This window comes from Candidatus Hydrogenedentota bacterium, from assembly GCA_016791475.1.
Lineage (GTDB): Bacteria > Hydrogenedentota > Hydrogenedentia > Hydrogenedentales > JAEUWI01 > JAEUWI01.
In genome coordinates this window covers 1-57,671 of sequence record JAEUWI010000022.1, presented here as the reverse complement: position 1 = coordinate 57,671, position 57,671 = coordinate 1, and the positions used below count along the sequence as shown (strand labels likewise).

The following is a 57,671-nucleotide window of genomic DNA, read 5'->3' as shown; positions in this document are numbered from 1 at the left end:
GGATCGCGCCGAAGCCATGTTCGACGTTCCCTACTATCCAAACGTGTCCATGGGGTGGGACCCGAGTCCTCGGTGCTTTCAGGAAGACCCATTCGGTGATTTCGGCTATCCCTTCACGAACACCATCGCCGGGAATACGCCCGAACAGTTTCGCGAGGCGCTGGAGCGCACGAAACAGCGGATGGAGCGTCGGCCGGATTCCCCCAGGATTCTCAACATCAATTGCTGGAACGAATGGACCGAAGGAAGTTACCTCGAACCCGATACCGCCCATGGAACGAAATACCTGGAGGCCGTGCGCGCGGTATTTGGCCCGGGCGCGCCCGAGTAGGCGGAAGGCCTCACCAGAGGGAGCCCGTGTTCGGGCTCTGCAAGGGGCTGCTAGCGCTTGCCGATCCTGAGCCCGGCCATATTGGCGGTCATCTTTTCGAGGGTTGTCGCGGGAAGCCCCAGAATTTCGGCCGCCACCTGGAGGTTGCCGTTGCACTGGGCAAGCACGGCGCTGATCAGCGTCCGCTCCGCATTTTCCAAGGGTTCCATCACGGACTCCCGTTCGCTCCTGGGGGTCGAAGCGTCGCGCAAATCATCCGTGCCGAGCAACTCGCTCCGGCTCTGAAGGGCCGCCAGGGTGATCGTGTTGCGCAGTTCCAAAGCGTTGCCATGGAGGGGCAGCTCCTGAAGATACGCCAGGGCGTCTTCCGTCAGTCCCTTCACCTGATGCACCCCCTGGCGCATGCCGGAGTCCACGAAGAACTCCGCGAGCGCGCGAATATCCGAAGGGCGACGCCGCAGCGGCTTGATGTGAATCCGCTGCCGCCCGATCCAGTTCAGCAGGTCTCTGCGGAAGACGCCCTGTCGGGCCAACTGCTCCAGATCTTTGCTGGACGTCCCCACAACCCGCACGCTGAACGATACCACCTGGGTTCCTCCGTTTCGAGGATAGGCGCCGCGCTCCAGCAGATGGAGCAATGTCAGTTGGTTCTCTGGAAGGAGCGAATCCAACTCCCGGAGAACCAGCGTCCCGCCGTTCGCCTGCTCCAGCAGCCCCCGGTGAATGACCACCGGATCCTCGCCGTCCCGCTTCACGGAGCCTGTGAGTGCGGCGGCAAAGTTCGCGCCGGAAAGGGTCATACAGTTGGCCGAAATGATCGGGCCCTGCGACCGGTTGCCCGACGCATGTATCAGGTGGGCGGCCAATTCCTTGCCCGTGCCCGCTTCACCCGTTATCAGGGTATTCTGCCCCGTGCGGGCGACGCGCTCTATCTCAGCGCGAAGTTCCTCCACGGCGCGGCTTTCCCCCAGAAAGCGGGTGGTATCACTTCCCGGCGCCTGGCCCGGTTCCGGCGCGATTTCGCCCCGGAACTCCAGCGAGCCCAGATAGGGACTCGCCGTCTGGGCTATCGCGTTCAATTGCGCGAGGGAATCGGGTTCCGGTATGAAATCCCGCGCGAGGGACTGGAGCACCAGCGCGCCCAGCGATCGCCCGCTTGCAAGCATGGGCGCAACGCATGAAATAGTTACTTCCTTGAAGAAGAGCCGTTTCGCGCGGTGGCTGCTCATGCACGCATCCCCCCGAGTCATTGCCTCCTCCACCTGTTCGCAGAGATCGTCACTTGGCGCAAACCCCGGTGGATACCAGGTGAGGCCGCCGGCGTTTACACAGCACAGCGCCGCTTTCACCCGCGCGGGGAAAGATTCTTCAAGTTCCTGAAGGCAGAGCGCGGCAAACTCGTCCTCGCGGTGGGCCTTACCAAGCTTCCGTGCGAAATTATGCAGCCGGGCCAGATCCTGAACCGTCGCCGGGTAGTGCTGCTCCAGAGGCGCGCTCTCACCGCCATCGTTGAGGTAAAGGGCCTCATCCAGAGACACGGTCGTCGAACCGCGCGGATCGGATTCCGGTGGGGAAGGGGGGCCCGAAAGCGATGTTCTCGTGAGGATGAAGGATTCCGTGCCGAGGGAAAGTTCATCGCCCACCAGCAGGCGGCATTCTTCCACCGCCCGGCCATTGACGAGCGATACATTCCGGCTGCCGAGATCGCGAAACACGACGCCATCGCCTTCCAGTCTCACTTCGCAGTGCTTGCGGGAAACCGTCGGATCGCCAATCGTTATATCGCAACTCAGGCTTCGGCCCATGACAATCGGTCGGGGGCCGATCGTCCAGCTTTCTCCACGGCTCGACCCGGACTTGGCCGTCAACAGCCACGTCATCGCGTCGCTCCCGTCCTGGAGTGTGTCCGGAGGTCTTTCCCAGAGCGCCATTCACTCCAAACGGGACTGGAGGCGCAAATCACTTCTCCAATACCCATAAGTAAACCCCTTTTTCTACCGCCTCTCCGCCCATTAATTTTAACCGTTTTCCTATTGTAAACCCTTCGGGCCGGGACCGCAAGTCCGGAGATTGCCACTTAACTCGAGCTAATCCACCGGCTCAGCCGACGAGAATTCATCAGGCTCCGCCGTTCCGCCGTCAATCTTTGTGACGATATGCCGACCCTGCGGGATTTAATCCAACCTGACTTTATGCCACCGGTTCTACCGGTGGTTTCTAATTGAGCAAAGACCGCACCGGATCAGTCCGGTGCGGCCTCCATGTCCAAGTCCCGCATTTTCTAGTACGGAGAAGGCACCCAGATCTCGCGCTCCTCGAATACCGGGGCGATCTCACGCCGACGCGTTTCGTGGTGGCCGACCACCACTTCTCCCGTCTCGCGGATGGTGTACTCCGGAATCCAGACCTGATACTCCTCCGTGCGGCCTTCCTGCACCAGTACGCGTTGGCGCTCGATATGGCCGCTCGGCGCGACCGGTGCCGGTGCCGGGCATGCAACCGCGGGTAACTGAGGCTGGTTTGCCGTGGCCAGAATCCCGACCACGTTTACAATCGCGTTCGCGATGGCCGCATCGCGGTAGGCCTTCGCGTGGGCCTTCTCTCCTTCATAGGGGTCGAAGCCACGACCACCAAACTCGTTGTACAGGTACTCCTCAAGCAGCCCGCCGAGGGGCGCGTTGCCCAGTCCGGCGTAGTCGTGATTCACGCCCCGACCCAGGCCCGCGCCGTTGCCGCGGTTCCGGTTCAGGTTCAGGGGGGCACCCGCGCCGGGCCGACGAGATTCACCGCCGGCACGACTCGGGGAAACCCGTTGGGCAGCGGAACGCGCCACGGGCCGCTTCACCGAATCCAGTCGCATGCTTTTTCCGGGCGATCCCGTTCGCGCATTGCCCTGAGCATCTGCAAAACCACAAAAGACCATTGATAAACACGTAACCGGTATGAGAATCCATCTCGTCTTCATGGCGAAACCTCCTGTGTTGATACGCCTGAACATCCAGACGCCGCCGGTATTGTTCTATTCAAACAGGATAGGTCGACCCGCGCACCAGACTCCGAAGACGTGTGCGTCAGGGGCCGGGAGGCCTGCAATTCTACGGAAAACCGGGTGCGGGCGTGGCGAGGCACCGGAAAGAAGTCAACGAGCCACGACGAGCGTAAGTCAATTTGCAACAGAGGCTTGTGGATGATCCTCCGGCGCGTTCGGGTCGGCGGAAGAGGATTCCACAAACCCGATGTAACCTTTGGCGCTCTGGGGGGGTATGAGAGCACAGAAATCGACTGTGGACGGGCCTCGCGCCCCGAACTCGGAGGAAAATTCCATGATAATGGCGGATGTGTTCAAAATTCTGTTTCTGATACTCGGTATGCTTATCTGTACGGTCAGCTACTGGCTCATGTTCTCGGCCCTCTTCTCGCCCGCCGTCAGCCGCGCGCAACAGGCCCTCGCCACCCGCCCCATGCGCGTTTTGCTCATGGGAGCCCTGGTTGGCGTTCCCTTCGTGCTCCTGGGCCTGGCCATGGCGGCCAACGGCGCAGGCCCCATCAAGCTGCTGGGGGTCACCCTCCTGATCCTGCTCACAACCGCCGCCCTCTTCGGTTCGACGGGCCTGGTCCGCATGGTGGGCCTCGGCCTCGGCAACCCCCAGACCGCCCGGAGCAACGGGGGCGTTGTGCTGCGCGGTGGCGCCGTGGTGGCGATTGCCTGCGTGTTCCCCGTGGTGGGCTGGTTTCTGCTCCTGCCCGTCGTACTGCTCGCGGGCTTTGGCGCCATGCTCCAGGGGATTTTTCGGCAGAGTCCCGTCGTCGCTTCCGTCCAGGCGCCCACCGGAGCGGTCCAGGCATGAGCCTTTCCCGCCGAAAATTCCTGAGCGCGGTGGGGTGTTGCGGGGCCGCGTGGACCCTTGGCGGCGCCGCTCGGGCAAGCGGCCCTCTCCCGGTGGGCGACATTGCCCTTGCGCGGCACGTGCTGAATCGCTGCACTTTCGGCATTCGTCCCGGTGACCTTCAGCAGGTCCTCTCGGTGGGGGTGGAGACCTGGGTCGAAGCGCAGCTCTACCCCGAGAACATTGAGGACAGCGCCTGTCACAAGCGGGTGCGCCGACTTGAAACGCTTCAGTGTCCCGTGGGCGAACTCTTCGAGTACAAGGAAGAATTTCTGTGGAAAGAGCTCGCCACCGGCAAACTGCTCCATGCCCGCTACAGCGAGCGTCAACTCTTTGAAGTCATGGTCGATTTCTGGACCGACCATTTCAATATCGATATTTCAAAAGGGGACTGCCCCTGGCTCAAGACGGCGGATGATCGCGAGGTCATCCGTAAGCACGCCCTCGGTTCCTTCCCTGAGCTCCTGCGGGCCTCCGCAACCGGCCCGGCCATGCTGTGGTACCTCGATGGTCGGACCAACCGGCGGCGCACCCCTGAGGAAGCGCCGAATGAGAACTATGCGCGTGAGCTCCTTGAACTCCACACCCTCGGTGTCAAAGGCGGCTATACACAGCGCGACGTGATGGAGGCCGCCCGGTGCCTCACCGGCTGGACCGTTCGCACGGACACCTGGTTTGGAAAGGGACGCGTCGAATTTAACGCCGGTCTACACGATGACGGTGAAAAGACAGTGCTCGGAAAGCCCATTCAGCCCGGCCTCGGCGAAAAATCGGTGGACCGACTCCTCGAAATCGTCGCGGAGCAGTCCGGAACGGCCCGCTATCTCGCCCGGAAACTCTGCAATCGCTTTATCGGGCTCGAAGCGCCGGACGACGTGGTGGAACGGGTGGCGCAGGCCTTCGCCACCAGTCGTGGCGATATCCGCACCACCCTGGTGGCCCTGTTTCGGAGCGAGGCCTTTCAGCATCCTGTGGCCCCCAAGTTCAAGCGCCCCTTCAATTTCCTCGTGTCCGCCCTGCGCGCCACCGCCGCCGACGTCCATCAGCCCGATGCGCTTCTCGATTACCTGGCGCGCATGGGGCACAGTCCCTTTCAATACCCCACCCCGGATGGCTATCCCGAAGAGGCCGAACCGTGGTATGGGAGCATGATGTGGCGCTGGCACTTCGTCTACGCTCTCTCCCGTAACGAAGTGCCAGGCGTCACCGTGGACTGGCCCGCGCTCCAACGGGAGGCCGGTGGAGGCGAGGCCCTGATCGCGCGGCTGATTGGGCGACAGCCGGATGGCGATGAACTCGAACTGGCCCAGAGAGGCGACCGCCCGGGACTGGTGCTCGCCAGCCCGGCATTTCAAGGATGCTAGCCATGCAACAGGGAAACACCGTTCTGAAGCTCAATCCGGAGCAGCACCATACCCTCGTCGTCGTCTTTCTCCGAGGCGGCGCCGACGGGCTCAACATGGTGGTGCCCACCGGAGACGACGCGTACTACCGAGCCCGGCCTCTCATCGGCATTTCGCGCGACAATACCGTCGCGCTGGACGATCTCTTTGGGCTTCATGACTCGCTGTCGCCCCTGCACCGCGCCTACGGTGAGGGCGAACTCCTCATCGTTCACGGCGCGGGCTCGGAAGAATCCAGCCGCTCCCACTTTGAGGCCCAGGATTTCATGGAACATGGCGGGGTGGGGGCCGGCGGCTGGCTGGGCCGCTACCTCCGACAGAATGTCCGCGCCACAAGCAATCCTCTGGCTTCGGTCGCCTTCGGAAAGACCTGTCCCGAATCCCTTCGCTCTTCGCCCGCCACCGTGGTCATGGATTCCCTGGGCGATATCGCGCTGAGCGAAGAGGCCATGCCCTTCGTCGACGGCCTCAATCGCGCCTATGGGAAATCCGGATTGCCCTGGGCCAAGTCGGGAAGTGACCTGCTCAGCGCCATCGGGCGGATCGTGGAACTCCAGTCGAAATCCTATTCCCCGTCCGGCGGGGCCGTCTACTCGGAGCATCCCTTTGCCCGCCACCTTCAGCAGGTCGCCCAACTGATCAAGGCCGAAGTCGGCGTGGAAGCGGCCACGGTTGACCTCGGCGGATGGGACAGCCACATCGCCACGTCAACCCTGATGACGCCCCTCATGAACCAGCTCGCCCAGGGGCTCATGGCTTTCTACGACGATATCGGGCCCTATCGCGACCGAACCACCGTCGTCGTCATGACCGAATTCGGTCGGCGCGTCTATGAAAACGCATCCCTGGGCACCGATCACGGTCGGGGCAGTATCATGATGCTTCTCGGCGGCGGCGTGCGCGGCGGCAGGGTCCTGGCGGACTGGCCAGGGCTCGAAGAGGCTCATCTTGAAGGGCCCGGCGACCTGCCCGTGCGTTACAATTTCCGAGACGTCCTCGCCCCGATTTTCGAGAAGAAGATGCCCGGAATCGAATTGAACCAGGTGTTTCCGGGGTATGCGCTGACCCCGCTCGATGTGGTCTAATGGTGCACAAGAGGTCACGGTACAGTTTTCCGCATTGGTCCGGATGGACCTGTTTCGATTTTCCAAGTTTGAGCCGCCCATGATTGCTTCGACCCTGTCACGGATTTGCCACTGGACGCCCGCGAGCGTTGCGGATCCGCGTCGCGTGTCCCCCCATGAGCCCACGGCGCCGGTTTCCGATGCCGATGAACCGGCATGGGAGACCGAGTGCATCCGCAGAACCCAGGGGGGCCACCCCGACGCGTTCAATCCGCTCGTCGCCCGATACGCACCCCGTATTCGAGCGTACCTGCACCGGATGCTTCGGAATCGTGAAGAGGCTGAAGACTTGACCCAGGAGACCTTCATAAAGGCCTTTCGAGCGATTCACCGTTTCGACGCCGAGCGCCCCTTCAAGAGCTGGCTCTACACCATCGCCACAAACACGGGGCTGAACGCCCTGCGCGGGCAGAAGCGAAGGGGCACTCAGGTCGCCCTCGATCCCGAGCTCCCCGCGCATGCGGAAGCGGGCCACCGGTGCGGCGGCGAGTCACGGGAAAAATTGGAGTCCGCCATGGCCGCCCTGTCGCCCCGCGCGGCACAGTTGATTACCCTTCACTACCATGAGGGATTTTCCCTGCTGGAAGCCGGCCAGGTGCTGGGTATGAGCGAGGGCGCCGCCAAGGCCGCACTGTGCCGCGCGCGGCAGGAATTGCGAACAACGATGTTGAATGAAGTCCGAGAGTGACTTCCGGAAGCGAGCAACAACATGAACTGCAAACGAATACAACGTGAAATGGACGCCGCTTTCGACGCCGGCGTCACCCTGGACGCGACTGCGGCGGAACACGCCCGCATGTGCCCCGATTGCGGCGCCCATCTGCGTGCCCTGGGCAACCTCGACGGCGCACTTCGGGCGGCGCCGCCCGTTCAGCCCGCACCCGCGCTCGTGGCCCGGATTCAGGATTGTATTGCCGCGGAACCGGTCCGGCAACCTCGCCCCTGGTTGTACCCCCTGGCAACGGCGGCGTCGGTGCTCGTGCTGGCGGCGCTCGGGCGTATCGCGCATTCCATGTTCCCAACCACCGGATGGGTCCGCCAGGCATGGCTGCCCCAGGAACCCCTCCTCCCGGATTGGGCTTTTCTCAAGGAGGAGCTGCTGGGCATTCCCGTCGCCGTTGCGGGTGACATGGCCGTCTTCAGCGAGTGGGCGGGGGAGCTGTGGCGTTCGGTAAACTTGTGGGAAATGGGGCCCCTTGGCGGCGACAACCCCTGGGTGTGGGTTCTGTTTGGCGCGTGCGCAGCCACGGCCTTTGCCCTAGACGGAATGGAATGGATGTCCAGGCGCTTCAAAGGGCCGGGTCACTGAAAAAATAATTGTTCACGGCCCGGAGGGCCGGAGAACCGGGAAATCATCATGGAACGCGTTATTGCCCTAGCCCTTGCCACCGTCGCCATCGTATTCCTTGTCCTGACCCTGAAAGCGTCGGTGATCGCGTTGAGCCTCTCGTTTTATCGGGGAAGGTCGCAGTTTTGTCGGCGCATCCATCAGAACTACACCGATCGCCCCTGGCGCTCCGGCATTGTTGGACTGGCCAACAGCCTCGTCGCCCTGTTCTTCATCCTCATCCTGCTCAACATGCAGGCGCTCGCACTTGTGGGCATTGGCATGGCCACCGCGCTCTGCGCCATTCATCTCGCGGGCAGGACCGCCCACTATCGGGTGCTTGCGGAGCGACTCAGCGATGATATTGGCGCCCTGCCGAACACGGGGTCCATGCTGCGCGGGGCGCTGGTCGCGGAATTGACCTTTCTCGTACCCGTCATCGGGCAACTGCTTTTCCTCGCGGTCACCATGCGCTGCGCCGGCGCCTGCATCCTGGCGATGCTTTCCCATGCGGTACCCGCCATCGAGGGTAATCCGCCCCCGCGCGATTCGGGACTAAACTGAGGCGGTCAGATCGCGGGGTACGAGCACCTCGAAGAACGCGCCGGATTCAGGCAGATTGCCGTAGCTGATCGTGCCGCCGTGGGTCGTGATAATCCGGTGCACGATCGATAGGCCGAGCCCCGTTCCACCGGCTTTTTTCGTAAAGAAGGCGGAAAACAAATCGTCGCCCTCTTCCAGATGAATGCCCGGACCTTCATCCTCTACCCGGAACAGAATGAAATCCCCCGCCAGCGATGTGCGGAAGGTCACCCGCTTTCCCGCGGGGCTCACCTCCACCGCATTGCGAAGGATATTGCTCAGGGCCTGGGCCAGTTTGGAGGCGTCCGCCAGTATTTCCGGTAGATCGTCCTGGGTCACGCAATCCAGCGCGATACGGTACTGTTCGGCGACTGGCGACGCCAGGGCTATGGAGCGCTCGATGATCGTCTGGGGTAGGCAAGCTTCCGGTTTCAGCGAAAAAGGCTTCGCAAAACTCAGGAACTGGCTCACCAACTGTTCCATCTGCCCGGCCTCCGTCAGGATGGTCCTGGCCTTGCTGTGAACCGGGTCGTCCGCGACGCTCTTGCGTATCAGCAATTCAGCCATCCCGCTGATGACACTGAGGGGGTTGCGCAGTTCATGCACCACTCCCGCCGTAAGCTCACCAATCTGCGCAAGCTGGCGGTTCAGCTCCGCCATCTTTTCCAGACGCCGCAATTCCGTGATATCGAGGAAAAGGAAGATGACACCGTTGAATTCCTGCGCTCCCTGCAGAGGCGACGCCGTAATACCGAGCACGGTAGTGCCTTCGGCGGTTGTCACCGTGACTTCGCGGCGCGAGACCGTCTCAAGGTGATCCCGCAGTTCGTCCATCAGGCGCATCAGGGGAAGGGAGGCATCCGGAATCGCATCAAGGCGCTGACCGGGCGCGAGAAACTCCGCGGCGACGTTCAGATGCACGGCGGCCGCCTTGTTTGCGGTTATTACCAGGCCCTGCGCGTCCACCGCCAGCACGCCGCTCGACAGGCTCGACACGATCTGCTCAAAAATTGCGGGGTGGCTGGATGCTTCACTCATAGTCACCGTCCTCCCGATAGGGCCGATACCTGCTAAATCCTGCTGCGAATCTCGCGGGTGAGCAAGGCAAATTCCTCCATGCCCAGCGTCTGGGGCCGGCGGCCGGGATCGATACCCGCCGCATCCATGGCGTCCAGCACCGCTTCCTGTGGCGCGCCAAAGCCGCCCGACTTCGTCAGGGAGTTCCGGAGGGTTTTGCGCCGCTGGGCGAAGGCCGCCCGCACCACCTTCATGAGAAACAGCTTTTCCTCCCGCGGCATGGTGTTCTTCTTGTCGCAGCGAAAGCGTACAATGCAACTGTCCACCTTGGGCCTTGGCACGAAGCATGAAGCGGGTACGCGATGGACAATATCCACGTCGGCGTAGCAAAGGGCCGCGATCGACAGGACCCCATAGTTGTCCGCACCCACCGGCGCCACCAGCCGCTGTCCCACCTCATCCTGCATCATCACGACCAGCCGCGAGAAGAACAGGGGCGATTCGAGGAAGTGAAACAGGATCGGCGTGGTGATGTAGTAGGGGAGATTCGAGAGAAACTTGTGGCTCTTACCCCCGGGAATAAATTCGTTGACTAGCTTCTCTACCGGGTGGTTCAGAATATCGCCCCGAAAGATGTGCACGTTGTCCAAGTGCCCGAATTGGTCCGTGAGGCAGGGGATGAACGAATTGTCGATTTCCACCGAGAGCAACTGCCCCGCCTTGGGGTGGATTCGCCGCGTAAGCGCGCCGAGGCCCGCACCGACCTCCACCACGTAGTCGTCCTTTGTCAGGGCTGCCGCGTCGATCATGATCCGGTTTATATTGTCGTCCAGCAACAGGTTCTGGCCCAGGGACTTCTTGAACGAGATTCCGTAGCGCTTGCACATGTCGCGCAAGGTCATCTCGACCGAATGGTTCTCAGTTTCCATGGGCGGAACCTTGCTTCGGGCCGGTCACGGAATAGTGAAAGACGGGGGTATGGCGGTGGGGACGGGTCAAAAATAGCTCCTCAATCGGTACGTTTGGCAATCGGGGCGCAGTCCGAACTCCAGCGCGCGAATCACAGCAAAATTCACACACTGGGCCCATTGCCAGTGAAATTTATCAGTTCCTATAGTATCGCGTGCTCCGCCGCCGTGTCCAGCCGGTCGGGATTAGGCGTACCCTGAGATGGTCGTGGAGACGCCCTCCACAAATCGATTGCTCCAAGTACTCTTCACCGGGGTCAAGTCCGAAGGCTGAAGTCCACAGCCTGGCATTGACCCGCCCAGCGGGTCTTGCTATCATCTGCGCGGGATAGAGGTCTTTCGAAATGCCGCAGGTAATCATTGAACAGCCGGGTGTGCCCCCCATGACAGTGCCCCTGTCGGGCAAGGAAATTCGATTCGGGCGATCCGAAGACAGCGACGTCGTTCTTGTGGCGAACGAAGTGTCCCGGAACCACGCCAAGATTTGCCGCGTTGGGACCAAATCCATCCTCTTCGACCTCCAGAGCCTCAACGGCACCTACGTCAACCGCCAGCGCGTGGTGGAGCGGGTACTCTCCCACATGGACGAAATCTGGTTCGGGAGCCTCTGTAAACTCGTTTTTCGCGATGATACCCAGTACGGTAAGGAGCACGCCGACGAAACACCCGCCAATAACCCGGATTTGGTGAAGAATCTCGATAAGATTCGCGCCGAGATGGACCGGGTCGGCAACAGTATGACCCTGATCGGGCGCCCCACCCCGCCCTATGCCGAAGAGGTGAAGTCGAAAGAACTGGAGGCCAGCCCGGAAGCCATCGTCAAGATGAGCCGGGCCTATCGCCGACTGGCCGCGCTGCACAAGGCCAGCCAGATCATGGCGTCGGGCTTCGATCTGCGGGAGCGCCTCGCCCAGGTGCTTGACATGGTCATGGAGACGATGGAGGCTGATCGCGGCTTCGTCATGCTCCGGGAAGAGGGCACCAACAACCTCAACGTCAAAGTCGCCCGGGAAATGGGCCGCGAACTCGAAGCCAGTTCGCCCAGCATGGGCATCGCCGGACGCGCCGCCATCGACGGCGAGGCCGTTCTCATGGTCGACAGCCAGAACGACAGCAAGTTCGGCATGCGCGAAAGCATCATTCGCTCAGAGATCATGAGCGCGATGTGCGTTCCCCTGAAGATAGAATCCCGAATTATGGGGTCCATCTACCTCGACACGCGAAAGCCCCACGTCACCTTCAGCGAAGAAGATTTGGAACTTTTCGCTTCGCTGGCCTCCCAGTCGGCCCTGGCCATCGACAACGTGCGGCTTCACGACAAGGTCGTCGCGGCTGAAATGAAGCGCCAGGAATTCGGGCGATTCCTGAGCCCCGCCATCGTGGACAAGATCATGGCCGAAGAGAAAGCGGTGGAGCTCGGCGGACAGCGCGCCCGGGTCAGTACGCTCTTCTGTGACATCCGGGGCTTCACCAACACCGCGGAACGCATATCTCCCGTGGAACTGGTCGCCCTGCTCAATGAGTATTTCACCGCCATGACCGAGATCATTTTCCAGTACCAGGGCACTCTCGACAAGTACGTGGGCGACGAGATCATGGCGATTTTCGGTGCGCCCGTGTCCATCGAAAATGACGCCCTCGCCGCCGTCTCCGCCGCCGTCGCCATCCAGGCGCTCAACGCCGAGCTGAACGTCGTCCGCCAGAAGCAGGGGAGGACCGTCATTCAATTGGGTATCGGCATCGACTCCGGCGAAGTCACCGCCGGCTATTTCGGATCCCCCATGCGAATGGAGTACACCGTGATGGGGGACCGGGTCAATACGGCGAGTCGCTTCTGCGGGTTGGCCGAGGCGGGTCAGGTGATCGTCGGAGAAGAGACCTGGCGATCCATTGAAGGAAAAGTCGAAGGGCGCGTGATGGGGAAAGTGCGACTCAAAGGCAAGGAACTGGAAGTAAACGCCTACGAAGTGCTCGCCATACGCTGACGCCGGAGCGACGCGCCGATCAGAAGCACGTTTTCACCGCGACGACGACCACCACCAGCGCACTCACCAGAACAACGATGTGACGGCCCCATAGCCGGACGAATCCGGGGCGGTTCGGGCTGCCGGACTGGGCGTCGACCTGGGTCGCGTGCGCGGCCACACGCGATTCCAAATCCGACTGGTAGGCGGCCTGGAGTTCTCGCGCCCGCGCGTCCCGCTTCACCGTTTCGCTGGACACCCAGACCATGCCGCCCTCGGGTGTTTTGACCTGCTCGTATCCCGAATCCTTATAGCGCTGGCTTCGTTTGATGGACGACTCGGGCTCAATTTCCTTAATCCTCTGAGACAGCACGCGCTCCGAAGCTGTTGGAGTCCAGGGCGTGTCGGGGTAAAGTTCCACCTGGGAGGGCCGCTTCGCCATATCAAACTCAGACACGAACTTGTCGTCCACCTTCACCGCCGCGCTTACCACCCGCTCCGACTGACCGTCCTTCAACGTAACGGTGAAAATCTGCGTGCCGTCGGGGATGGCCGTGCCCGAAGTGATCTGCGCCAGTGAAACCAGCCATAATAGGATGAGTGAAGTGTTCATACCCCTAAGTATAGGCATTTGGGCCTTCCCAGGCAAGGAGGCACCCATGGCCTCCGGTATGTCGCCGTCACGCCCGCATCACCATCGAGGTATCCCCCGAATGCCCCATTTTGAGATAGCCATCCTGGCCACGTCCATGATCGTGCTGACCGGCATTGTTTTGCGGCTGGGCTGGCTTGCCCTCCGGGAACCCGCGCGAAGCGGTGAAATCTCGCTGAACCGGGATGGATCCTTTGCCATGGTCTGCGCCTGTTGCGGCGAGTCCGCCGAGGTGCCCGCCAGCGCGCTGGCCCTCCTGAGCTCCGCGGAGAAAGCCCTCGTCGTTCGAGAGCGGCCAGGCGTCGTCGGACAGCGCCTCGTCGAGTTTCCCTGCCCCGCCTGCGATGCCTCGCACTGCTACAGCGTCCATCGCCAGACCATGACCTTTGTCGGCGTCAATCTATATCAGGGACAACATTTTCAAGCCAATTGCAAGGAATGTCGGCGCATCATTCTCACACCGCCCTGGCGAAAAGGCGCCTTCGACGGCGACGTGGAAGCGGCGCCGGGAGACACGTCGGCACTCGGTCTGGTCTGCAAATTCTGTGGGGCGATTTGCTGTGTCCCCTGTTGCAGAGACGCAACCCGGAATCGTACGGCCGATGGTACCTTGCTGTGTCCGCGCTGCTTTCGGGGACCCAATGATCAATTCTGCCACCAGGCTTCGGGAACGGCGATGGAACCAGGACGTAACCACGCACATTGATTACCGTAGCGCTTCCCGCACACAATGAAGCCGTGAACAAACGCCGGGTAAACCGGCCTTGGTAAGCCCAAGGAGAATTGGTAGTTATGACTCGAAAAGTTCGATTGGTTTTTCCCCTTGCCATGGCCGCTACGTTCGCGGCGCTCGTCGGTTGCGCATCCACCGGGCATACGGAAAACAAGAAGCCGGCCAGAGCGGACGACCTCACCCCGGCGGCAGACCATGGCCCCGCCCGAACGGGTTTTCCGCAGATTTATCTGGATGCCGGCGCTCAGGTGACCCTGGGGGAGGCCTTCAGGCACATCGGAGAGACCTTTGGCGGCGGCGCGGCCCTCACGGCCGGACTCGAAGAGCGTCCCGCGCCTCCATCGGGCCTGGCGCACACCGGGTTTGTTCCCGGACTTGAACGGCTGGCAAAACCCTACGACTGCAAGCTCCAGGTCACACCTTATTACGTGTTTTTCTACCCTCGGGGCTATGAGGCGCTCGCCGACCTCTCGCTGGAGGGACGCGTCGATCCACGGTTCGTAACAACGCGCGCCTCCTTCGCTATCGGGTCGGGAACGGATCTCTTCAATGCCCTGGCCCTGCTTGGTGAGAGCCTCAAGTTAACCATCGTCGCCGACAATAGCGTGGCCGATGCCTGGTGCGGCGAAGTCTTCCTGGAGGACGCCCCGGTTTACGCGATCATCGAGGCCCTCCTGAAATCCTCCCGGATTGCCCCGGACATGATCGAAATCGAGAGCAATCAAGACTATCTCTTCCTTCGTTCCACTGCCAATCAAAGCAGGCCCCCGAGCTGCCTCAATCGCGAGGAGCTTAGCGCCGATCAACTGGCTATCCTCCAGACTCCCCTGACGCTGCGCTTGCCCGATACCGGGGCGGCCTTCACCTTTCAGGCGGAACCGACCACCCTGGCTCGGGTATTGCCCGATCTCGCCCGCGCGCTCGGTATCCCCGTGACGGCCGACGACGCCATGGGCCGGCTTCCCGTCAATATCACGTCATTTCATGGCATTCCCACGGAGACCGCCCTGGATCTGCTTGTTCGCCAGTGGCCCCTGCCCCGCTACGGCTACCGCATCCGGAACGGCGGCCTTCACTTTTGCGAACGCCCCGTGGGTTGACCCGGCAACCCAGGTCTCGCCCTCGCGTCGAAAACGGCGTGCGAATCCTCTGGAAATATGATAGGATCCGGGAAGGAATTGGTTTTGCGTGTTGGCGGCATTGAACCGGTGGAGCGTGTCTCTTGCAGTCCTCCGATTGGGCGTGGCGCTGCAAATTCCAAGTCCTGTGTAGTGACGTCTTTGATGATCGGGAGATACGGTTTTTGATTCCCTCAAGCGTGAAGCCTGTGTTGCGAAGCCTTCGTGAGGGCACGGGCTTTCCCGAGGTGGTCGCAACCCTGCTGACCGTGGTGGTGTTCATCGTCAGTTACTGGTGCGAGTCGACCGGTCGCCACACCGATGTCATGTTTCGCGGCGTGTTCCTCGCCGGGTCGGTCATCCTGTGTGGCATGGTGGTTTACGGCATTTTCGTGCGCCACTACATCCCCGGAATCTCCCATCTTGTCGTGTCCGGCGCCTTGATGATAGGCCTCTCCCAACTCGTCGGCTTTCTCGAAGTTCTCCCATCGCTGCGTCACGTACCCGTCGTGGGGCCCGAGGGTTGGAGCTACTTCGCCCACCTCGACGATATGCTCCTCTATCCCGGCTTCGTACTCATGCTGTGCGGTTTTTATCTATCCATCCTCCACGCAACCCGCATGCGCCTCCAACTGATTCTCGAAGGGCGGGAAAAGGAAGAAGCCCTTGCCCTGAGCAACCGCACCGCCGAAGTCCTCGCGAGGCGCGTGGCCTTCGAGAATCTCGCCACCGGCATCTCGACCCGCTTTATCAATCTGGGTCAGGACGAGGTCGATGGAGAGATTCGGCACTCCCTGGAACTGGTCGGCTCCTTTACCAGGGTTGATCGCGTCTACTTTGTCGTCTCCCGCGTCTCCCTGGCCGGAAAAAATGAGCGATTCGAATGGTGCCGCGACGGGGTTCGGTCGCTGGCCGGAGCCCTTCAGGGCGTCACCGAAGATGATTTCAAGTGGTCCCTGGACGCGCTGGACCGCGGCGAGTGTATCGTCATTCCCTCCGCGGGTGGGTTGCCGCCGGAGGCGGAGTTCGAAAGGCGGTGGGTGGAACAAAACAAGATTTTATCGCTGGTCCGGGTGCCCATACTTTCCAGCAGTCGGCTACGCGGCTATATCGGCCTCGACAGCGAAGACAGGGCTGCGGAATGGCCCGAAGAGACGATACCGCTCCTCCGCATGATCGGTGAAATCCTTCTTTCGGCCTGGGACCGGCGCTGTGTCATGCAACAGCGCGCCATTCTGGAGGCGCAAGTGCAGCAGGCCCAGAAAATGGAGAGCCTGGGCGTCATGGCCGGCGGAATCGCCCACGATTTCAACAATATTCTGACCGGCATCATGGGCAATGCCGAGTTGGCCCAGCTCGGGCTTCCCGAGGGCGGCGAGCTCCATCGCTACATGGAGGGCATCACCCAGTCGGCCCGCCGCGCGGCCGAGTTGTGCCGCCAGATGCTGGCGTACTCCGGGCGTGGGAAATTTTTCTCCGAACCTTTCAGACTGAATGAACTCGTGTCGGAAATGATGCCCCTCCTGCGGGCTTCGGTCACGCGCACGGCAAGCTTCGAGTGCGAACTCACCCCCAACCTGCCCGAGCTCGAGGGCGACATGGCCCAGTTCCGCCAGATCCTTGTGAATCTGGTCACCAATGCCTCCGAATCGCTCGACGAAGCGCAGGGCGCCGTGCGAGTCCGCACCGGAATGGAGCATTGCAGCGAGGAGTTCCTGCAGGGCACCTATCTGCCCGAACCCCTGCCGGCGGGCGACTACGTCGTGCTTGAGGTCAGCGATACCGGGTGCGGCATGGAGGCGGAGATCGTGGAAAAGATTTTCGATCCGTTCTACACCACCCGATTCGCCGGTCGGGGGCTGGGGCTCCCCGCCGTACTCGGCATCGTCCGCAGTCACAAGGGCGCGCTTCGGCTGGACACCGCGCCCGGCCGGGGAACGCGCGTCAGCCTCTATTTTCCCGTTCAGGCCACGTCGGCCAAGAGCCATTTCGCGCAGGGGGAAGTGCTTGGCGACTGGCACGGCCAAGGCACCGTGCTCCTGGCCGACGACGAGGAGACCGTGCGCTCCGTTGGCGCCATGATGCTGAAGCACGTCGGCCTCGATGTCGTCACGGCGGACGATGGGGAGGAGGCCCTCACGCGCGCCGACCAGCACGGCGACCGCCTTCAATGCATTATCCTCGATCACTCCATGCCCGGGATGAGCGGTGACGCCACCTGCGCGGAATTCAAACGCCGCTTTCCCGAAGTGCCCATCATCATCGCCAGCGGCTACATGCGCCAATCCATCGAGCACGAGTTCGAGCCCGGTCGTGTTGCGGCGTTTCTTCCAAAGCCCTTCGAGCTCTTCAATATCCAGGCGGTCATGCGCGATCTGCTCGATCCCGTCGCACGGAGCTGAGCCCGCGGGTCACGCGTCGGGCGTATGGAGCTTGGCCAGGAAGGCCGTAGCGCGCTCCTGCATCTCGATCGCAAGCTCGTCCACGCGCTTGCTGTAGAACCCGTGAAAGGCCAGTGCGGGAATCGCCACGCACAGACCCGCGATGGTGGTGACCAGCGCCTGAGATATGCCCGCCGCCAGAATCTGGGGATTGCCCAGGCCCTGAGCCGTTACGGCGTCGAATACCGTCACCATCCCGAGCACCGTACCCAGGAGACCGATCAGGGGGCTCACATTCGCGATGATTTCCAGCATGGTCAAGCCCCGTTCGAGGCGCGCCACGTGGGTGCGTCCCACGGCGTGCATTGTCTCCAGCAACTGGGCGTGGCTCAAGTGGCGCAACTGGATCAACTCCTCCGCGATACGCGCAAAGGCGCCCGGCGTACGCTGGCACACCGCAAGCGAGTGGGAGGGCGAACTCCCGTCCGGGTTGCCAAACTCATGGAGAATCCGGACGATCTCCGGCGAGATGACCTTGTCGCGGCGCAGCGCAAAGGCGCGTTCGAGGACCACCGTCAGGGCCGCCAGCGAGCCCAGGCCCAGCGGGATCATCGGCCAACCGCCCTGGCGGATCATTTCGAGAAAGTCAGACATGCTCAATCCTTGTGTTGTCATCGGCAAGCCGGTATTCCGCCGGCGGGTTTCTTTCACTATGGATTTCGACGGCTACAGGAAGCTGAAGGTCCATCGAATCTCAAGATTCTTGCCCCGGTAAATGTCGGGCACTTCAAAAGGGAACGGCCCGAAGGGGCCCGCGCGCTGCACCGCGTCCCGACACAACGCGCTGTAAAGTTTGTCATTGTCCGTGCCCACCACATTGACCGATACCAACTCGCCTTCCGCGTTGATGGCGCAATCGATGACGGCTTTCACCGGCGATGTGCCCGAATAGCGGGTATAGAGCATCTGGTTCCACTGTTGCTCGACCCGTTCCCGCACATGCTTCAAATACGGCGCGATCTCGCTCTGGATCGCGTCAAAATTCGTCTGGCCCTGTTTGCTGACGCCGCCACGCTCGCGGGTCTTGCCCTTTTCCGGGCGCTGGGCCGGCATCGGCTGTGCCTGCGCGATCTTGATGGGGCCCTCCGGCGCTTTCGGAGCGGGCGGCGTCTCCTCGGCTTCGGGAAGTTCCTCTTTCGCGGGCGTTTCGACCTCGCGTACCGGCTCCTTCGTCCTGGTCTCTTCCTTCTTCTCTGTCTCCTCCTTCGACTCCTGGGCGGGCGATGTCGTATCCGGCTCCGGCGGCGCGGGCGGCGCAACCGGCTGGGGCAGCGCGTCGAATTCGTCTTCCTCCAGCGCGGGCGCGGGTCGCTCGGCTTCCCGCAGGGCCAGATCCATCGCTTCGGCGTTTTCCACGGCGATATGTTCCGTGACCTGGGGCGGCGCTTCCGCCGGCGTCGCCACATCGACAAACTGCTGTGGCGGGGGAGACGGCTGCGCCTCGGGTTGCAGATCCAGGACGATTGGTTCTGGCGCGGCGGCGGGGATATACTCTCGGGGAGTGTAGGTTTGACGCAGCAGTCCAACCCCCGCTGCATGGATCAGCAAGGAGAAGACCGCCGCTATCTTGATGCGTGTGGAGTAGTTCATGGACCAGTCTGCCGGGTGTGCGCGCAGTATAGCAAAACACCCGACGGGCGTACACGCCCCCGCACAGCGGCGTGTCCCGGTTCCGTCAAAAATTTGCGTGCGGGCCTTGTCAGTCCGGTATCCATGGGCTATAATGGCAATCTTTGGCGGGGGTTTCGCAGTGGGATGAAGGAGAAGCGGATCGTATGCGACACGGCGCGAGCCTGATGGCTTCGTTGGAGGGGATGAGCCGACCGGCCTATCGCATTGCGACGGAACTGGCGGGGAACAGCCGCTCTGGACTTACCGTGCGGTTCCTTGCAAAAAAGCTCGAACTGCCGCCGGAAGAGGTCGAGTATCTACTCGATGTCCATGATCGCCTGTTTTTCACCGATCTGACCAAGGTGAAGATTGTGGCGGAGGGGCACAACGCCATTCGTCGTATCAGTGAAGGTTTGGAGTGCCGTGGCGATATCCCTTCGCTCATCGAGCGCATCAAAAGCTTTTCGCCCCACGAATTTCGACGTCTGGAAGAGCAGATCGGCCTTGAAGAGCCCTGTACCAAGCGCATGGCCGCCGAGGAAATCATCCAGCGATACTACGAAACCCCGGAGGCCGTGCTCACCTATGTGGCCACACGGGACTTTTCCGAATCCGCCCGCGAGATCTTCGATATCGTATGGCAATCCAAAGACGGCGTCATGCCGGTCTCCCAGTTGCAGGCCAGTCACGGCGGCACCGAGTACGAGATGGAGCAGGCCCTCGTCGAATTGTTTCAGGGTTTCGCCCTCTTTGAAATGTTTCGATTCGACGCGGAAGAACGCCTCGTCCGCGTCGTGGGGCTCCTGAATGAAGTGCGCGCCCACCGCAAAGTAGCAAGCGACAATGGCCAGAACCGGGCGCGCTTGAAGGCCCTCAAGGGCAAACCCGACCTCGTCGAAGCCCGGGAACTCCAATTCTCCGACGTTATTTGCAGGCTCGTGGCGGCCATCGCGGCCCGACCGGTTCGGCTGCGGGGCGATGGTGAGTTGTTTCGCGAAGATCGCCGGCGTCTCGCCGCGATCTGCTCGGAAGACGGCGAGCCTTCCCTCAATACCTGCCTCTGGGTTGCCGAGGGCGCCGCATGGCTTGGTCGGGCCGACAATGTGCTCCGCCCCGGAAACTTTGAGAACCTCATCAACCTCGATCGCGTCGGCCGCCACCAGTTGCTCTGCACCTGGGTGCTCGATCAGGGCGACGACGTGACGGCCCGGGTCTTGATGCGCGACTATCTCGACGAGATGAAGCCCGGTGCCTGGTATCCGCTCCGCGATTTTGTTCGTGCGGTCATGCAGTGGAACGAAGAAGAAGAGCAGCTCGTCCTTCGACAGAAAAACGGTCAGTGGCGGTATGTCAATCCCAACGTGACCGACCAGGCCCAGGGACGCCTTACCCGGGCGCTCGAAGAGACCTTCTTCTGGCTCGGGATGGTGGAAAAAGGCCTGCGCGACGGAGAAGAGTACTTTCGCGTGTCCGAGATCGGCGAGGCAATCCTCCGGCGCGAGATTCCGCCCGCGCTGGTCGCCCGCTATCCCAGGCGCAAAGGCGAATTTGTTGTTCAGCCCAATTTCGATATCGTGGTGCCCTCCGAAGAAATGGACCCGCTGCTCACCGTACCCCTCGACCAATTCTCCGAGCGCGCCAGCACCGGACAGGCCACCGTCTACAATGTCAGCCGGGAATCCTTCACCCAGGCCGTTCAGGATGGGCACGACGCGGCGGCATTTGTGGATTTCCTTCTCGCCCACAATCGCGGAGGAAGCCTCCCGGCCAATGTCATGACCACCCTCGAGGACTGGCGAGGCGCAATGAAGAAGGTGCGCCTGCGCACCGTCGAGATAATCGAGTCCGATGATCCGCTGGTCATGGCCGACCTCATGCACCGTCGAAAATTTCAGAAGTACATCACCCCCATCGATGCGCGCCAGGTCGTGCGATTCGCGGAGCTCTCCCGAGATGAAATGGCCCGCGCCCTCGAAAAAGAGGGCTTCATCGTCGAGTAGGCTCCGAGCCCCGCATCGCCTTGTTTTGTCGCCGGTCTCTTTGACACAATCAGCCCTTGTCTCCGGCGTGCAGCCACCCGAGTAAGAGGATTCTGGTCCTTGTCCGACCCTTCCCAGTTCATAGTATGGCCCCTGGCCGACGGGCGCATCATGGCCATCGCCATCGGCGTTGGTCTGGCCATCCTGGCGCTCGCCGTGCTCATCGAAGTGCGCCGCCGCCGGCATGAGCGCAAGTTGATGCGCGAAGCGGAATTGCGTCAGATTCGCGATCTCTTTGACGAGCGTGAAGTGCGCGGCGATGACCGGAGTCTCCTTCTGGCCATCATCAACCAGTATGAGCCGGAACATCCCGCGCGCGTTGTCTCGCGACGGCTCGTCTTTGACCAATGCATGGCGCGCTATTTTCAGGCCCTGCGCGCCACCGAGGGCGCCGAGACCATCGCCCAGCGGGGTGCCCAGTTGAGGGACGTGCGGAGCCGCCTCGGCCTCGACTACGTGCCGATCGGGCGGCGAATCCACTCGACCCGGGAACTCTACGACGGCCAGATCCTGTGGGGGTCGCCCGCCTCCGGTCTGGAGCCCCGCTGGTTCCACTTCAAGACGGTCAAGGTCGACGAAGCCTTTTTCTATCTCGCGGCTATCGGAAAAGACGGAACGCCCGAGTTCGGGCCGGGAGAGGCCATCAAGTTTCGGATGTGGCGCGAAGACGATGCGCGCTATCTCTTTGAAACAAGCGTGTATCAGGTGGAGCAAGAGCCACGGGTCTGGCGCGTCAATCATGCCGACACCCTGACCAGAAACCAGGCCCGCGCGCACTACCGGATCCGATTCGACGCGACCGTGCGGGTCGGCATTCTCAATGGCACTCCCGACGAGCAACCGGTCAGCCTCGAAGCCAACGAGGCCGTGACCCAGATCTATGGTCGTATTACCAGTCTCAGCGGCGGCGGCATGGCCGTGCATTTCCAACAGCCCGTACCCAAACAAGTCCTGATGCGGGTACCCTTTGAGCTCCCCGATTCCGCTCGTCCCATTGTGGCCTTCGTACGGCCGACCGGTGCTCAGAATGTGGGCGGCGGACGCTCCATCGTGCGCGGTCGATTCGTCGCCATGGATGATGAGACGCGCGACGCCATCACCCGCTATATTTTTCTCAAACAGAAACAGAGCGCCAGCGAAGATTCCTATTCGCTGTAGCGCGGTGTGCAGGGTTCTTATTCATGACGTTAATCACCAATGCGGAGCGCGCCCTGGTCCGGAACTGGCGCGCCATTTTTCTCTATATCCTGTTGTGTGTGGCCGTGGTGGCCCTGTACCGCTTCGCCAGCAACGAATTCGATCGCCTCCTCACCGGCGGGGCCCTTCTCACCCCGGATCAGCTCGCCGAAATCAAGCCCAAGCCCGCCTGGTACATCGCGTCCCATCTGGTCGCGGACATCGCGCTGGCCTGCCTGATATCGCTCTTGCAGGCCTGCGCCTACGCCCGACTCGGCGCCGACATCGACCGGCCCCTCTGGAAGTGCCTCAGCGACCGAGAGGCCATCGCCCGTTATGCCGTGATCTGGATCATGCTCAATCTGTTCTACTTCACCCTGATGCAGCTTCAAAGCAGCATGTTCGATCAGGGACAGGTCGCCATGGCCACCTTGCTCAGCTTCTTCGCCCTCGCCTGGAATCTGATTTACGTTCCCATAGGCGTATGCCTCATGCATCACGGCGGGCTCAAAGAATTGCGCCTTGCCGAGGCGCTCATGCCCATGCTCCATTTTCTGCCCCGCACGCTCCTCGTCGCGGGACTGGGTTTTCTACAGCTTATTTTGTTCGAATTGATCCTGAGCAGCGTGCCCGAAGCCATGCGGGGCCTGCCCTGGATAATAGCGCCGGTCAACATCCCCATCATTTATCTCGAATGCCTCGGCGTCGCCATCATGTGGAGCACCTGCGCCGAGTACCGCGCCGTCGCCGCCGCCCATCAGGATGATGACGATTTCGACTTCTGAACCGCCCTCCTGATCGGAAACACCCCTCGTTGGACAAAAAAAGAGCGCCGGGCCCGAAGGCCCGGCGCAATGGGTGACTACGGCGTGGGGGCTTATTCGCCGATCGGATCGCTGGACGCGTCGGCATCGGCGCCGTCGGCGTAACGAATCACGCCACTGGAGTCGGTAAAGAAGCCCTTGCCGCCCGTGGTGCCGTACACGGCCGCATTCGCGTTCGCCGTGAAATTGTTCGCGTCGCCGCCAAGGACAAAGTTGTAGCCGCTCTTCGTCGCGCCCCAGTTCCCGTCCAGGAAGGCCGGGGTGGCGCCCGTCAGGTCGGCAAAGTCCGCGGTGTATTCATAGTTCGCCGCATGATAGGCCACTTCCGAGCCCACGATGGTGCGCAGGTTGCCGATCGCGCTGGATTCATTCGACTGCATCCGTGAACGGAGCAGGTTCGGAATCGCGATGGCCGCGATGATGGCAATAATGGCGACAACGATCATCAATTCAATCAATGTGAAACCCTGGTTCAGTTTTTTCATGGCGTACTCTCCTCTGTTGTGGGGGTGTATTCGACGTTAGCCGTACTATGGTGGTCCGCTCGGGCCATCATCAATTTACTTTCAACTGACGCTTTAACAAAGGCAATTGGCGTGCCAGCGGACGAACTCAGGCTTTCGATTGAGTTAAGTTGTTGTTGTAAATGGGGTTGCGGATGTTTTGGTTTCGGAGCCGGGCGGAGCTCTTTCTGCGGCGAAGACTCAGGAGCGGCATCTCGTTACAATTTGCGTCCCTGGAGTAACGAAATTTTGACTGTACTCACCCAAAACAACGCGCCCCCTCGTCTCCTGGTCCATTCGCAGCGTGCCCTCAGGCGTCCGCACATGTTAATATGTTACAAAATTTTTAAAAGTGTGTTTTAGTCCCCGCGTCGTCGCCTTATCCCGATGGCGCGCCCCGCCGATTCGGAGTAGCTCATGACGGAATTGGGTTTCATCAAGAAGTTCCTTGAAGATAACATGGCCTATGCGCGCGACAAGTTTGCCGCACGGGACGCCATCACCGTTACCTCAAAAAAAGATGCCAATGACCTGCTCACCGAAGTGGATCTGACCCTGCAGAAGCGCGCCATCGACCAGATTCGGCGCATCTTCCCTGGCGATGAGATCGTGGCGGAAGAGGGAGAGTATGCCCGGGGCCCGGAAGATCCCGAGGCCCGTTGCTGGGTTATGGATCCGATCGACGGCACCAACAACTTCGTTCGGGGACTCTTTCCCGTCTACGCCATCTCCATTGCCTTCGCCATCCACGGGCGCGCCGTGGCGGCGGGCATTGCGCTGCCCGGACTGAATACGATCTTTACGGCGGAGCAGGGGGCCGGCGCCTACCACGGCAAGCGGCGCCTCGTCGTCTCCGAAGTCCAGACGCTCGCCGACGCCAAAGTGGATCTGGATTTTGGCGGTATGGAAGATCGCGACGCCTGGCTCGAACGGGGCCAGGAAATTATCCGCCACTCGGGCCAGTTGCGCGGCTACGGGTCCGCCGTCTCCGCCATCAGCCAGATTGCCTCGGCCGATCTCGATGCCTTTCTTCACATGACGCTCAACCCGTGGGACTACGCCGCCGCCCAACTCATTGTGGAAGAAGCGGGCGGCATGGCCTCCCGGCTCGATGGCAAGCCCCTGCACCTTTTTGATGGTAAGCTGGGCGTTCTCATCACCAATGGAGCAATCCACAAGGAAATGCTGCGCCTCATCCGAAAGTAGGGGGCGTGGATGAGTTGAATCGCCTGGACGTTGCGGGGTACTCATCTCGCCACGATTAGCCAGCAGCGTGGGCGCCGGCCTCGGTGAAAACGACCGACACGGGGCGATCATGCGCTTCCACGGGAAAGTCCACGCCAAACAACGCCTCCGGCGCCAGGGCAACCGCCTTGCCCGCAAAGGTTTCCAGGAAGCGGTCGTAATAGCCGCCGCCGAAGCCGATCCGGTGCCCATCCCGCCGAAAGCAGACGCCGGGCACCACGCATAGTCCGTCAGCGGGTTCCACCCACGAGAGCGCAGCCGATCGCGGTTCCAGGATGCCGAGCGGGGTCATTTCCAGGTCCGCCAGACGCTCCAATTGCGACCAGCGCATCACGCCGCCGGGCCGCGTGACCGGCACCAGAACGGACTTTCCCATCGCGATGGCTTCGCCGATGAGCGGACGTGTATCCAGTTCACCGCCTTTGCTCCCCACATACGTCAATATTGCGTCGGCCTGCGAAAGGAGTGGGGAGGTCAACAGCCGCGCGATGGACTTGGAAGCAATTGCGTCCCGATCGGACTCGGGGATCGCGGCGCGGCGGCGCAAGGCCCAGACGCGGGCTTCGGCTTTGTTCTGAAAGGTTGGTGGATGCATCGTCCCATTGTCTTTTGCGCCGCGCGGGGATTGCAAGACCGAATGGCCGCAGGGCCAGGGTCCGGCACGGTACGGGTGCAAAAACTTCCCCAGGCGCGGCAAGATGTGCCGTTCGCCCGCGTTCCTTCTCTCGATTTTCCTTTGTTTTCGCCTTCTTTCTCCTTGGCACAAGTCTTGCCTTGTACAGGCATCGGTTTGAGTCCCATTGAATCGATTCCAAGAGTGGTTGGCCTGGCGCCTTACGGTCTGTTACCCATTGGCAGCCGGATCCGTCGCGGGATATGTGCCCAGGCCAACTCGAACGCATCACCCCCCACGGGGTGTTTCGATAGCACGAACAGGAGAGCGAGGCAATGATTTCCGGCCTGTATACAGCGGCAAGCGGCATGATCGCCGTCGAGCAGCGGCAGGATATCGTGGCCAACAATCTGGCCAACGCGGCGACCCCCGGGTACAAACGATTGCAGCCCGTGCAGCTCGGCTTCTACGAAGTACTCTCGCCAAAAATGATTAGCCCCTTTCACTTCAACCGCGAAGCCGCACCGGCCGGCGGCGTGAAAGGCGTGGAGACCTTCACCAATCTTGCCCCGGGCTCCCTGCGGATCACGGAGGATCCGCTCAGCCTGGCGGTCACCGGGCCCGGCTATGTGGTGGTCAACACCCCCCAGGGCGAGCGCTATACACGGGACGGACACTTCACCATGGACGCCCAGGGCGAACTCGCCACCGCCGAGGGCTACAAGGTCCTCGGCGCAACCGGCGCCCCCATCGCCGTGTCCGGCGCCAAGATCACCATTGACCAGGACGGTACCGTCCGGGTGGACGGGGCGGACTCTGGACAGATTCAAATCGTTGAATTCCAGGACCCCACCCGACTGGAGCGGGAGGGCGACAATCTGTATCGGGCCAGCGACGAAGTTCTCCAGCAGAGCGGCGCGGCCACGGAAACGGCTCTGGTTCAAGGGGCCCTTGAGATGTCCAACGTCCAGCTTCCCGTTGAAATGACGAGCATGATGCTGGGTCTCCGCGCCTATGAGGCCAATCAGAAAGTTATTCAAGCCATAGACGGCGCGACCAGCCGTCTGATCGATCAGGTGGCCGCGCAGTAATCGCGCGCCCCCGGGGCCTTTGAGGAGAAGACCATGATACGTTCACTGTTCACCGCATCCACCGGCATGATTGCCCAGCAGATGAACATCGACACCATCGCCCACAACCTGGCGAACGTGAACACCACCGGTTTCAAGAAGAGCCGCGTGAACTTCCAGGACCTTCTCTACGAGACCATCAAGCCCGCCGGAACCCAGACCGCCAACGGCACCACCATCCCCGAGGGCATCCAGATTGGCCATGGCGTGCGGCCTTCGTCCATCGCCAAGCTCCACACCCAGGGCGGCTCCATTCAGACCGGCAATCCCTTTGACCTTGCCATCGAGGGTGAAGGATTTTTCCAGATTACCCTGCCCGACGGCACAACGGGCTACACCCGTGACGGCGCCTTCAAGGTAAACGCCGAAGGTCAGGTGCTCACCGCGGACGGTTATCTGCTTGCGGACAACATCGTTATTCCCGACGACGCCGAAGTGGTAAACATCGGCCCCGATGGCACCGTTTCCGTCATCCAACCCGGCAACGTAACCACCCAGGTGGGCAACATCGAACTCGTTCGCTTCCCGAATCCCGCGGGCCTCGATGCCCGATTGGGCCGCAACCTGCTCATGGAAAACGATGCTTCCGGCCCGCCCACACCGGCCACGCCCGGTCTTGAAGGTCTGGGCACACTCACTCAGGGCTTCCTCGAAAACTCCAATGTGCAGGTGGTGGAAGAAATCCTTCAGATGATCATTGCGCAGCGGGCCTATGAAGCCAATTCCAAGGTAATCCAGACCGCCGACGAAATGCTTCAGACCGCCAACAACGTACGGCGTTAACCGTAACCACGGGTGAGCCACCATGAACCAGCGAAGCAACTTGAGAAGAGCCCTCGGCGCGGCGTTGTGCCTGCTCTTCGCCGTGATCGCGCCCGCGGATGAAGCGAGCACCGTAAAGATAAAGGACGAAGTTCTCGTGAAAGGCCCCAAGGTCTACCTGAGCGATCTAGTGGAGGTGAAGGAGCCGGAACTCATGGAGCGTCTGGCGACCATCGAGGTTTCGGGCGCCGCGGTGCCCGGCGCGTCCAAGCAGTTGACCGCCAGCCTTGTTGAAGCGCGCCTGGAGCATGCGGGCGTCGATTTGGGCGAACTGGACCCTGATCGTCCTTCACAAATTCGCGCTACGACCCTGTCGATCGAACTGACGCCGGAGGCCATGGCGGCCTCCCTGCGGGAGTACATTGAACTGGAAATGCCGTGGGACCCGGAGGTCACCGAGATCGACGTGCCTCTGCCCCGTCAGAACCTCATGACGCCGGAAGGGGAAATGACCATCGAGTGGCGCGCCAGTCCCCAGTACAAATTCGTGGGTCCGGCCAACTTTCGCGGAAACGTTCTGATCGATGGGGCGCTCTACAGGACCGTTGTCCTGCGCGCATCGATCGATACCTACCAGGAAATCGTCGTGGCCGCGGCCGACATTCCCCGGGGGCGTCCCGTATCGGCAAGCCAGCTTGTCATGCAGACCGTCTCTCTCGCCACGGCGCCGGATGGGGCAGTGACGGACATGTCGGAGGTGGAAGGCCTCGTTGCGCGCAAGACCATTTTTCCCGGGCAGCCGGTGACCACCCGCGTGGTGGAGTTGCGCCGCCTGATCAAGCGCAATCAGATGGTGCCGGTGGAACTGAGCACCTCGGTCATCAAGATTCAGCATCAGGCGAAAGCCATGATGGACGGGAAAGAAGGCGATGTCATCGTGTGCGCCAATCCCGTAACCAAGGAAGAATTCCAGGGCGTGGTGCGCGCGGATGGGGTAGTGGAGGTACGATGAAGCACACAAACAAATTCTTGACGGCCGTGGTGCTCGCGGCGTTGGCCTCCGGCGCGCCGGCGGATTCCCTTTTCTCCCAGCAAACCGCCAAGGACGCCACCACGGTGTCCGAGAAGCTGGATCGCTTTGAAGTGGGCGACATCGTCACCGTGATCGTCCGCGAAACCCTGAATGCCACGACCAGCGCCGGCACCAACACGAAGAAAGAAAGCGACGTCAAGGCGGATGCCGCCGCCGCCGCGAACCCCTTCCTCGTGGCCGAGCAGCCCGACGGCAACAACATTCTCAATCCGGGCGAACTTCCCAACTGGGACATTCAGTCGGAAAATGAAACCAAGAACACGGGCGATACCCGACGCCGCAACACACTGACAACCTCCATCACGTGTACGGTCGTGGAAGTATTTCCCAATGGCAACCTGAAGATATCGGGTGATAAGCAAGTTACGGTGAATCGCGACGACTCCATCGTCACGGTCAGCGGCATTATCCGATCCAAGGATATCACGGCGCAGAATACGATCCAGTCGACCCAGGTCGCCGATGCCAGCGTGCTCGTCAAAGGCAAAGGGCCCCTGTGGAACAACCAGCGCCGTGGGTTGGTAACACGGGTGCTCGACTGGTTCTCGCCGTTCTAATGCCGGTTAGATTGGGTATGCGGAAGGATTGTCCCCGTCGAAGTCCCCAGGGGAAGACCTGTCGCGGATGTGGGAGCATGCAGAGAATGAAACTGAGAATCTATACAGCCCTCCTGACACTCGTCATTGGCGCCAACACCCACGCCGCCATGGCCATTCGCGACCTTTGCGACGTTCAGGGCGCGCGTGACAACACGCTCAGCGGCGTCGGCATCGTTGTGGGCCTGCGCGGTACGGGCGACAGCGCGGAAGCGGCTACGCTCGCCCAGAAGAACGTCCTCGACCGACTCGGTCTCGATATTCAGGATCTGGACACGCTGAGTTCGAAGAACGTGGCCATCTGCACGGTTACCGCCACCCTGCCGCCCTTTTCCAAGGAGGGCACCACCATCGACGTAACCGTACAGTCGATCTATGACGCCAAGACGATCGAAGGCGGCCAGCTACTCGAAACCTATCTGCGCGGACCTTCCGGCGACACGGTGTACGCCGTGGCCAGCGGCCCGGTTTCGGTGGGCGGGTTTGACTCGGACGTTTCCTCGGGCACCTCGGTACGCAAGAACCACGGCACCGTCGGGCGCATTCCGGGCGGGGGCCTGGTGGAAACGGAAGTGCCCGCATCCATCACGGACGGCGAGCGCCTTACGCTCCTGGTGAAGAACCCCAGCTTTGAAGCGGCGGACGGGATCCGCGAACAGATTAATCTACTCTACGGCGAGGGCACGGCCGATGCCCTGTCCGGCGGCGCGGTGCGGGTCAAGATTCCCCTGGAGAAGCAGGGCGACCTCATCGCCTTCATTGCCGAGCTCAACAAACTGAAGGTGGACGTTGAGCAGCCCGCCGTGGTTATCATCAATGAGCGGACCGGCACCATCGTCGTTGGCGGCGATGTCATGATCAAGCCCTGTCAGGTCGCCCACGGCAGCTTGACAGTAAAGATTGCCACGACCGCGACACCCGTGCCCGCACTGCCCTTTACGGATGCGGAGCCGATTGTGGTGGAGAATGCGGACGTGGAAGTCGAGGAACCGGAAGTTTACCTCGCACCAGTTCAAGGCACTTCGGCCGCCGAAGTGGCCCAGGCCCTCAACGCGTTGCGTCTCACGCCGAGGGACATGATCGCCATCTTCGATGCCATCCACAAGGCGGGCGCTCTCGAAGCCGCGCTGGAAATCCGCTGATGTTGTACGTCAATCCCCAGAGTCAGTCGGGTTTCAAGGCCATGGAGCTGACGCCCGGTGCCAAAGGCCGCGAGGCGGAAGCCCTCAAGCAGTACGAACAACTCTTCCTCTTTCAGATGCTCAAGGAGATGCGTAAGACCGTCCCCGACTATGGTTTCTTTGACAGCGGTGCGCAGAAGGCCTACTTCGAAGAAATGATGGATGACTTCGTGGCGGGGGAAATGGCCGCGTCCGGGCAACTTGGCGTTGCCGAGCAGATGGCGAAGCAGTTGCACGCGTCGGCGGGCGATTTGACGAAGCCCGACAGAGCCCTGGACGCCTGGGGCATTTCCCTGGTTCGGGAACGCAAGGGCATTGCCGTGCCCGACGAGGCGACGGGCCTGCCGGTGCCCCAGGTCGGAGGCGGGGTGAAGCTTAATCCGACGCACCCCGCGGGGATTTCCCTCGCGCGCGCCCACGAAAGTTATCGAAGCAATCAATAAAGTGCGCCGGCCCCTCTGGGGGGCGGCGGCAGTGACCAGTGAAGCTTTCGGCGATGCTGCCGATAAAACAGATATCCAGGCCGGAGCGTCTGGAAGGATTTTGGAGGTTGCCATGAACCTGTTAAGCGGTATTGGCGCGGCCAGCGCGTTGATCAAGAATGCGTCGGACCTGGTTCAGGCCGTCAAGCAGCCCAGAGTGACCGACGAGGCCTTTTCGGAGATTCTGAAGGCCCAGATCGAGGCTTCATCCAGTCCGGAAGCCCGAAAGGCCCGTGCGGAAGAAGAAACGGCGCGCTTCATGCACCAGCGCGATGTAGACGGGGACGGCAGCCTCCGACTCTCGGAGAGCGGCATGGAGCGGAGCGTCTTTGAACGTCTCGACGCCAATCGCGACGGGATGCTCACCAGCGAAGAATACAAGAAGGCCCTGCTCGGGCAGACGGGAGCGGCGTCGTGATGAATACCCGGGACATGTCGATAGAAGATCTTCTTGATCATCTCTGCGAACATTTCGACGACGAACTGGAGCGCCAGCAGAACGTGCTGGCGGTCTGCCGCGCCATGGGCCAGGGTGCCCGGGCGCAGGATCACGAGTATCTGGAGGCCAAGACCGCCGCGCTCCACGTGTTGCTTCGCCAGGCCATCGCCGCCGAGCAGGTGCGGCTGGCCCTCGTTCGTGCGGTCGTCGACCACTACGCCCTGCCCGCCGACGCCCAGACGTTGAGTGGCCTCATCGCGGCGGTTCCGGAGCCCTGGCGCCAGCGGATGCAGGAATTTCAGGTGCTGATGCGCGCCACCCTGGAAACCACGCGCCGCCTGGTTCGCGAGAACAACCGGGTGTTGCGCCGCTCGCTCTATGTGGTGAACCAGACCCTGGCCGCCATGGCCCTGTGCGAACCCGGTGCGGGCGGTGCCTACGACGGTACGGGCGGTGAAATTGTTCGCGTGCACTCCGTGCCCGCGATGGTAGACCAGAGAGGATAAAGCCCCGATCATGGGTGCAGTTCGAACGACACAGCGGTTGCTCATTGACCGCGTACTGAGCAATCTCAACCTTCAGCAACGCAGAATTCTTGCCCTGCAGGAGCAGCTCGCCACGGGCCAGATTGTCAACCGGCCGAGTGATGACACGCTGGCCACGCGACGCGCCATCAGTGCGCGGACGGAGGTGACGAAGAATGAGCAGTATATCACCAACATCAGCAATCTCGGGCCGGGGCTCCGCGAGACAGAGACGTCGTTGACAACGATGGTCGATATTGTACAACGGGCGCGGGAACTCACGTTGCAGGGCGCCAATGGCACGAACGATCAACTCCAACTCGACCAGCTTGCGATAGAAATCAACCAACTTCTGGAGGGTAGTCTGGTCGAGGCCAATCAAGAGAACAATGGCCGCTACATTTTTGGCGGCACCGTCACGCAGACCGAACCCTTTACCGCCGCGCGCGATCTCAACCAGCGCGTTACGTCGGTGACCTACATCGGCAACGATGAGACCTTCAAGGTGGAGATTCAGGACGGTATCCAAGTAGATGCCAACGAACCCGGTAGCCGAGTTTTTACCGCCGCAGGGGTCAGTGGCGCCGACATCTTCCAGACGCTGCTGGACATTCGGGACAATCTCGAAGCGGGAAACACAGGGGCGCTTCAGACACGACTCGGTGAATTGAGCAGCGCGCAAGACCAACTGCTCATCTCTGTGGCCCGCGTCGGTTCCATCCAGAACCGCATCGAGCAGGTAGACAGTAATCTCCAGGACATCAACCTGCAGTTGCTCGACGTGGTCTCCGATAATATCGACGCCGACTACGCCCAGACCATCGTGGAGCTGAATGCCCAGTCCAATGCGTTGGAGGCCTCCCTCAACGCCGGCGCCCGAGTTATTCAGCCGAGCCTCCTCAATTTTCTTTCATAGCGCTCTCAAGGCGACGATTCATAAAACATGCCCGGACGAACACCGTCCGGGCATCTTTACTATTCTCGCGACGATTCTCAGGCCGCGGCTTCGATGTGCAGTCGGATCACCACGTTCTCGCGGATCGCGTCATCCACCTTGCCGGGATATTTGATGCCAAAATCCATGCGGTTGATATCGAACTCCGCATGGGCCGTCACCTTGCCGTCCGCCAGGCTCAGCATCGCGGGAAAGGTGATGGATTTGGTCACGCCGTGGAGCGTGAAATCACCCGTGACGTTGTACTTGTCCCCGTTGGCCGCGATCGCCGTCGAGACGAACTTCGCTTCGGGGAACTTGTCCACCTCGAAGAAATCCGCGCTCAGCAGGTGTTTCGTGAGGCCGTCGCTGTCGGAAAAGGTGGACTTCATGTCGATGGTCGCGGTGATCGAGGCTTTGGTGAGGTCTTCACCGGGCACGGTGACCGAACCTGTGAACGTCGTGAAGCCGCCCTTGTGAGAGCCCGTCACTTTGGACCCTTCAAACTCGATCTTAGTGGCCGGAGTAAAGTTGTACGCCGTGCCTTCGGCGGGAGCGGCGGGCGCCGCCGCGGATGTGGTGCTTTCCGCCACTTGGGCGTCGGGTGTGTTTTCCGAAGGGTCGGCACAGCCGGTCAGGGTCAGAGGCACAAGTGCTAAGGCCGCGAGCGCCAGACAGGAAACATGCTTCATGGGGTCATTCTCCTTGATGGGTTGACGTGTGCCGCGCAGGCCGATGCCCCGGCGGCAGCTTTCAGGCAAAACAATGGGCAACCCGCCCCTATTCCGGAAGAGAATAGACTCACTTTGGGCTGCACTCCACTGTATTCAGATGGAGGGTGCGTTCAAGTCACGGTGCCGGGGTGCCGGGCGCATAGGTGCCCGCACTTAATTCCCCGTAGAGTTCCGGGCGGCGATCGCGCAGATGGTTGTCGTCTTTTGCCTCAGAAAGATCGATGGTGGTAATGCTGTAGCCGGGCTCTTCGCTGTCCACCTGCAGTACGGTCTCGCCTTTCGGGTTGATCAGGAGGCTTTGTTGCGGATGGGTGAAGGCGATGAAGCACTGGTTCTCCCAGGCCCGCACCTGCATGACTTTCAGGTTCATTTCGCCGTGCATGCCATAGGTCGGATTCAATATCAGTCGCGCCCCCTGGATCCGCAGGGTACGCACCGTCTCAGGCCAGCGGCGGTCCGCACAGATCATCATGCCGAGTTTGCCCCACTCGCTGTCCCACACGGGCAGCCCCATGCCGAGGTCGTACTGCACGTCGTGGGTCTGGATGTGGGTCTTGTGATAAACGCCCACCAGCGCGCCATCCCGGTTCCAGAGCCCCGAGGTGTTGAAGAGCTTGCCGTCTTCGAGCGAACTGAAGCCGAAGCAAATCCACATCTGGTACTGTTTCGCCAGTTCCGCCACCTTGTCGAGATAGGGACTGCCCTGAAGGGGCTGGGCCACGCTCATCAACTTCTCACGCGTTGAAATCTTGTCCGGCGCGGCATAGCCGTCCAGCCAGCACTCGGGCGTAATGAATATATCGGGACGCTCCGCGCCCGCCGCAGTGGCCTGAGTTACAAACGTAGCCAGATTGGCGTCGATATCCCACTTCACTGGAACACCGCGCATCTGCGCGACTGCGACCTTGTCTTTGAAGTCGGCAGAATTGGATTCCGCGCCTGCGGCGGCCAACGCAACAATGGGGACGAGGAAGAGGACGGCAGTTACGACTCGCATCAGGGATTCCTCCAACGTCGGTTTGGCCTTGATCGTGATCCGATATTCTTTTCGCGCCGTGATTGGAGACGCATGACAAAGTACAGGGACGGCAGAAACGCCAGGGGCAACAGTATATCACGGTGATTATACCGCTGGCTGCTTTCCCTGTCGTCACTGACGTCCCCGTAGGTATCGTTCGGTTCTCATTACTTCTGCGCAAAGGTCTCCACGCCCGAGATGCCGCTGCCATTAAACAGGGCGAAGACTTTGCCTTCTTTATCCACTACAACCTCCGCCTCGGAGTGCTCCGGCGTGGAGTAGGCCCAGCCGCAGATGAAGTCGCCGTTGTTGTTGTACTTCTTGATACTGTAGTAATGCCCGCCCGCCGCCTGAATCGAACCGTCATACCCGCCCTTGTTGCGCACCGACAGGTAAGCGTTGCCCCACTGGTCGCCCGCGACGCTGTGGAAGTAAACCGCGCCGTCCGGCGGATCACCGTGGGCAAACTCCGTTACAAAATCGCCGTAGCCATTAAACTTCTGGGTGGGACCATAGTAGCCCGTAACGAACACGTCGCCGCTGCGATCCACAAAGAGACCGTGAGGCGCGTTGAATTCTCCGGGAAGGATCCCCTCTTTGCCCCAGTCGCGCAGCGACTTGCCGAACTGGTCATAGACGTTGACCCGCATATTGTCCACGTCCACCACGAAGAGATTGCGCGCCCGATCAAAGCCCATGCCGTGGGCGCGAAGGAGCATCCCGGGAAGGCGGCCCTTTTCGCCGAAGATCTGGAGAAACTTCCCCTCGTGGGTGAAGACCTGGATTCGCGGCCGATCGCCCTTGCTGTCGGTTACGAAGATGCGTCCTTCCACATCGCTCTGCACTTCACGCGGTTCGCTGACCTGGCCGGGCTCGCGCCCCGAGCCCTGGTTCACAAAGCCCAGGTGCTGGCCTTCGCGGGAATAGCGATGGACCTGGTTGGCCTTCTGATCGGCGATAAGCACGTTGCCGTCCTTGTCCATGCCGATACCGTGGGGCTGGACCAGGTGGCTGCCCGCTTCGCCATGCTTCTCCGACCAGATGTGAATCGACTTATACTCGATGGGGGCCGCGCCAATGATCACTGTCGAGAACAGATAGTCGTTGGCCGAGTTGGGGGAATGGGCCACAACGTTAATCTCGCGGGGCGAAGGCATCGTCGCCGGCGCGGTGTAAAGTCCTTCCGCATCGATGGTGCCCACCGTGGCATCGCCACCCGGAATGTCATTTACTGACCACGTCACGCCCTCGGCCGGTTCCGCCGCCATAAGCCGCGTGGTCTTCATGACCACCTTGAACTTTTGTTGCGCGCCAGGCTCCAGATGAATCAGCGTGGGGTGGATGGTCGCCCGGCGATATCGCGGATCGGAACTGTTCAGCGCGCTGTCGCTTACGCTGTCCGTGTAGGGGCCGTCGGCGCGGACCAGGGGCGCCATCAAGGTCATGACAAGCACGGGGGCCGCAAGGAATAATCTACAAATGCGCATACTGCTCATAATGCTCTCTCCTATTATTGCTGGTTGCGTCCCCGAAAGCATACGCCGACACGCCCCCAGAGTCAATCAACACACCACCCTGGTTTCCCGCTCACCCTCGTGGTTCAGGGAGCCGCCACGCCTTTCCACGCAAGCACCTGCCCATCGGCCCGCATGCGCTCCTGAAGCCGGTGCACGTCGACTTCCTGAAGTGCGACGCCATCGTCGATCGCCATGGCGGCCGCCGTCGTAGCGGACTGGCCCAGGATCATGAACACGGGCTCCATGCGGATCGAACCGTAGGCGATGTGCGAGGCAGCGAGGCACACGGGGACAAGCAAATTGGCGCAGTCCTTTTTGCGCGGCACAATCGAACGATACGAAATTGGATAGGGCTCAAATCCGCCCACTTCCACGTCTCCTTCGTTGACTACGCGCCCGTCTTTCACATAGCGTTGCATGTGGTGCGAGTCCATGGTGTAGGCGGCCAGGCTTACCGCGTCGTCCACCGTGCGCACCCCGGTGCAGTTGTGTTCGGTCATAACATAGTCCGAGATCATCCGGCGCGCTTCGCGGATATAGAGTTGATGGGGCCATCCGCCGTTGTCCGTAAACTCATCTTTTGGCAATCCCCACTGCTGCATTTCATCGTGAACCGCCTTCGGCACCCGCGGATCATTGGCGAGGAACCACATCAGGCCCTGCTGGTAATCCTTGTGCGCCTGGATGATACGGTCCCGCGTGGCATAGTCGCCGTCGGGGTAGTCGTAGTTTCCGCCAATGAAATCCGTCGCAAAAGCGCCCTTGTTATTCGTGTCCGTCTTCGCGTTGGGCATATCCTTGGACAATTTCATCACGGTCCAGTGGCCGGCGTTCAGATAGCGCAGCAGCAGCTCGTAATCATCCCCACGATAGTTCGCGGGCTTCGGGAAGGGCATGCGGTTCTCGGGGTTGTTCGTAAGGCACATGCGGAAGCAGTAGGCCTGCACCCGGTGATCGCCGCTGCCTTCCTCGCCGGGGCCCTCGGCCTGAATATGGGGGAGGAGTCCGCTGGAAGGATCGCCGGGAACGATGTACGGGTCGATAGGCACTTCAAACTGATGATAAATGGCCTGCTTCGTCTGCACGCCGTTCAAGGTCTCGCCGTAGGTCGCATTGGACTCCCGGCCCACGTGATAAGGCACGCCCGCCTTCGCCATCAAATCGCCTTCGTAGGTCGCATCGATGAAGACCTTGCCCCGGTACGTCTTGCCGCTTTCCATGCGTATGGACTTGATTGCGCCTTTCCTTTTCTTGACGCCATTTTTCAGGTCCAGTCGTTCGCCCCGTACTACGGGCACCTTCGCCTCGGCGATCATCGCCTCGAAAGTCGCCTCCGCCACGTGGGGCTCAAAGGTCCAGTTCTCCTCGTTTCCATAGTGCTTGCCCAGACGCTTGTAGAACTCACGGGAAATGCCCCCGATCGCCGCTTTGTTGCCGATGTCCGTCGCGCCCAGCCCGCCAGAACTCAAACCGCCCAGGTGCTGGCCCGGTTCGATGATGATCGCCGTTTTGCCCATGCGCGACGCCTGGACCGCCGCCGCGACGCCCCCGGAGGTGCCCCCGTAAATTACGATGTCGTAAACCGGTTCCGCAGAGGCGATCACGGCAGACAGGATGGTCAGACAGAGGGCGGCGGCGCGAATCAACATCATCTCGGAGTACCTTTCAGTTTTCGAATGGCGGCGTTCACTTCTTTGTCCAGGGCCTGGAGAAAGCGCGAGCGATCCTGCGGTCCAAAAGGTGCGGGACCGCCCGTCATGATACCGGCATCGCGCAGGTTGGAGGAAATCTCGCGGCCGACCAGCGCGCCGCCGATGGATTCGACTGTGAAAGGCTTGCCCTTATGCCCCAGTACCCGCGCGCCCTTCTTCAGGCAGCGATCCGCGAGAGGGATATCAATCGCGATGACAATGTCTTCCGGACCGCAGTGTTCCACGATCCAGTCGTCCGCCTCGTCAAAGCCGTCGCCCACGACTTCAAGATGGAGCCACGGGTGGGCGGGTGTGTGCATCCATTTGTTCGCAACGAGGGTCACCTGAAGCCCATAGCGCTGGGCGACCTTGTAGACCTCGTCTTTAACGGGCGAGCCGTCGGCGTCGATGTAAATGTGGGGGAGAGGGTTCATAATTTTAGGGTCTTATGGGTCTTATGGGTCTTACGGGTCTCGTAAGTCCCATGAGATCAGATCGGTCCGCTCCGACTGATCCGTCCGAGACGTCGCTACAGTCTAATTCGCACTATACCGATAGTTGAAACGTCCGTCCGGGGCCACATCGCCACTGACATAAAAATCCATGGGGTCGTTTGGATTCTGCAGGTTGTCGGCCCATTTGAAATCGAACCGCACCGGCGAATCGCCCGCCATCAGCCCGAGGGCCGCTCGGGGAATGGCCAGGTGCAACTCGCGCTTGTCCACATGCTTTGTGATGTCCTGCACTTTCCTCCAGGTGAAGGCAGATTCCGCTCCCTCCGCCGGAGACTGGTGGCGGTGCAGCGTATTGCCACTCACCAGAAAATCATAGCCCAGCCAACCCGTGGCGGGGTTCTGGTCCGCGTCAATCAACAGGTGCATCCAGTTCGGCCCTTCGGTGGGGGAGAGGTCCTTCCCGGTCGCTGCGTAGAAGTACAGGTTATCCATATCCCGCGCCACCTTGAAGTTCAGCAGTTCGTTGCGTCCCGTCGTATTGGTGTAATGCAGTTTGTTAACGCCCGGGTAATCCCGTGCAATGGTATCGTCGGGGGCATCGGTATAGAGGGGCTCGACGCCGTTCCAAGGCGCGAAGTCTTCGGTGATCGGAATCGTCACCGGCGCGCTGGCTTCGGGCAGCGCCGGCGCGCCTTTGTATCGGCGGATGCCGTCCACGAGTTGATAGTAGTAGTTGTCCCCGTGTCCGCCCTTCATCATTTCAATGTCACGGCTATTGGCCGCGTCGAACTGATCCACGAAGGCCACAGGAAGCCCCTCGCGCTCGAAACTCCCCGCGATCCATTCGTTCCAGCCCGTAACCATCACTATCGGCGGATCCAGCTCCCACGCGCGGGTCCATTGCTCGGCGAAATTGTAGCCGTGGAGAATCGCGTCCGGACTGCGGTCGATGGCGCCCTTGTGAAAGGTCCGTCCCCGCGCGTCGCCCCGGCTCATGTCCGTCACTTTCCCGTCGCTGGCGCGCAGGTTCTGCGCAACAGACACATTGACCTGTTCGGGCTTGTTGGGGTCGTCGGTGAAGCCGTAGGGCTGGGGATAGGTGGCTTCCCAATGCCAGGCGCGTTCGGTATTGACCATTTCAAAAGGCCAGTGGGCTTTGCGGAGCGTAAAGAAGCCCTTCACCGTCTCGCTCGCCGCCGCCGGATCCACAATGAGCAGGGGTTTGCCCTCCCAGTGAAACCAGAGCTCTTTGTAAAGGCCGGGCTCGTACAAGTCCTTGTAGAGTTCGTCCGCCGTGGCGCCCGCTTCGGTATTGGTCATAAAGGTGATCTGCGGTGTGTGTCCGCCCGCAGCCCGCACCTCGGTGAACACTTCGCAAAGCTTCATGTAGACGTCTTTGTACGTCACGCGATTTGTCGTATCGAAGATAAGCACGTCTACGCCCGCATCGGCCAGCAGATGGGCGTGGCGACGCAGCACCCACGGGTCTGCATTCCTGTAGTAGCCAAAGAGGGGTTCGTTCCAGAAGTGCATGTGGCCCGCGGGCCCCCAGGGCGGCGACGTGGGTGTCTGCAACGCGTCGGGGTGGGCCGCCATGATCTTGGAAACGTCAAAGGGACCCTCTGTGCTGCCGTCGTGCTGCCCATTCCAAAGGAAGTAGAAAATGCCCACAAAGCGATCCGGTTTCGAAGGGCCCACTTCGTCCGCCGTGGGCAGCCTGCGACCCAGCGCATCCGTTGCCGGCCAGGGTACCCCCGGATTTGGCGCAAAGGTCTGTGCGGAGGCGATAGAAGTGAGGGCCACGAGTGGGAGGACCGTCAAATAGATGAAGTACTTCATGGGATTCGTTTGTCCTTGCTAAAGCGAGGCGGCCCGAATGGGACCGTCCTGCACGTCACGATGCTTCCGCGGCGGGTGACACCGCAACTCATTGAAAATTGCTGAGAAGACAACGTTCGCCACGCGTGCGGGACCGTCCCAGGTTTTTCTGATCTCCGGGACAATTCAAAAGCGTGGGACAGTCCTATTCAGAAGTCACTGTGGCAACCAACAACGGATTCAATCGGTTTAGACCAGCCGCAGTTTTCGAGTTCACTTTGTTGGACAGTCTCAGTGAAAGCGTGGGACAGTCCCATCATTTCTCCGTCCGAAGTTCATCCAGGTAGAGTCCGATTTTATCGAAGGGGATCTCTTTGAAACCCAGGGCAATCGCGGGCGACTCCGGCTTCAGGCGATAGTCGCCTTTGGCCGCGTCCACAAACATCGGGTCGGTATCGGACAAATTGTCCACGTAGGTCACGAGGGGCTCGGCCTGCTCGTCTACATGTTTCCAGCCTTCGCCCACGAATATATTTCGTGCGACCACATTGCCGACCGGCGCCTTGGGATTGTTCTCCAGAATATTTACCAGCTTCGGGTAGCGCTCGGAGTACGGAGGCTTGTTCCAGGCGATGCCCTGGATGGTGCCTTTCTCGTTGGCTTCCGTGATCCAGTCGTCGGCGTGCTGGTGGGCCCAGCCCAGCGCGCGGGAGTCGATGTGCAGACCCATTTTGCAGTCGATGAAGATGTTGTTCTCCACGGTGCAGTCGCGCCCGCCGCCGATGAAGGCCGCGTGGGTCACGTTGCGGAAAAGATTGCCATAAATGTCGGCGGAAGAGAACATGTCGTCGAGGTAGACGCCGACCGAACCCTTGCCCAGATAACCTGTTATGTCATAGAGGTGATTGTACCGGATGACATGGCCGCGCATGGTCCAGTTGCGGCCGGTGTAGAGCGCGCCCGCGTCGTTGGACTCCAGGCACACGTCGTGAATCTCGTTCAGCTCGATGATGTGATCGTTGCCGCCGAAGCCGATGGCCATGTGGGGCGCGTCGTGGATGTAGTTGTTCGCCACGCGATTGCCCACGCCCTGGACGTGAATGCCCGCATGGTAGACGCGGTTTATCTCGGCGTAGTGGTGGATGTGGTTATTCACCGCGAAGTGGCCCGCCGGGGTGAGGGTCGTCCGGTCACCGCCGTCGATACTGATGCCCGCGCCGCCCATGCCATAAATCTCGCAGGCCTGGATGCCGTGGTCCTTGCCGCCGCCCGCCGAGATGGCATTGCCGCCGCTGTTGCGAATGGTCAGCGCGTTCAGCCGCACGCTCTCGCCATCGCGGACGGTGATGACCGTGTCCCGCGCGCCTTCCAGCACCAGACCCTGCATCGTAACGTGGGAAACCTTGTCCATCGCGACGAGGTTCGGAAGTACGGAAACCATGACCTCGGCTTTGGCGGGATCGGAAGGCGGCCAGAAATACAGCAGGCCGGTGTCGCGATCGAGATACCACTCACCGGGGGAATCCAGCTCGGAGAGCACGTTGAAGGCGTAGAACCACTGACCCTTGCGGTAGCCGTATCCGTGGTAGGGCTCCTTCACGGTAATGGTAGTCGTCGCGGTGTCGATCGAGGCAATCTGGTGGCGCTGCTCGGCCCAATCCCAGAACCAGTAGCCGTGGAGCCAGGCGTCTTTCTCGCCGATCCAGCGGCCGGGCCGGTCGCCCTCATACTTGAACTGGCCCACCAGACTGCCCGGTGCGCCGTGGATCTGGTGTCCGTCCTGCACGACAAGATCGGCAATGTGGGTGAAGCCCTCGTTGGGCCAGCGCGAGAGCATCATGCGCTTGCCATTGAAGAATAGCTCCAGACCGCCGCTCGCGGGCGAGCCAAAGTCCGTCACGCCGAGGGCCTTGAGGTCAAGCTGTAACACATTTGGGCGCACGGCCTCGTCGATGCGCCCCAGAATGGCGGGATCGGTTACGGGGACAAAACCCTGGATGATTCGGCCCGCCAGCAGCCGCGCAGGGGCCTTCGGATCGGCGATGTAGCGAATGGGGGCGGTTGCCGTGCCGGAATCCTCTTCGCTGAGCGTGAAGGGGGCCTGACGCACATAGTCTCCGCCCTGGATGTGAACCTCCGCCCCCTCGGTCAAGGTGCCGGCGGCCTTCGCGGCGCGAATAGCGTCGCGCGCCTCCTCCAAAGTTTTCAAGGCGCCTTCAGCGCCCGCGGGATGCACCTGAAAGGCCAGGGGCGCGGCGTGAACCGCAGCAGTGCAGGCAAAGGCAACGAGCAACAGGCAAAGAATTCGGGGCATGGGGGCAAACTCCAAGTATTCCGCACGATACGCAACCGGGCACAAGCATAACACGTGGCGAGGGGTAGAGTTAAGCTGGGGGACCTACCGCCGCAAGGGCCCCGCAAAAGACGCAGGCTGCTGCGAGATCATTCAGCGACTCCGACAGACAGAAGCACCCGTGGGTGCGGCGGCGTGTTCCAGGGGATGTTGAAACTCGACGTGGAGCGACTTGGATTCCCACGCACATCGGGAGAGTGAGTGGCGGGGGGCATGGGCTGATGGGGGCGAACTGCAGGAGTGTCATAAAACAACAAGGGCGCAACAGCCAGGTTGCGCCCTTGAATCACCAATTCTGCATCTTCGCTCTACTTCTCGATCACAAACTCGTCCCGTACCTTGCCCTCGATGTCATAGGACTTGTAGGTCAGCTTGTTGCCGTCGATGCGAAGGTCGAGCACTTGGTACGTGGCCACATTGGTCATGCCGAATTCGGTGTAGTCGAACTGGCCCTGTTCGTAGAACTTGGTGCCCGACACGGAAACGATATAAATGGTGCCCTCGGCTGCCGACCCCACTTTCTGATCGCCCTTCATGGGCCAGGTGCGCAAATAGGCGTGGTCGTGGCCCTGCAGGGCGAGATCGACATGATACTTGTCGAAGATCGGCGTCCAGATATTGCGCACATCGGGATTGTCCCGGCTCGCCCCGGAAGAATAGGCCGGGTGGTGATACACCACAAACTTCCACGTGGCGTCGGAGGCCGCCAGTTCCGCGTCGAGCCACTCCACCTGATCGGCGGGAAGCAGGTTGGAATCGAGCACGACGAACAAGGCGTTGCTGTAGGTGAAGCTGTAGGCGTGCTCGGGCGCAATGTTTGCCGGGCCATTCTTCGGGAGGTCGAAGAGCTCCAGATACATCCGCGGCCCGAGGTCACCCTGATTCTCATGATTGCCGATGCAGGGCACCAACTGGCGGTGGTCGAAGACGCCCGTGGCGTTGTGAAAGAAGTCGTCCCAGTCGTCCCGTTCGTTGCCCCGGTTCACCAGATCGCCCGCCATGATGTAGAAGGCGGCTTCGGGCTCTTCTGAATAGGCATTGTGAATCAGTTTTCCCCAGGCGTCCAGACCGTTCTGCGCGTCGCCCATGTAAATGAATTTGAAGGGCGTGATCTTCTCGGGCGCGGTGGTGAACTCGAAGGGCGTCGTCCAGCCTGTGATGCTTCCGTCGCCCACCTCGTATTCATAGGTCGTCGCGGGCTCCAGGCCGATTAGATTGACCGAGTGGCGATGCACCGCAGGGTCGTTTATCGTATTGTGGTTCACCAGGGCCTTCGTCTGGGCCGCCACCGTAATCCACTTGTCGGCCAGTTCCGCGCCCGCTGTCTTCTTGATGCGGTAGCGCACCGCGCCCTGCGCCACTTCCGTACTCGTGCGCCACTGGACGGCCTGGGTCGTCTTCGGATCGCTCGCCCAGGTCAGGGTCACCTGATCGGGAGCCGCCGTGGCGGGATACTTTGTAACCTGGTAGACACTGGTGAGTCGTGCGGCGCGCCGGGCGTTTTCATTGCCCCGCAGCATCACCTGGCCCGCCAACGCCTCGGGCACTTCCTTGAGCACCGTCGTGTCCCAGCTTGAGTAAATGCGCTCGCCGGCGTTCATTGCGCCCACCGTATGCTGGCCGGGGTAGATCTCGCTCAGCTCGACCTTCTCGCCGGGTGTCTGAGGCACAATCGCCACGAAGTAGTGGTCGCCGTCGCCGCTGAGGGAATTCACCCCCAGTCCGACCTCGCCCGCAGGAAAGGCCTTGCTCCAGGCGACAAAGGGACCTTCGTTGGTGACGACGGTCAAGGCGGTCTTCTCGAAGCCGCGCTCCGCTAGCCAGAATACCTCCTCCTTCATATCTTCCGCACGGAGTACATATACCGTCACGGGGACGTTGACGCGAAAGATGAGGTGCTCCTGACCGAGAATCTCCCGCTCCTGCTCCGTGAGCGCGGCCAGCACCTTCTCGACCGTGAAGCCTTTCAGTTCCTCGGCGGGAAAGGTCCGGGCGAAGCGCTCGATAATGGCGGCCACGGTATCGTGTACCGAGGGATGATTGCCCACGTGGGCCTGGGCCAGGCCCGCCACAAGAAGTAGACTGGCCAGGATCGTTAAACGTCGCATGAATGAATTCCTTTCATGATCAAGAACACAGCGCTGGGCGGGCAGGTTGTTAAGCATGCTTCCCGCGTGTTAGTTTATTGTAAGCGTCGCAACTTCCCGTTACAACTCGCTTCCACATTAGCCGAGGCCGGTACCGTTACCCATGCTCACTTTTCGATGACAAACTGGTCCAGTACCTTGCCGTCCGCCCCATGGGCCTTGTAGGTCAACGTATCGCCATCGATTTTAATGTCCAGCACCTGGTAGGTATTGGTATTTGTGAAGCCCACCTCGGTGTAGTCGAACTGGCCCTGATCGTAGTACTTCGTGCCCGATGTCGATACGATGTAGATCGTTCCTTCCGCCGCCGTGGCCACCCGTTTCTGGTTGTACATGGGCCAGGTGCGGAGATAGGCGTGGTCGTGGCCCTGGAGCGCCAGGTCTACGTGATACTTGTCAAAGAGCGCGCCCCAGAGCTCGCGCACCTCGGGATTGTCGCGGTTGGCGCCGGAGGAATAGGCGGGCTGGTGGTAGGTCACGAATTTCCACGTCGCCTTCGTATTTTTCAGTTCGCTCTCCAGCCATTCCGTTTGCTCGGCGGGCTCCACATTCGCGTCCAGCGAAATCACGAGCACATTGCCGTAGGTGAAGCTGTAGGCGCGCTCGGGTGTAACTCCCTTCGGGCCATTCTTCGGCAGGTCGAGCAATTCCAGATACATCCAGGGACCCTTGTCGCCCTGGACCTCGTGATTGCCGATGCTGGGTACGAGCGGGCGGTGGTCAAAAACTCCCTCGGCGTTATGGAAGAGGCGATCCCAGTCCGCCCGTTCGTTGCCGCGATTTACGAGGTCGCCCGCCATCACATAAAAGGCCGCTTCGGGGTTTTCCCGGTAACACTGGTGCAGCAACTCGCCCCATTCGTCGAAGCCCGCCTGCGCGTCGCCAAGATATATGAAGGAAAAAGGCTCCGCCTTGTCCGGTGCAGTCTCAAACATCGCCGGCGCAATCCAGCCGTCTTCCGTTCCCGTGCCCACCTGATACTCATACTTGGTGCCCGGTTTGAGCCCGCTGAGGCACACGGTATGCCAGTTGGAAAGGGGATCGTTCACCGTGTTGTGGTTCTCCAGGCGCAGGGTCTTGGCCTGCTGCTCCGCCCAGGGCTCCGTCCCCTGTGTGCGATAGCGGACCAGGCCCTTCTCGGTGGCCGTGCTTGTGCGCCACTGGATCGACTGGGTACATGTGGGATCGTCGCCCCAGGTCAACACCACGTGGTCGGGCGTGGGCGTGGCGGGGTATTCCGTGGTCTGGAAGATCTGGGTGAGCCGGGCCGAGCGTCGCTTGTTCGGATCGCCCCGCAGCAGCAGCGCTCCCCGCAGCGCTTCGGGCGCCTCGGTGACCTTTGTGTCATTCCAACTGACGCCGATGCGCTCGCCTGCGACGAGCGTGCCCGCCGTGTGGGTCGCCGGTGTAACTTCGGTAACTTTCAGGGCGTCTTCTTTCTGTTTCGGAGCGACGACCACAAAGTAGTGCTCGGCGTCGCCGTCGATGGAGGGTACGCCCAGACCCACCACACCGGCTTCAAAATCTTTCGACCACCCGTCAAAAGCCTGACTGTCGGTGTTCACCGAAAGCCCCGAGTTTACGAAGCCGCGCGCCGGGAGCCAATGCACCACGTTGGGGTCTTCCGAATCGCGGAAGACGTAGACCGTCGCCGGCACGTTGATGCGGAAGGACAGGTGCTTCTCACCCAGTACCTTCCAGTCCTCTTCCGTTATGAAAGGCATCACCTGCTCCACCGAGACCTTGAGCAGTTGCTCCGCCGGGAGCGACTCCTGGAGTCGCTGCGTCACCCCGGCGGCCACATCGTGAACCGTCGGGTGGGTACCCACCTGGGCCGTGGCAAGGCCTGCAATCATCATGGAGAAAAAGAGGTGGAGCCTGCGATACATAGGGGAAACCTTTCTTGGGGCGGGGGCGCGGCTGGTCAGCGAGTGGCAATGCGCGCGTAAAGTTGTATAGCGTAGTTGGACCAGGCGCAAACCGCTGAAGTTGCGCCGTGGAAATTCTATTGTAAGCATCTTGTCGTTTATTGACAAGTGTGCAATATGAAAAAACACCGGACGGTGCCGGTTCTGGTTGTGGAATATGGTCCTATATATCCAACATTAGAGGATTTACGGGATCTCGGTTGGGCATGCGCCATGTGGAGGGTTTTTGTATGATCTTGCGCTTCTTGTTTGTTGTTGCGATCCTCGCTTCTCTGGCCTTCGGCCCCGCCGCCGATGCCCAACTCCCGGATACCGGGGAGAAGATCAAGTGCGTTGTGCCCATCCGCGCCATCACCAGCGGAAAAGCCCACTGGTTCGGCTACTACGACAAGGAAGCTTTCGACCCCACGGATCGCTTCGTTCTGGCGGCGGAAGTAGACTTCGAAGACCGCTCGCCTGCGGCGGACGACGTCATCCGACTCGGGATGGTGGACACGCAGGAGGGCGACACCTGGATCCCTCTAGGCGAAAGCACGGCGTGGGGATGGCAGCAGGGATGCATGCTCCAATGGGTGCCCGAGACCAGTGCCACCATCCTTTATAACATCCGCGAGGAGGGCCGGCACATCGCCGTGCTGAAAGACGTTGTAACCGGCGAAGAGCGAAAACTGCCCCGCGCAATTTATACCCTCAGCCCCGACGGGAAGACCGGGTTGAGCATCAACTTCGCGCGGCTTCAGGACTGTCGTCCCGGCTACGGTTACCGGGGCGGCTCCGACCCCGGCGCGGAGGAGATCGCCCCCGACGGCGACGGCATCTGGCGTGTGGACATCGCCACGGGCGAGTCCAGCCTACTCTTTTCCTACGCCGACATGAAGGCGATTCCATGGCCCGCCGCGCCCCAGGGGAAGTATTGGTTTAACCACCTCCTGTTTAACACCGACGGCACCCGATTCATATTCCTCAACCGCGCCCACGTCGCACCGGGCGTGAAGAAGCCCTGGGCCACGCGCATGTTCACCGCAAGCGCGGATGGCGGAGCCCCGCACATCGTGGCCGACAGCGGCATTGTCAGTCACTTTATCTGGCGCGACCCGAAGCATCTGATGGCCTGGTCGGAAGAGCCCGAGACGGGCAAGGCCTATCACCTCTATACCGATCAGAGTGAAGCGGTGGAAGTGGTGGGTGCGGAGGCGTTCTCCCGTGATGGCCACTGCACCTACTCGCCGGATCGCAAGTGGATCCTCACCGACACCTATCCCGACAGTTACAACATGCACCAGTTGCTGCTCTACAACATTGCGGAGAAGAGGCTGATTGAACTGGCCCGGATCTATCGGCCCAAACCCACCGACGACGAATGGCGCTGCGACCTCCATCCCCGCTGGAGCCGCGACGGCAGGAAGATAACCATCGACGCGATGTACCTGGACGGTAAGCGCCAGGTGCACCTGCTGGACTTGAGCGAAATACTTCAGAGAAAGTCCTGAAGCCGGTCACATCGCACTGATTGAGCATAAAGTGTTCATTAAGGCATATCTGTTCATGTGGGGCAAAGGTGTTCGCGACGAACCTGGAAGGTGATCGCTTCTGCTCAGGTCTCGCGTGCGGGCGGGGCGACCCGGCCCGTGTTTCCCGCCGAGTTTGGGAGCGCCCGGTGCTCAACCCTGTTCAACGATTCCGTTAAGGTACCGCGTTGGAAAGGACGGGTGCGTCTGGCAGAGGGGGTAGTGCGCAAAAGTGTCATTTTGCACCGAACGCTGCGCACAAGTGATCGGCCATAGTCTATTGCCATTTGTAGGGAATTTTCTACACTTTTGTTGCGTTTTCGTTGAAGATATTGTGTGGGGGTGGTATATTCATGACAGATGTGCGGTTAAGCACGCACATAGCGGGGGAAAATCTGCATGGGGGGATTCAATTTGCGGCGACGCATGACGTGTGCGCGCGGGTGTGCTTGATGGTTGCAGAGGAAGATCGTGTTAACAGAGCAATCGCTTCATCGGGTAGTTGGGATAGGCGCCTCCGCAGGCGGGCTGGAGGCGCTCCAGACTTTTTTTGATTCCATGCCCGTTCCGTGTGGCATGGCTATTGTTGTAGTACAGCATTTATCGCCCGACTTCAAAAGTCTCATGGACGAGTTGCTTCTCCGCCACACCCGGATGCGGGTTCTCCTGGCCGAAAACGACATGGTTGTGGAGCCCGATACCGTCTATCTCAATCCGCCGCGAAAAGACATGATCATCTCGCGGGGCAAATTGCTACTTTCGGAGAAGGACCCCAGGGACAAACTGACCCTGCCCATCGATACTTTCTTCCGTTCGCTGGCAAGCGACCAGGGGGAGAGGGCGGTGGCGATTATTCTGAGTGGCACCGGAAGCGATGGTTCCCGGAGCCTGCAGAACGTGGTCGACGCTGGTGGCCTCGTTATCGTTCAGGCCGAGGATACGGCCGCTTTCGACGGGATGCCCAAGAGCGCAATCACCACCGGCCTCGCCCACTACATCGTGCCGCCCGAGCGGATGGCTCAACTGCTGATCGACGAAATCGGCAATGGCGCGCGCCCCGCGTCGGCCGTTCGCCTGCCCGCCGGCACGAACCCCGAACCGGGCACTATCCAGCATATATTCCGAATACTTCAGGACGAGTTCGGGCTCGATTTTACCCAATACAAACCCTCCACCGTGGGGCGGCGCCTGGAAAGGCGCATGCTCCTCACCAATTCGAACAAGGTGGAGGACTACGTGGCCAGGCTGCTCCACGACAAGTCGGAGCGAAACAACCTCTATCATGACCTGCTGATCGGCGTGACCCAGTTTTTTCGCGATGTGCCCGCCTTCCACCGCATCGCCCGCGATGTTATTCCTTCGCTGGTGGACAATTGCGAGGAGGAGGAGGAAATTCGCGTCTGGATCCCCGCCTGCGCCACCGGCGAAGAGGTCTACACCATCTGCATTCTGTTTCGAGAGTACATTGATCGACAGCAGAAAAAAGTCGGCGTGAAGGTGTTCGCCACCGATGTGCATCGTGACTCGCTGGAGCGCGGCAGCGCCGGCGTCTATGCCGCGGAGACCGTTGAGTCGGTGGATCCCGCGTTGCTCAAGAAATACTTCACAAAGGAAGAGGACCACTTCGTCGTCAGCCCCGCCATTCGGCAGATGGTCGCCTTTGCGCCGCAGAACCTGCTCCGTGACCCTCCCTTCACACGCATCGATCTGCTGGTCTGCCGAAACCTGCTCATCTACTTCGAATTGCTGGCGCAGCAGCGCGTTTTGACCCTCTTCCACTTTTCCGTCAGGACCAATGGCTACTTGTTCCTTGGGCCCAGCGAGAGTCTCGGAAAACTGGAGGAATATTTCGAAGAGGTGGATCGTCATTGGAAGATCTACCGGAAGCACCGCGACGCCCGACTGCCCGCGGAGATGCGGCGACCCATGCCCGCCGCGGTGTTGCCGCCGATCGGCACCGACCGCCGTGGCGGATACGCCTACAGCGAGCAGGCCGCTTCCCTGACCCAGCAGCTTCGACTTTACGATGTCCTCCTGAGCGATTTCATGCCTCCAGGCATTCTCTTTTCCCGAGACGGTCAGTTGCTCCACGCATTTGGCGACACCAAGTCCTTCCTCGAACCGCTTCGGGGCCGCCCGAGGTTGGACATCTCCGAAATGCTTGTGGAGGATCTGCGCCTTCCATTCGCCTCCGCCCTCGAACGGGTCAGGAAGTCGGGAGACCGGATCAGCCTTACCGACATCCTCGTAAAGTCGGAATCGGGCAGTCGCCTCTTCAACCTGGAGATCCGTACGGTCGATGCGCTCGCGGGGCCTGCGGAGCACTACCTGGCCGTAATCAAGGACGTGGCCGCGTATGCTTCCAACGACGAGCTCCCCTCCGAGGGATTTCGCTTCGACGAGGAATCCCGAAGGCGCCTCGAATCGCTGGAAAAGGAACTCCAGTACACGAAGGAGCATCTTCGCACCACCATCGAGGAGCTGGAAACCAGCAATGAAGAGTTGCAGGCCAGCAACGAAGAACTGCTTGCCTCGAATGAAGAACTACAAAGCACCAACGAGGAGTTGCACAGCCTCAACGAGGAGCTCTATACCGTTAACTCCGAACATCAGGCGAAAATCGGCGAGCTGATGGAGCTCACCAATGATATGAACAACCTGACGCGGAGCACGAACATTGGTACCTTGTTCGTGGACGCCAACCTCCAGATCAGGCGTTTCACCCCGGCGGCCGCGAAGCTTTTCAATATTCTCAAGCAGGATATCGGACGTCCGGTGGAGCATTTCACGAGCAAGCTCGACGCCGCCGGATTCATTCGGGATCTTCGAGATGTGCTGGAAGGCGGTCGGCAGGTGGAGCGCGCCATGATGTTTGAAGATGGCGAAAGCTATCTCATGCGCATCGTTCCCTACCGGACCGAGAAAGGGATCATCGAGGGGGCCGTCGCGACCTTTATCGATATTACAAGTCTGCACCAGGCGGAGGCCGCGCTTGCCCGCCAGACGCGATTGATGGAAATGGTACTGGATACCGTTGCCGACGGCGTGGTCGCCGTGGACGGAAAGGGACACTTCAACCTCTTCAACCGCGCGGCGGAGGATCTCCTCGGTCTGGGGCCGAAGCAGTTGGAGGTTCCGCAGTGGCCCGCCGAGTACGGGCTCTTCCGCTCCGACGAAGTGACCCCGATCAAGTGGGATGAACTCCCGCTTGTCAAGGCGATGAATGGCGAGACTTCGCTCCGTTTCGAGTGTTTTGTGCGGAACGAGGCCCTGGAGCGCGGGCGGCACATCTCAATTTCGGCCGCGCCGATTCCGGCGATTGGCGAGGAGAAGTCCGGCGCCGTCTGCACCTTCCATGATATTACCCAGCGCGTGGAGCGATTCCGCAGGCTGGAGATGAGCCAGACGGATCTGGAGCAAGCCGTTCGGGACAAGAGCGAGAAGCTGGAGATCAGCGAGGCCCGGTCCAGGCTTGCCCTGGAGGCGGCCGAGATGGGGACCTGGTTCTATGACTCCCGTTCCGGCGTCTACCGCAGGAGCGCCGAATTTAACCGGATTTTGGGGCTGGCCCCGAAGGACACGGAGTTCAGTCTGGAAGAATATCTCAATCGGGTTTATGTGGATGATCGAAACGCCGTCAGCCGCGGCATGCTCCAGGCCACCATGTCGCCCGGCGAATACCAAATTGAGTTCCGAGTGCAGCGGGGCGACGGGAGTCTTCGCTGGCTCCGGGACAAAGGGCAGATCGTCCAGTCGCGCGATGACGGAACCGTGGTCATGGCGGGGGCCGTCGTGGACATCAGCGATCTTAAATCCGCCAATGACCTCATGGAGGAAATGCGCGTACGGCTGGAGAAGACCGTGGCGACAAGGTCCGCCGAGCTGGAGGGCATCTATGGCGCGCTGCCCTCGGGTTACATCATGGTCGACAACGAACTCCACGTACTGAGAGCGAACCCGGTCGTTGCGCGCATGCACGGGCTGTCGCCCGAGGCGTTCAACGGCAAGCGACTCTCCGAGGTCGCGGGCGGCGCCTCTCTGTCGCTGGAGTCCTGTCTCCAGAAGGTCCTCGATTCCGGACAGACCCTTTACAACGTCGAATTGCGCGGCGCCTTTCCGGGGTTCCCGGGGGAAAGCCACCTCCTTTCGGTCACCTGCTTTCCGCTGCCGCTGCTCGATGGCGCGCGGGGAGCCGCCGCCATACTCACGGATCACACCATCCTCGCCCGCTGCCAGAAGGAACTGGCGGAGCAGCGAAATCTTGTCGATGTCGTTGTGGAATCGCTCAAGGTCGTCGTGTGCCAGTGGGACGTGCCCTCCGACACGGCGGAGTGGGGACCCTTCTTTACCGAGGCTTTTGGCCACCCCGCCGGTCATATCACCGAGGCCTACGCGTGGTGGTTGAATCGCATTCATCCCGACGACAGGGCCGGCTTCAGCGAGGCGTTCCAGCGGTATCAGTCCACGGGAAGCGAAGACAACTGGGAGTGTACCTACAGCTTTCAGCGGGCCAACGGCACTTACGCTCACGTTCGCCATTGGTTCACGGCGATCCGCACGGCGGACGGGCGTGCGGAGCGGCTCCTGGGCGCCATACTCGATTTGACCGAGGAGAACCGGCTCATGAGCCGGCTCGTGCAGCGCAACAAGGATCTCGAAACGCTGGTATATATCATCAGCCACGACCTGAAAGAGCCGCTGCGCTCAATCCGAACGTTCACCGACCTGCTTGCGACGGAGCACGCGGAACACCTGAACCGCGAAGGCCTCGACCTGCTGGAGCGTCTCGGTCGCAACTCTTTCCGGCTGGACAAGCTCATCAACGAAGTGCTGGAGTTGTCACGCGCCCAGCAGTTGGAAGTGCCGGATCGCGGTACCGACGGTCGCGCGCTGGTGATGCAGGCCATCGCCCAGCTTCAGGACGCCATCGACTCGCTCGGCGCGACGATACGCGTCGCCGACCAGATGCCCAACGTCCGCGCCAACGAGCGCTGGGCCACGCAGGCGGTCTACAACTTCATCCACAATGCGTTGAAATTCTGCGAGGACGGCTGCAAACCCGAAATCGATATTTATCCCTATGCGCCCGTGGGCGACGAGCCCCCCATGAAGGGTTTTGTGGTTGCGGATCGGGGCGCGGGCGTGCCCGAAGAGTTGCGTGACCGGATCTTCGAGCTTTTCAGGAAAGGCGAACGTCGCACCGATGGCACGGGCGCGGGCCTGGCGATCGTGCGCGAAGTTGCCCGGCGGCACAATGGGAACGCCTGGCACCGCCCGCGGTCCGGCGGCGGATCTGAATTCATCATCACCTTCGGCGAAGGAGGCGCCTCGTGACGGAACCGCATTCCCAGAAGTTCAAGGTTTTCCTCGTCGAGGATAACGACGACGATGTATTCGTAATTCTGAAGGCCATAAGCCAGTCCGGCGTGACGGTGGAGACGGAGGTTGCCGAACATGGCGAGGCGCTCCTGGCCGCGCTGCGGGAGCGGGACGAAGCGCACCAGACCCTGCCCAATATCATCCTGCTCGATATCAACATGCCCCGGCTGGATGGCTATGAGGTGATCCGCGCGCTCAAGGCCGATCCCCGGCTCTGCCACATTCCGGTGCTGTTCCTGACGACCACGAGCAGGAAGGAGGATGTCCAGCGGGCCTTCGAGTCCGGCGCGAGTTCTTTCTTCAGCAAGCCGGCGGATTTCGAGGACCTTGTCCGGCTGATGGAGCACATATTGATTTATTGGAAGCGCGTCACCCGGTTGCCCGGCCGCGATTGAGCGGGCGGTGGACCGGTGTCGTGCGGTTGGTGGCACAGGGTTGCGACAGGGAAAATAACCAGGAAGGTACGGGATTCACATTATGAATGAAGTACGAGACGGTTTCTACCATGACGGGAATGCGGGCAAAGGCCGGTCCTTGAGCGTTCTGGGTATCGATGACGATCAGGATCACTTGTTTATCCTGGAAACCATGCTCCGGCGGGTGGACGCCTACCAGCTTGAAGTTGTCGGCCACACGGATCACCGTCTTGCGCTGGAGGAGATCCGTCGGCGTTCGTTCGACCTGGTCATTATCGATTATGACCTGAAGACCACCCTGGCCACGACGCTCATCGACACAATCCGGTCCGAAGGTTTTCGCCAGCCCATTTTCGTGTTGACGGGGGTGGGCAACGAATCCGTGGCCGCCAGCGTGATGAAGGCCGGGGCGAACGACTACATTGTGAAGTCCGACGTTTCCGCGAGTCTGCTGCGGGTCGCCATCGACGGCGCCCTGGGCAAGCGAAGGCTGGCGGAGGAGAAAGCCATTCTGGAGCGGGAACTCCTCGAAAGCCAGAAAATGGAGGCCATCGGCACCCTCATCGGCGGGCTCGCCTTCGACTTCAACAATCTGCTCACCGTGGTGCTGGGCGAGGCGGAAATGGCCCTGACGAAGTCCGCCGGCAGCGGAGTTGAGCGGCACATCCAGACGATACAGCAGAATGCCTTCTCCATGGCGTCCATCGTCCGGAAGCTTGTTGCCTTCGATCGGACTGAACGCGAAACGCCCAGCCCCGGCTATCTCGGCATGGTCGTGTCGGATACCTGCGCCTACCTCCACCACATTCTCCCGCGCACCATAAGGATAGAGAGCGAGATTACGCCGCTGGGCGATCGGGTGAATATTCACGAGCGTTCCATACGGCAGATACTGATCAATCTCGCCCTGAACTCCGCCGACGCCATGCCTTCGGGTGGCACGATCGGAATCCGCGTCTACTCCGAGCGCGGCGGCTCGGGCTGGGGACCGCTGCCCGATCATCTCCGCCGCGGCAGCGCGGTGCTGGAGGTTTCCGACACGGGCAAGGGCATGAACGCTGAAGTGCGCCAGCGGATGTTTGAGCCCTTCTTCACCACCAAGGAGTTTTCCAGCCGGAAGGGCGCGGGGCTGGGGCTTTCCATGGTCTGGCAACTGGTAAAGTCCATGCAGGGGCACACCCAGGTGAGCAGTGAGCCCAATCAGGGGACCACGATACGAATTCTATTGCCTTTCGAATCGATCAGCAGCCAGGCAAAGTCGGGCGATATGGCAAGCTGACTCAGGTGGAGTGATCGCGGCCGTCGGGGGCCGCAAGCCTGGCCACCGCGTCCATTACCACGTCAAATGGCACTTTTTCATAAGCCCCGAAGAGCGCGTGCTTGCTCAGCTTCCCACGGGTCGTACGCGGCGAAGTGATGCCGCAGAGAAAGCGCGCAAGCTGGCGCGGACTCGCGAGGGCGTCGTGCCGCTCGGCCATCACCCCGCGGAATCGACCAAGGTCGCTCTCGCCCAGGGCTGGCGCCGTGAGCGGGGGCAGAGGATCCCGCGGGACGGCCTTGCAGCGGTCGCAGTGACCGCAGTCTTCCCGGTCCTCGCCGAAGTAGCCCAGCAGGCGCCGCGTGAGGCAGCCCGGATGGGCGGCGTAGGCCAGTACTTCCCGGGTGCGTGCGATGTCGTTCTTTTCGCGCTGCTGAAAGCGTTCGTGGAGACTCTCGATGAGTGCTTCCACATTCTCCGGGCGCGCAAGTCTGCGGAAGCCCTGGCGCAGGCCCGCCACTTGCACGACGAGGTCGCCCCGTTCCTCCAGGAAGGTCAACGCGGCCACGATACGGTCCCGGGGCTCGCCAATGTTCTCCGCCACGCGCGCAATATCCAGCGTGAACCACTTCGGACCTTTCTTCGCACAGCGGAAGATCTTCTTCAGGAAATCGGCCCGTTCACCGCTGACCAGCGCGAAGATCTCGGCGGAGGGCCGTTGGGGTTGAAACTTGTACTCCGTGTAGAAAGGGCCGGTCGACGCGATGAGTCCGTCCAGCTCCAGGTACGTGATGAGGGTGCGCACCACCAGCGGGCGGACGTCGAACTCGAAGGAAAGGTCATACTCCGAGACGTCAAAGACATCGCCCGCTTCCAGCAGGCGCCGCGCGAGTCCCGCCACGGTGGCGCGCTCCGGGGTATCGCCGTAGGTGAAATTGTCCAGCGTGACTACGTCCTCGGGACAGGCGAGCATCTCGCAGACTGAAGTTCGCCCGTCGCGTCCCGCGCGGCCGATTTCCTGGCTGTAACTTTCCAATCCCTTCGGGAGGTTGTAGTGGTAGACATAGCGGATGTTTGCCTTGTCCACGCCCATGCCGAAGGCGATGGTGGCCACGATGATGGCATCGTTGGAGGCCATGAAGGCATCCTGAATCGCCGTACGGTCCTCTGTTTCCAGACCGGCGTGGTAGGCCCGGGCGTTCAGGCCGTTGCGCGAGAGAAAGCTTGCGACTTCCTCCGCCGTGCGCTGCAGGGTTACGTAGACGATGGCCGGACCCGCGGGGCGCTTGCGGATGCGGGCGAGCATTTCATCGTCCCGCGTGGATGGTGTACACGGCACCACGCTGAGCTTCAGGTTGGGCCGGTAAAAGCCCGTGTGCACTACGTCCTCCTCGGCGATGTCGAAGGCCGCGCGCACGTCCCTTGCCACGGAGGGTGTGGCCGTGGCGGTCAGCGCGAGGACCCGTTCCACGTTGAGCTCTTTCGCGAGGCGTGCAATCTTAAGATAATCGGGACGAAAATTGTGGCCCCATTCCGAAATACAATGGGCCTCGTCGATGGCGAGCAATGAGATTCTCTGCCGCGCGATGGAGCGAAGGAAGCGTTCGTTGCCCAGACGCTCGGGGGAGATGTAGAGCAGCTTCAACGTGCCGGCGTTGAGGTCATCAAAGAGTTTCAGATTCTCCTCCCGTGTCAGGGTGGAGTCCAGCCGTGCGGCGGGCGCGCCATGGCGTATGAGGAAATCGAGCTGATCCTTCATCAAAGCGATCAGCGGCGAAATCACCACCGTGAGGCCATCCAGCAATAGTGCGGGCAGTTGATAGCACAGGCTTTTGCCGCCACCGGTGGGGAATATAGCCAGCACCGACTTGCCGTCGAGCAGGCGCGAAATCGCGGCCTCCTGCCCGTCGCGGAAGGTGTCGAAACCGAAATGTTGCTGGAGGTGTTCCTGGAGTGTGGACATGGCGCTGCCGCTTCTATTTTTTTGGTTTTGCTCTCGGGGCTCAGGGGTGCGCGAGCACGGGGATAGGATACTCGATAGAGAGAGGGAAAGGCGAAGAATTCTAACCACAACGGACACAAATGAGGTAGTGTCAAATAGTTTCTGTAAATACTGTCCACTTGGGTAGTGTTTGCTGTTTTGTTGTTTTCAGTAGGCCCCACCCCATGGGGTGGGGCCTACTGTACTAGTGTTGTGTGCTTATTTTACTCCCTGCCGTCCAGATCAAGATAGCGCTTGGTCTCGCACAGCCAGGTCTCCTGACGCTCCATCAAGTGCGCGCCTATCAGACGGTCGCAGGACGCTTCGTTGGGAAAGATGTTCACCGCGTCGCTGCGGCGCTTAATTTCCCGCATCACGCGCTCTACCATGTTGGTCGAATGCAGACGGCGCTTTAGCCGGTTGGGCAGGTCGTGGACCGTCAGGCAGTCCTCGAAGCCGGTCCGGAGCTGCTGGGAGAGCGCCGGGCATTTGGATGCCCAACGGACCGCCATCTCCTCCGCCGCGCGCCTGCAATGCTCCTTCTCCGACAGCGTGAACAACTCCTTGAGTTCCCGACCCACCTGCGCCTTGTCCTTCGAACCGCCCAGTTTCGCCATGGCGTTGCGCATGAAGTGTATCCGGCAGCGCTGCCAGGAGACTCCCTGCAGATAGCGCCGCGCCGCCGCCTGGATGCCTTCGTGCGCGTCGGAAATCAACATCTCCACGCCGTTGAGGCCGCGCGCCTTCAGGTCCCGAAATAGTTGGCCCC

48 protein-coding genes (1 of these 48 running past the window's edge) are annotated in these 57,671 nt (G+C 61.0%); 28 read left to right on the top strand and 20 right to left on the bottom strand.

Going from position 1 to position 57,671, the window contains the following annotated elements; all coding sequences use genetic code 11:
* Positions 1-331: the 3' portion of a glycoside hydrolase family 99-like domain-containing protein gene (locus tag JNK74_13520; GenBank protein MBL7647201.1), read on the top strand. The gene continues 866 nt to the left of window position 1, outside the view; the window shows 331 of its 1,197 coding nt (coding positions 867-1,197); its start codon lies beyond the left edge, outside the window; its stop codon occupies positions 329-331.
* A 50-nt stretch (positions 332-381) separates the two neighbouring features.
* Here the strand turns inward: JNK74_13520 and JNK74_13515 are convergent, their stop codons facing one another.
* Both JNK74_13515 and JNK74_13510 read right to left on the bottom strand, forming a co-directional pair.
* Positions 382-2,211 (bottom strand): sigma 54-interacting transcriptional regulator, encoded by a 1,830-nt coding sequence (locus JNK74_13515; protein ID MBL7647200.1) that lies wholly within the window; start codon positions 2,209-2,211, stop codon positions 382-384.
* 401 nt (positions 2,212-2,612) lie between these two features.
* Complete coding sequence (locus JNK74_13510; GenBank protein ID MBL7647199.1) at positions 2,613-3,191, bottom strand: hypothetical protein; 579 nt, start codon at positions 3,189-3,191, stop codon at positions 2,613-2,615.
* Positions 3,192-3,654: 463 nt separating this feature from the next.
* On the opposite strand from JNK74_13510, the gene JNK74_13505 reads away from it, so the two are divergent.
* From JNK74_13505 to JNK74_13480, 6 genes are all read left to right on the top strand, one after another.
* Positions 3,655-4,179: a hypothetical protein gene (locus JNK74_13505; GenBank protein MBL7647198.1), complete on the top strand. Its 525-nt coding sequence runs from the start codon at positions 3,655-3,657 to the stop codon at positions 4,177-4,179.
* Positions 4,176-5,582, top strand: a complete 1,407-nt coding sequence (locus JNK74_13500; protein MBL7647197.1) for a DUF1800 domain-containing protein — start codon at positions 4,176-4,178, stop codon at positions 5,580-5,582. The genes JNK74_13505 and JNK74_13500 overlap by 4 nt, the downstream gene beginning before the upstream one ends.
* Before the next feature lie 2 nt (positions 5,583-5,584).
* Positions 5,585-6,706 (top strand): DUF1501 domain-containing protein, encoded by a 1,122-nt coding sequence (locus tag JNK74_13495; GenBank protein ID MBL7647196.1) that lies wholly within the window; start codon positions 5,585-5,587, stop codon positions 6,704-6,706.
* A 79-nt stretch (positions 6,707-6,785) separates the two neighbouring features.
* The gene (locus JNK74_13490; protein ID MBL7647195.1) at positions 6,786-7,433 is read left to right on the top strand and encodes an RNA polymerase sigma factor; all 648 of its coding nucleotides are present in this window, start codon (positions 6,786-6,788) and stop codon (positions 7,431-7,433) included.
* 21 nt (positions 7,434-7,454) lie between these two features.
* Entirely contained in the window at positions 7,455-8,054 is a 600-nt protein-coding gene (locus JNK74_13485; GenBank protein ID MBL7647194.1) for a hypothetical protein, read from the top strand.
* A 48-nt stretch (positions 8,055-8,102) separates the two neighbouring features.
* The gene (locus JNK74_13480; GenBank protein MBL7647193.1) at positions 8,103-8,636 is read left to right on the top strand and encodes a hypothetical protein; all 534 of its coding nucleotides are present in this window, start codon (positions 8,103-8,105) and stop codon (positions 8,634-8,636) included.
* On the opposite strand, the gene JNK74_13475 is transcribed toward JNK74_13480, so the two are convergent.
* Positions 8,628-9,692, bottom strand: coding sequence for a PAS domain-containing protein (locus JNK74_13475; protein MBL7647192.1), 1,065 nt, complete (start codon positions 9,690-9,692; stop codon positions 8,628-8,630). The genes JNK74_13480 and JNK74_13475 overlap by 9 nt on opposite strands.
* Before the next feature lie 32 nt (positions 9,693-9,724).
* Positions 9,725-10,600, bottom strand: coding sequence for a ribosomal RNA small subunit methyltransferase A (gene rsmA, locus JNK74_13470; protein MBL7647191.1), 876 nt, complete (start codon positions 10,598-10,600; stop codon positions 9,725-9,727).
* A 422-nt stretch (positions 10,601-11,022) separates the two neighbouring features.
* Here rsmA and JNK74_13465 point away from each other — a divergent pair, with 422 nt between their 5' ends.
* Positions 11,023-12,624: an FHA domain-containing protein gene (locus JNK74_13465; GenBank protein MBL7647190.1), complete on the top strand. Its 1,602-nt coding sequence runs from the start codon at positions 11,023-11,025 to the stop codon at positions 12,622-12,624.
* 19 nt (positions 12,625-12,643) lie between these two features.
* Here JNK74_13465 and JNK74_13460 read toward each other — a convergent pair whose 3' ends face one another.
* Positions 12,644-13,234, bottom strand: a complete 591-nt coding sequence (locus tag JNK74_13460) for a hypothetical protein (protein MBL7647189.1) — start codon at positions 13,232-13,234, stop codon at positions 12,644-12,646.
* Positions 13,235-13,316: 82 nt separating this feature from the next.
* Between JNK74_13460 and JNK74_13455 the strand changes: the two genes are divergently transcribed.
* The 3 genes from JNK74_13455 to JNK74_13445 all read left to right on the top strand — a co-directional run bounded on the left by JNK74_13455 (position 13,317) and on the right by JNK74_13445 (position 17,508).
* A complete protein-coding gene (locus JNK74_13455; GenBank protein ID MBL7647188.1) occupies positions 13,317-13,961 on the top strand; it encodes a hypothetical protein in 645 nt (214 codons plus the stop codon).
* Between the two features lie 86 nt (positions 13,962-14,047).
* Positions 14,048-15,088 (top strand): hypothetical protein, encoded by a 1,041-nt coding sequence (locus JNK74_13450; GenBank protein ID MBL7647187.1) that lies wholly within the window; start codon positions 14,048-14,050, stop codon positions 15,086-15,088.
* A 203-nt stretch (positions 15,089-15,291) separates the two neighbouring features.
* The gene (locus tag JNK74_13445) at positions 15,292-17,508 is read left to right on the top strand and encodes a response regulator (GenBank protein ID MBL7647186.1); all 2,217 of its coding nucleotides are present in this window, start codon (positions 15,292-15,294) and stop codon (positions 17,506-17,508) included.
* A 9-nt stretch (positions 17,509-17,517) separates the two neighbouring features.
* Here JNK74_13445 and JNK74_13440 read toward each other — a convergent pair whose 3' ends face one another.
* The gene (locus JNK74_13440; GenBank protein MBL7647185.1) at positions 17,518-18,141 is read right to left on the bottom strand and encodes a MotA/TolQ/ExbB proton channel family protein; all 624 of its coding nucleotides are present in this window, start codon (positions 18,139-18,141) and stop codon (positions 17,518-17,520) included.
* A gap of 72 nt (positions 18,142-18,213) precedes the next feature.
* The gene (locus tag JNK74_13435; GenBank protein ID MBL7647184.1) at positions 18,214-19,137 is read right to left on the bottom strand and encodes a TonB C-terminal domain-containing protein; all 924 of its coding nucleotides are present in this window, start codon (positions 19,135-19,137) and stop codon (positions 18,214-18,216) included.
* Between the two features lie 185 nt (positions 19,138-19,322).
* Here JNK74_13435 and JNK74_13430 point away from each other — a divergent pair, with 185 nt between their 5' ends.
* The 3 genes from JNK74_13430 to JNK74_13420 all read left to right on the top strand — a co-directional run bounded on the left by JNK74_13430 (position 19,323) and on the right by JNK74_13420 (position 23,158).
* Complete coding sequence (locus JNK74_13430) at positions 19,323-21,158, top strand: helicase-associated domain-containing protein (protein MBL7647183.1); 1,836 nt, start codon at positions 19,323-19,325, stop codon at positions 21,156-21,158.
* 99 nt (positions 21,159-21,257) lie between these two features.
* Positions 21,258-22,355 carry a hypothetical protein gene (locus tag JNK74_13425; protein ID MBL7647182.1) on the top strand — a complete coding sequence of 366 codons (1,098 nt, stop codon included), beginning with the start codon at positions 21,258-21,260 and terminating at the stop codon, positions 22,353-22,355.
* 23 nt (positions 22,356-22,378) lie between these two features.
* The gene (locus JNK74_13420; protein ID MBL7647181.1) at positions 22,379-23,158 is read left to right on the top strand and encodes a hypothetical protein; all 780 of its coding nucleotides are present in this window, start codon (positions 22,379-22,381) and stop codon (positions 23,156-23,158) included.
* A gap of 92 nt (positions 23,159-23,250) precedes the next feature.
* Here JNK74_13420 and JNK74_13415 read toward each other — a convergent pair whose 3' ends face one another.
* Positions 23,251-23,682, bottom strand: coding sequence for a prepilin-type N-terminal cleavage/methylation domain-containing protein (locus JNK74_13415; GenBank protein MBL7647180.1), 432 nt, complete (start codon positions 23,680-23,682; stop codon positions 23,251-23,253).
* A 435-nt stretch (positions 23,683-24,117) separates the two neighbouring features.
* Between JNK74_13415 and JNK74_13410 the strand changes: the two genes are divergently transcribed.
* Positions 24,118-24,906, top strand: coding sequence for an inositol monophosphatase (locus JNK74_13410; protein ID MBL7647179.1), 789 nt, complete (start codon positions 24,118-24,120; stop codon positions 24,904-24,906).
* Positions 24,907-24,961: 55 nt separating this feature from the next.
* Here the strand turns inward: JNK74_13410 and JNK74_13405 are convergent, their stop codons facing one another.
* The gene (locus JNK74_13405) at positions 24,962-25,540 is read right to left on the bottom strand and encodes a 5-formyltetrahydrofolate cyclo-ligase (GenBank protein ID MBL7647178.1); all 579 of its coding nucleotides are present in this window, start codon (positions 25,538-25,540) and stop codon (positions 24,962-24,964) included.
* A gap of 353 nt (positions 25,541-25,893) precedes the next feature.
* On the opposite strand from JNK74_13405, the gene flgF reads away from it, so the two are divergent.
* From flgF to flgL, 9 genes are all read left to right on the top strand, one after another.
* Complete coding sequence (gene flgF / locus JNK74_13400; protein MBL7647177.1) at positions 25,894-26,649, top strand: flagellar basal-body rod protein FlgF; 756 nt, start codon at positions 25,894-25,896, stop codon at positions 26,647-26,649.
* 33 nt (positions 26,650-26,682) lie between these two features.
* On the top strand, positions 26,683-27,471 hold the full coding sequence (gene flgG / locus JNK74_13395) for a flagellar basal-body rod protein FlgG (GenBank protein ID MBL7647176.1): 789 nt from the start codon (positions 26,683-26,685) through the stop codon (positions 27,469-27,471).
* 22 nt (positions 27,472-27,493) lie between these two features.
* On the top strand, positions 27,494-28,462 hold the full coding sequence (gene flgA / locus JNK74_13390) for a flagellar basal body P-ring formation protein FlgA (GenBank protein ID MBL7647175.1): 969 nt from the start codon (positions 27,494-27,496) through the stop codon (positions 28,460-28,462).
* Complete coding sequence (locus JNK74_13385) at positions 28,459-29,100, top strand: flagellar basal body L-ring protein FlgH (GenBank protein MBL7647174.1); 642 nt, start codon at positions 28,459-28,461, stop codon at positions 29,098-29,100. The genes flgA and JNK74_13385 overlap by 4 nt, the downstream gene beginning before the upstream one ends.
* Positions 29,101-29,186: 86 nt before the next feature.
* Complete coding sequence (locus tag JNK74_13380) at positions 29,187-30,281, top strand: flagellar basal body P-ring protein FlgI (protein MBL7647173.1); 1,095 nt, start codon at positions 29,187-29,189, stop codon at positions 30,279-30,281.
* Complete coding sequence (locus JNK74_13375; protein MBL7647172.1) at positions 30,281-30,763, top strand: rod-binding protein; 483 nt, start codon at positions 30,281-30,283, stop codon at positions 30,761-30,763. The genes JNK74_13380 and JNK74_13375 overlap by 1 nt, the downstream gene beginning before the upstream one ends.
* Positions 30,764-30,875: 112 nt before the next feature.
* Complete coding sequence (locus tag JNK74_13370) at positions 30,876-31,220, top strand: hypothetical protein (protein MBL7647171.1); 345 nt, start codon at positions 30,876-30,878, stop codon at positions 31,218-31,220.
* On the top strand, positions 31,217-31,747 hold the full coding sequence (gene flgN, locus JNK74_13365; GenBank protein ID MBL7647170.1) for a flagellar export chaperone FlgN: 531 nt from the start codon (positions 31,217-31,219) through the stop codon (positions 31,745-31,747). Before JNK74_13370 ends, flgN begins: the two co-directional genes overlap by 4 nt.
* 10 nt (positions 31,748-31,757) lie before the next feature.
* Positions 31,758-32,681 (top strand): flagellar hook-associated protein FlgL, encoded by a 924-nt coding sequence (gene flgL, locus JNK74_13360; GenBank protein ID MBL7647169.1) that lies wholly within the window; start codon positions 31,758-31,760, stop codon positions 32,679-32,681.
* Between the two features lie 77 nt (positions 32,682-32,758).
* On the opposite strand, the gene JNK74_13355 is transcribed toward flgL, so the two are convergent.
* From JNK74_13355 to JNK74_13315, 9 genes are all read right to left on the bottom strand, one after another.
* On the bottom strand, positions 32,759-33,391 hold the full coding sequence (locus JNK74_13355) for a YceI family protein (GenBank protein MBL7647168.1): 633 nt from the start codon (positions 33,389-33,391) through the stop codon (positions 32,759-32,761).
* A gap of 157 nt (positions 33,392-33,548) precedes the next feature.
* A complete protein-coding gene (locus tag JNK74_13350; GenBank protein MBL7647167.1) occupies positions 33,549-34,430 on the bottom strand; it encodes a carbon-nitrogen hydrolase family protein in 882 nt (293 codons plus the stop codon).
* A 188-nt stretch (positions 34,431-34,618) separates the two neighbouring features.
* Entirely contained in the window at positions 34,619-35,947 is a 1,329-nt protein-coding gene (locus JNK74_13345; GenBank protein ID MBL7647166.1) for an NHL repeat-containing protein, read from the bottom strand.
* A 104-nt stretch (positions 35,948-36,051) separates the two neighbouring features.
* Complete coding sequence (locus JNK74_13340) at positions 36,052-37,620, bottom strand: FAD-dependent oxidoreductase (protein ID MBL7647165.1); 1,569 nt, start codon at positions 37,618-37,620, stop codon at positions 36,052-36,054.
* Positions 37,617-38,093 (bottom strand): YaiI/YqxD family protein, encoded by a 477-nt coding sequence (locus JNK74_13335; protein ID MBL7647164.1) that lies wholly within the window; start codon positions 38,091-38,093, stop codon positions 37,617-37,619. The genes JNK74_13340 and JNK74_13335 overlap by 4 nt, the downstream gene beginning before the upstream one ends.
* A 102-nt stretch (positions 38,094-38,195) precedes the next feature.
* Positions 38,196-39,953, bottom strand: a complete 1,758-nt coding sequence (locus JNK74_13330) for a hypothetical protein (protein MBL7647163.1) — start codon at positions 39,951-39,953, stop codon at positions 38,196-38,198.
* Between the two features lie 295 nt (positions 39,954-40,248).
* Entirely contained in the window at positions 40,249-42,246 is a 1,998-nt protein-coding gene (locus JNK74_13325; GenBank protein MBL7647162.1) for a right-handed parallel beta-helix repeat-containing protein, read from the bottom strand.
* A 347-nt stretch (positions 42,247-42,593) separates the two neighbouring features.
* Positions 42,594-44,393, bottom strand: a complete 1,800-nt coding sequence (locus JNK74_13320) for a metallophosphoesterase family protein (GenBank protein ID MBL7647161.1) — start codon at positions 44,391-44,393, stop codon at positions 42,594-42,596.
* 146 nt (positions 44,394-44,539) lie between these two features.
* Positions 44,540-46,321 (bottom strand): metallophosphoesterase family protein, encoded by a 1,782-nt coding sequence (locus tag JNK74_13315; protein MBL7647160.1) that lies wholly within the window; start codon positions 46,319-46,321, stop codon positions 44,540-44,542.
* A gap of 269 nt (positions 46,322-46,590) precedes the next feature.
* Between JNK74_13315 and JNK74_13310 the strand changes: the two genes are divergently transcribed.
* From JNK74_13310 to JNK74_13295, 4 genes are all read left to right on the top strand, one after another.
* Complete coding sequence (locus JNK74_13310; protein MBL7647159.1) at positions 46,591-47,850, top strand: hypothetical protein; 1,260 nt, start codon at positions 46,591-46,593, stop codon at positions 47,848-47,850.
* A 489-nt stretch (positions 47,851-48,339) separates the two neighbouring features.
* A complete protein-coding gene (locus JNK74_13305; protein ID MBL7647158.1) occupies positions 48,340-53,202 on the top strand; it encodes a PAS domain-containing protein in 4,863 nt (1,620 codons plus the stop codon).
* The gene (locus JNK74_13300) at positions 53,199-53,642 is read left to right on the top strand and encodes a response regulator (GenBank protein ID MBL7647157.1); all 444 of its coding nucleotides are present in this window, start codon (positions 53,199-53,201) and stop codon (positions 53,640-53,642) included. Before JNK74_13305 ends, JNK74_13300 begins: the two co-directional genes overlap by 4 nt.
* 82 nt (positions 53,643-53,724) lie before the next feature.
* Positions 53,725-54,942, top strand: a complete 1,218-nt coding sequence (locus JNK74_13295) for a response regulator (GenBank protein ID MBL7647156.1) — start codon at positions 53,725-53,727, stop codon at positions 54,940-54,942.
* Between the two features lies 1 nt (position 54,943).
* Here the strand turns inward: JNK74_13295 and JNK74_13290 are convergent, their stop codons facing one another.
* On the bottom strand, positions 54,944-56,884 hold the full coding sequence (locus tag JNK74_13290) for a RecQ family ATP-dependent DNA helicase (GenBank protein ID MBL7647155.1): 1,941 nt from the start codon (positions 56,882-56,884) through the stop codon (positions 54,944-54,946).
* 242 nt (positions 56,885-57,126) lie between these two features.
* Positions 57,127-57,671: transposase (locus tag JNK74_13285; protein MBL7647154.1), on the bottom strand; the 545-nt coding region annotated here is incomplete at its 5' end.

Bases quoted from the DNA above. Each gene is read 5' to 3' on its own strand.
- JNK74_13435 (MBL7647184.1), bottom strand. From the start codon at position 19,137: ATGAACTACTCCACACGCATCAAGATAGCGGCGGTCTTCTCCTTGCTG.
- JNK74_13355 (MBL7647168.1), bottom strand. From the start codon at position 33,391: ATGAAGCATGTTTCCTGTCTGGCGCTCGCGGCCTTAGCACTTGTGCCT.
- JNK74_13505 (MBL7647198.1), top strand. From the start codon at position 3,655: ATGATAATGGCGGATGTGTTCAAAATTCTGTTTCTGATACTCGGTATG.
- JNK74_13290 (MBL7647155.1), bottom strand. From the start codon at position 56,884: ATGTCCACACTCCAGGAACACCTCCAGCAACATTTCGGTTTCGACACC.
- JNK74_13380 (MBL7647173.1), top strand. From the start codon at position 29,187: ATGAAACTGAGAATCTATACAGCCCTCCTGACACTCGTCATTGGCGCC.
- JNK74_13310 (MBL7647159.1), top strand. From the start codon at position 46,591: ATGATCTTGCGCTTCTTGTTTGTTGTTGCGATCCTCGCTTCTCTGGCC.
- JNK74_13320 (MBL7647161.1), bottom strand. From the start codon at position 44,393: ATGCGACGTTTAACGATCCTGGCCAGTCTACTTCTTGTGGCGGGCCTG.
- flgA (MBL7647175.1), top strand. From the start codon at position 27,494: ATGAACCAGCGAAGCAACTTGAGAAGAGCCCTCGGCGCGGCGTTGTGC.
- JNK74_13345 (MBL7647166.1), bottom strand. From the start codon at position 35,947: ATGAGCAGTATGCGCATTTGTAGATTATTCCTTGCGGCCCCCGTGCTT.
- JNK74_13495 (MBL7647196.1), top strand. From the start codon at position 5,585: ATGCAACAGGGAAACACCGTTCTGAAGCTCAATCCGGAGCAGCACCAT.
- JNK74_13330 (MBL7647163.1), bottom strand. From the start codon at position 39,953: ATGAAGTACTTCATCTATTTGACGGTCCTCCCACTCGTGGCCCTCACT.
- JNK74_13455 (MBL7647188.1), top strand. From the start codon at position 13,317: ATGCCCCATTTTGAGATAGCCATCCTGGCCACGTCCATGATCGTGCTG.
- JNK74_13350 (MBL7647167.1), bottom strand. From the start codon at position 34,430: ATGCGAGTCGTAACTGCCGTCCTCTTCCTCGTCCCCATTGTTGCGTTG.
- JNK74_13370 (MBL7647171.1), top strand. From the start codon at position 30,876: ATGAACCTGTTAAGCGGTATTGGCGCGGCCAGCGCGTTGATCAAGAAT.
- JNK74_13480 (MBL7647193.1), top strand. From the start codon at position 8,103: ATGGAACGCGTTATTGCCCTAGCCCTTGCCACCGTCGCCATCGTATTC.
- JNK74_13485 (MBL7647194.1), top strand. From the start codon at position 7,455: ATGAACTGCAAACGAATACAACGTGAAATGGACGCCGCTTTCGACGCC.
- JNK74_13340 (MBL7647165.1), bottom strand. From the start codon at position 37,620: ATGATGTTGATTCGCGCCGCCGCCCTCTGTCTGACCATCCTGTCTGCC.
- JNK74_13315 (MBL7647160.1), bottom strand. From the start codon at position 46,321: ATGTATCGCAGGCTCCACCTCTTTTTCTCCATGATGATTGCAGGCCTT.
- JNK74_13415 (MBL7647180.1), bottom strand. From the start codon at position 23,682: ATGAAAAAACTGAACCAGGGTTTCACATTGATTGAATTGATGATCGTT.
- JNK74_13295 (MBL7647156.1), top strand. From the start codon at position 53,725: ATGAATGAAGTACGAGACGGTTTCTACCATGACGGGAATGCGGGCAAA.
- JNK74_13510 (MBL7647199.1), bottom strand. From the start codon at position 3,191: ATGCGACTGGATTCGGTGAAGCGGCCCGTGGCGCGTTCCGCTGCCCAA.
- JNK74_13405 (MBL7647178.1), bottom strand. From the start codon at position 25,540: ATGCATCCACCAACCTTTCAGAACAAAGCCGAAGCCCGCGTCTGGGCC.
- flgL (MBL7647169.1), top strand. From the start codon at position 31,758: ATGGGTGCAGTTCGAACGACACAGCGGTTGCTCATTGACCGCGTACTG.
- JNK74_13490 (MBL7647195.1), top strand. From the start codon at position 6,786: ATGATTGCTTCGACCCTGTCACGGATTTGCCACTGGACGCCCGCGAGC.
- JNK74_13465 (MBL7647190.1), top strand. From the start codon at position 11,023: ATGACAGTGCCCCTGTCGGGCAAGGAAATTCGATTCGGGCGATCCGAA.
- JNK74_13410 (MBL7647179.1), top strand. From the start codon at position 24,118: ATGACGGAATTGGGTTTCATCAAGAAGTTCCTTGAAGATAACATGGCC.
- JNK74_13335 (MBL7647164.1), bottom strand. From the start codon at position 38,093: ATGAACCCTCTCCCCCACATTTACATCGACGCCGACGGCTCGCCCGTT.
- JNK74_13460 (MBL7647189.1), bottom strand. From the start codon at position 13,234: ATGCCTATACTTAGGGGTATGAACACTTCACTCATCCTATTATGGCTG.
- JNK74_13420 (MBL7647181.1), top strand. From the start codon at position 22,379: ATGACGTTAATCACCAATGCGGAGCGCGCCCTGGTCCGGAACTGGCGC.
- JNK74_13375 (MBL7647172.1), top strand. From the start codon at position 30,281: ATGTTGTACGTCAATCCCCAGAGTCAGTCGGGTTTCAAGGCCATGGAG.
- flgG (MBL7647176.1), top strand. From the start codon at position 26,683: ATGATACGTTCACTGTTCACCGCATCCACCGGCATGATTGCCCAGCAG.
- JNK74_13325 (MBL7647162.1), bottom strand. From the start codon at position 42,246: ATGCCCCGAATTCTTTGCCTGTTGCTCGTTGCCTTTGCCTGCACTGCT.
- JNK74_13515 (MBL7647200.1), bottom strand. From the start codon at position 2,211: ATGACGTGGCTGTTGACGGCCAAGTCCGGGTCGAGCCGTGGAGAAAGC.
- JNK74_13440 (MBL7647185.1), bottom strand. From the start codon at position 18,141: ATGTCTGACTTTCTCGAAATGATCCGCCAGGGCGGTTGGCCGATGATC.
- JNK74_13500 (MBL7647197.1), top strand. From the start codon at position 4,176: ATGAGCCTTTCCCGCCGAAAATTCCTGAGCGCGGTGGGGTGTTGCGGG.
- JNK74_13430 (MBL7647183.1), top strand. From the start codon at position 19,323: ATGCGACACGGCGCGAGCCTGATGGCTTCGTTGGAGGGGATGAGCCGA.
- JNK74_13450 (MBL7647187.1), top strand. From the start codon at position 14,048: ATGACTCGAAAAGTTCGATTGGTTTTTCCCCTTGCCATGGCCGCTACG.
- flgF (MBL7647177.1), top strand. From the start codon at position 25,894: ATGATTTCCGGCCTGTATACAGCGGCAAGCGGCATGATCGCCGTCGAG.
- JNK74_13385 (MBL7647174.1), top strand. From the start codon at position 28,459: ATGAAGCACACAAACAAATTCTTGACGGCCGTGGTGCTCGCGGCGTTG.
- rsmA (MBL7647191.1), bottom strand. From the start codon at position 10,600: ATGGAAACTGAGAACCATTCGGTCGAGATGACCTTGCGCGACATGTGC.
- JNK74_13475 (MBL7647192.1), bottom strand. From the start codon at position 9,692: ATGAGTGAAGCATCCAGCCACCCCGCAATTTTTGAGCAGATCGTGTCG.